Source organism: Shewanella aegiceratis, from assembly GCF_019457495.1.
Lineage (GTDB): Bacteria > Pseudomonadota > Gammaproteobacteria > Enterobacterales > Shewanellaceae > Shewanella > Shewanella loihica.
This window is the reverse complement of sequence record NZ_CP080416.1, coordinates 978,329-1,035,457: the sequence shown is the minus strand read 5'-3', so window position 1 is coordinate 1,035,457 and position 57,129 is coordinate 978,329. Positions and strand designations below refer to the sequence as shown.

Below are 57,129 nucleotides of genomic sequence, written 5' to 3'. Positions count from 1 at the left end.
TGACCACGCTCGTTTCTCAGCCTCAGCAGCGCCTCATAGCCGACGACCCGCCTGTCACTCAGGCTGATCTTAGGTTGGTAGTAGAGCAGCAATTCACCGTTGAGCACCGCCTTGATGGTCTTCTCCAGGTTAAGGTTGGCAGCGAGATCCTCGGACTGCTGACGGGCATAGTTTCGCTCGCTGATCTTCTCGATATCCTGCTGCAGCTGCACCCGCTTGATAAGGTCCCGCTCGAATCCCTTATTGCCTACCAGCAGGCTATAGCGGCGCACGAAAGGCAGATAGATAAAGACCCCGGCGCACACCAACAAGAGCTGCACCAGGGGCAGTGCCAGGGTGCCGCCCGCCACATAGCCATTGAGAAAGATGGGGGTGATCCAGGCAAAGTCGTTACCGGCGAAGCTCACCCAGCCGCTGACGATCAACAGGGTGCCTATCAGGGTATTAAACAGGGGCACCAACACGAAGGGCAGCATCAGCCTAGGATTAAAGATGATTGGCAGGCCGTAGATGAGGATCTCGTTGATATTAAACAGGGCGAAGGGCAAGGCCAACTTGGCCACATTGACGGCGTTCTTATCTTTCGAGGCGATAAACAGGGCGATCAACAGCGAGTGAGTGGCGCCGCTACCGCCGAGCAACACGAAGAGGTCGGTAAACTGGGACAGCGTCAGATTCGGCGCAACCTGCTGCAATCCATTGTCGACCCCAAGCACCAACATGTAGGCGATATCCCCATGGACGCCGAAGCACCAAAGCACATGGGTGGCCAACACCCTGACAAACAGCTGAAACAGTGTGCTGCTGGCGGCAAGGGAATCTACCAGCGGACTCAGCACCATGCCCAACAGCTCCCCCACCCAGTAGATGCCGGTGGTCACCAGCACGAAACAGAGGATCAAGGGAATAAACAGGTTGAGGTGCAGCTTAAGATAGCTGCTCAGGCTGGTGCTTTGCAGTAAGTTCAGCGCCTTAATCACCATGAGGCGTTGCAGCAGGTAGGCAACCAGAATCGGCGTGATAATCGCCCTAGCATCGCCAAACAGAAAGTCGAAGCCGTTGCTGAGGTCGATTGCCTCGCTGCCATGGATATGCAGGGCAATCTGACTGCCGATGGAGAGTGACGCCACCACCACAGCCGAGACATGGAGATACTTGGCAAAATGAAATGACAAGGAGAGCAGTGCCATCAAGGGAAAGAAACTAAACAGGAGACGGCCAAACTGACTCAGCCAGGCGTAGGCGGCACTGCCCTGCCAGCTGGGCTGCCACACATCCACCAGGGCGACGATCAGTGCCAACAGCGAGTTGACGAAGATAAAGGGCAAGAGGGCAATAAAAGACTCTTTTATCGCAATGAGGAACAGGCTGGAAGAGGTATCTTTGACCGCCAAATTACGGCCCCCGAGATCTGCTGATGGACTCTATTTAAGTTAGTCCAAGATGCTGAATAGACCAAGATGCCGCATATACCAAGAGACTGAAAATAGACAGTCCAGCCCGGTCGACTGAGAAAGCCAACACAAAACGAATACAAAACGGATACAAAACATGACAGCAAAAGCCGGGCATAAAAAAGGGGAACCTAAATCAGGTTCCCCAAGATTACTGCTATCTCATTGGGCATTTAGCAGGGGTATGCCCAATTAGCGAGAATTATTATTGTTGGCGTCTAGTGAGCACCACCGGCGTGAACTTTATCAACACCGTATGTCTTACCTTCGGCGTGACAGGTTGCACAAGACTCGACTGGCAGGTCAGCAGTTGTATCTGGCTTACCATGTACAGTCGCACCATTGCTCTCGAAGTGAGCGAGTGCAGAGGCACTGATGTGACATGTACGGCAAGTTTCAGCCACTGGAGAGATGTACTCTGTCGCAGTCACTTGAATTGAACGCTTACCAGAAGTCAAACCACCGTCGGCCGCGAAGAAGGTTGCACCATCTTTGTGACAAGCTTGACAGTCTGTCGCAAGGGCTGGGTAACCAACTGTTTCCAGGTTCTTATCTAGGTAGATACCACCACCGAAAGTACCAGTATGGAAACGGTGAGCAACAGTCATCAGGTCACGGTTGGCGAAGGTTAGGCCTTCAACTGGCGCCATGATTGGGTTGCCGTCGGCGTCTTTTTCACCTGTGTCATATTCAACAGCACCATGGTAAGAACCTGGGTATCTGTTGTTGTGACAATCCATACACTGAGTAAACTCGCTCACACCATGGCGTGGCGCCTTGATATGAGTCAGGTTGCCGTGACAGCTATTACACTTAGCTTCGCTCACAGTGACGCGATCTGCATCGCTCATGCGGGCTTGCATAGGTGCAACGGCTGGGTCGTCCAGGTTGTAGTACTTAACAGGTGCGCTGGCAGATACTTCTGTGTAATCGCCATCTGCACACATTGCAGCCTTACCACCCGCGCCACAGATCATCACTTCTGCAGTCACGTAGATAGAACCAGTCAGACGCGCTGAATCAAAGTTCTTAGTCGTGGTCAGAATGCCACCTGTGATAGCTACACCGTTAACTGGCATACCTAATCCGCGGATTGGCGCACCACCTTGTTCAACATTACCAATCAGCAGACCGGTAGATAGACGTGGCATGTAAGGATCCAGCATAGAGCCATCGGCTGGTGCCGCACCATTGACTGTCACCTTAGTGGTTACTGTCAATGCACTGGTACCGTCGCCGTTGTCAGTCACTGTCACACCTTGGAAATCAAGAACGACTTGTTCCTGCTCAACCGCTCTGTTACCTACCTTATGCACCACTTCTGGGCTCAGATTACCAATGTGACAGTTCATACATTGAGAATCATCAGCCTGTGGTAGCTGGAAGTCAGAGTGACCTTCACCGGTTTCGAAGTTAACGGTTACGTGACAACCTACACAAGCTTCACGGTAAACGTTTTCTTTCCACTGGTTGCCATTGTCGTGACAGGTAGTACATTCATTCAGCTCTGCTGGGAAGTGAACGCCAGCAAACTCTTCTGCATCACCTTTTAACACGCCCCACTCGGCAAGATGACCACCGGCGTGGATGGTGTGGATCATTGCGTTGAAGTTAGGGTTAAAGCCTTTTTCTGGATCGTTCTGATCGGCGGCATAAGCAGGGTTATGACACGCGATACAGTTTTCAACTTTCTGATAGTTATGGTGAGCACCGATGTTAGCAATACGTTTGTCGCCATCATCATAGCCCATCAACTCACTGTGACACTGAATACAGGCAGCGCTTGATACCGAATCTTTCGCCGATACGGCCATCTCACCGGTCGCAGGAATGAAATCGAGCGGAGTAGAGAGTAGTTTGTCGGAAATCGATACGCCAGTTGCGTCGGTCACATTGTAGGTGCGGATCATGACACGGAACATGCTGTTAGGATCGCCATCGGCTACCACAACAGGTGCGTTACCATCATGCTCCCAAGTACCAGTATAAGTACCAGGATTTTCAGCATCTTCTACCAAGGTACATGCATCGACTTCGGCGCCGCCACGTGCTGCAGCCTTACCAGTAGGCGTACAGTACATGCTAGAACCAAATTCGTTAGCCAGGGCATTGTTCGACCAGAGCATAGGAGCGCCACTACTAGTGGTGTTAGCCACTTGGTTAGTCACATATAGGGCAACTTTCTCTAGGCCAGTAAACGGAACATCATCTCCTTTACTATTTTTACCCGTCGCAGTGAACTTAATAGAGAAGTCATCAGCTCCTACTACTACGATATCGGCAGGTTGTAGAGTTAGTTTGAAGTCTGCGGCAGTGGCTACAGTATCAACGGTAGATCCCGCTGGTGCACCGGGTGTTCCAGGAGTACCAGGAACACCAGGTTCACCCGGTGCTCCATCTTTACCATCTTCACCATCACTACACGCGCTCACACCAATGGCACAGAAGAGTGCCATGGCTAATAAGGTAATTTTATTTTTTTTCATCGCCATATCCCTTTATAGGTATTTCTGCTATTGCAGTACCTCAAATATAAGGGAGTGACGATAAATTGTTAGATAATTGAGTCCAAGTTGTGACTGCAATTTAAAGATTCATTAACAGAAATTTCAAAATTTGAAAGCGTAAATTTCAAATTTTGAAATTAACATTTAACGAGTAGCTGTTTGATAAGCTGGATAATTAATTCTCTCTGTTCCAGCGAGTAGCGTCGATACTCGGCCGGATTCTCCAGCAACAGGTATTGAGGCGACATGCTTTCACCGTGAAGGCGCCCCACCTCCTCGTCAGATAGGCGCACCACACGGATCCCCGGCAGGGCGCCGCAGATCTCGGCCTCGGAGCAAGGCAGGAAAGCCACAGAGTTCATGGTCAGCAGATGGCTGTACCACTCGTCTCGCGAACTGACTCTTTCTATGCTGTCGATGTCGGCACCGTTTTGACGAGCGAACACCTCCAGAGGGTCGATCTTGTCATTAAAGCCCTTGCCATCCAGGCAGAGAAAGCGGTGACGACAGACGGTTTCCAGGGTCAAAGGCTCGCTTTGGGACCAGATGGCATGCTCCTCGTTGGCAGCCAGACAGACACCGCTCAGACAGCCTAACGCCTCGACCGACAGCGGATGTTCGTTGCAGGCGTCGAACGTCACTCCCATATCCAGTTCACCGTTATGGATCTGATCGGCTGAGTCGTCGCCCCAGATCACAAACTGTAACTGACTAAAGGCGTCTCTGGCATTGCTGCGGGAAAAAGCCAGGGAAAGGCTGGCCATGATACTCGGGGTAACCGCGACTCTCAGGCGTTCACTGGCCAGCTCGCTGCTCTTTTCGCTGATAGACTGTTCTATTTTCAGGACGGCTTCACAGAACTGACATACGGGATCGTAGAGAAACTCCGCCATAGGCGTCGGCTTGAGCCCGAGCTGACGACGGTAGAAGAGTTCGTCGTCGAAGGTGGCACGTAACATATTCAAACAGCGGCTAATTTTAGGGGCTGACACATTAAGTTGCTTAGCCGCTATGTTGGCATGTCCGGTTTGAAAAATGACTTTAAACACCATCAAACAAAACACATCGAGTTCGCTGATTTTCTTAAGTGTTTGATTGCTCATCGATACTATTGTTTATATTAGTAATCTAATATTTATAACACATGATTTGCATCAAACGATATAGCCATTAGTCACACATTTGCACTTGGCTTGTTGAACCCAGAAATTAGTGCTAGGTGAAGCGGCAAACCCAAAATCTTGTACTGAGCATGGCTGGCTTTTAGCCAAATATGCTAGCCAGCTCCAGTGGCGTCAGCGGACGATACTCCCCTACAGCCAAGGTTTCATCCAGGATTAGGTTACCCACGGAGAGCCTGTGCAGCGCCATCACCTGATTGCGAAAGCGGCCAAACATGCGCTTAATTTGATGGTAGCGCCCCTCATGCAGGGTGACTCTGGCCAGGTGGGGGTCTAGGATCTCAAGCTGTGCAGGCTGAGTGGTAATATTCTCAAAAGCAAAGTAGAAACCCTCGGCAAAGGCCTTCACATAGGCCTGAGTGAGGGGAGCCTTGAGGGTGACCAGATACTGCTTGGCCACCTTATGCTCCGGCGACATGATACGCTTCGACCAGCGGCTGTCGTTGGTAAGTAGCAGCAAACCCGAGGTGTTGAGATCCAGCCGTCCGACGATATGCAGTCCCTTGTCCTGAAAGTCGGGCAAGAGATCCATCACCGTCTTGTGCTCATCGTCCTTGGTCGCACTCACCACACCAACCGGCTTATGCAGCATGAGATAGATGGGTTGCTCCTGCCTCAGCGCCTGGCCATCGAGCATCACTTGAGAGAATTGATCTATCTGACAGTCTGCATCGCGCACCACATGACCATCGACACTCACCCGGCCCTTTGCCAGGATGAGGCGCACCTGCTTGCGGGGGATCTGACAATGCTGGCTGATAAAGCGATCCAGCCTGGCGCGTTTAGCGGACATCTTGGTGTGTCGGAGCGTGAGAGGCGAGCGGCACCAGCTTGTAGGCGCAGCGTCTGGCGCCGGCTATGATATGCTCCTCGCGGCTGACGCTCGCCAGTTCGCTAAACAGTTCTTGAAACAGCTGCAACTCAGAGCGGCAGAAGTTAGCGCAGCGACTCGCCGCGGCGCAGATGGGGCAGTGATTTTCCAGCAGCCAAAAGACGCCATCTTGCTCCTCGACCGAGGCGACATACCCCTCCTGAGTCCTGAGCCTTGCCAGCGCGGCTAACTTATCCGCCAATCCGGTCGCTTGCGACAGCGCCTCCTGATACAGACGCCGACTCGCCTGCTCTCGGTGATCGATCAACTGATCCAGCCCCTGGTCACCAAAGACTACCCGCACCGAGTCAATCAGCTGACTGGTGAGATCGTCGTGTCGGTCGGGGAACAGCTTGTAGCTCTTCTCGGTAAGCCCCCAGTAACGGGTGGGACGACCGCGACTCGCCTTTCTGTCTTCGAAACTCAAAATCCCCTCCTCTTCCAAGGCCTGCAGATGTTGCCTGACCCCCATGGTGGTCAACGCAAACTGCTCGGCCAATACCTTAGCGGTACAGGGGCCGTGGATCTTGATATGGTCGATGATCTTGTCGCTGGTCTTCTTACTCACCCGCCGTCTCCTCTGAACTTCTATCGGCCCATTATTACCGATCCAGAGATTAAGTAAACTTTTTTATTTACTTTAGTCTTTACAAAATTAAATAAAGCAATTAGTGTATAAAACATTAAATAAATAAAAAGGTTTACATAATGAAACTTCTTATCGTCAGTGCCAGTCAACGTCCAGGTTCTCAAAGTGCCAGAGTCGCCGGCTACCTTAGTGAACATGCCAGCCAATTCAGCGAGATACAACATATTGAGCTGTGCCGCTACGACCTACCCTTCTGGGATGGCGACAGAAACGGCGCAGCGCTTAAGGCGAGCGACTGGCAAAAGATAAGCCCGCTGGTAAAGCAAGCCGACGCTCTGGTTCTGATCACCCCAGAATGGGGCGGCATGGCCTCACCCATGTTGAAAAACTTCCTGCTACTGTGTGACAACCAGGACACGGCCCACAAGCCCGCCCTCTTGGTCGCGGTTACCAGCGGCATCAGCGGCGCCTACCCTATCGCCGAGTTAAAGATGAATGCCCTGAAGAACAACAAGCTGGTGCCCATTCCCGATCATCTGATCATTCGTAACGTGGAGCAGGTACTGGGAGAGGGTGAGATAGATGCCAGAGAGCAAGGGTTAAGAGCGCGCATCGACTACAGCCTACATATGCTCGGCCAGTATGCAGATGCCCTCGGCGCCATACGCCAGCGCCACAGGGATCAGCCTTACCCCAAACAACAGGAATATGTATACGGCATGTAGTGCCGCCTAAGTGCTCACCCTAGTCGTGCGCCAGCCCCAAGTCTTGCGCCAGCCCCAAGTCATGCGCTAGCCCCAGATAGGCACTAGATTGAGCGTATTAACGGAATAACACCAAGCCAGCAGAGAAGGAATTGCATCATGATCCATTTAGAACACATAAATCTCGTCGTCACCGACATAGAAACGGCCCTTAATTTCTACCGTGCCGCCTTCCCCCATTGGTCGGTACGTGGCGGCGGTCAGGGAACCTGGTATGGCAAGCCACGCAACTGGGTTCACTTCGGCGATGACTATCAATACCTGGCCTTCAACGATGATGGCGAAGGCGAAAACCGCGACTTAAGCGGACATCAGGTAGGCCTGGCTCACTTTGCCTTTGTGACCCAAGATCTCGATGGCGTGATCGCCAGACTCGGTAAGGCGGGCTTCGAGGTGGACAAATCGGGGCAGGAAGATCCCTTCCGTCGCAACGTCTACTTTATCGACCCCAACGGCTATGAAGTGGAATTTGTGCAGTATCTCAGTGACCTGCCAGAGCAGCGTAACCACTACGACACTTGATAGCGGCCGCGAAGCATTAGCAAAAATACGAGGGGATAGGTCTATCTGTCTTTGATATTAAGGCCTATCCCAGATAGACCAGCAGGGTAAACAGCAAGAGATAGAAGAAAAAGCCTGCCATATAGACAGCGTAAAAATCGTTTTTTGCCAGGCGTTTCTCTTGATGAAACAAGGCAGGCCAATACAAGGGCTTCTGCACCCGGCCAAAGGTCACTAGCCCAATCACCACGGCGCCCGTGGTATAGAGAACAAACGAGAGTAAGATCTCCCAGATAAACCAGATAAAGAGTTCGGTGAGACTAGCCGCTAACATGAGTATTACCCCGCCATCTTACTAAGAAACAACGCAAAACCCGCGCCTGCGAGCAGAAAGATGATCACCATAATGGTGAGCGTCTTGGAGCGAGCCATGGATTGCAGCAGGGCAAAACCTGTGTCCATCTCGGCCAAGTCTTGCAACAAGGAGGAGCTAGCAGGCGTTTTGGCTGTCTTCGCTGTCTTGGATGTCTCGGCACTTGTATGCACTAGCTTACCTGGCTTAGTCTTTGCCAAGTTTTCCATAGACGCCTGAGACTTATGAGTAGAGTCTGGGGAGGTCTTCATCAGCTTTCCTTAGCTAAAGGCTTTATTGGACTCTAAAGCCTGGCCAATAGAAAGTCAGGTTAACTTTTATTCACTTCTTATATTCACTTCTTATTTGTGTCAGGCCAATGCTTAACCAAATCACCACTTTTACCAGCTCACCACTCTAGCTAGCGCGTCACAAAGGTCATTCGATAGGTGAAAACAATAGGTGAAAATAAAAAGCGCTTAGGCTAGGTCTGCTCTACCGGCCCCTCGGGTTTGATGAAGAAATGAATTTCGAAACGGGTATCTGGGGTAAGCGGCTTGATGCTGTGCCAGTAGCCGGGATGAGAAATCGCCGTCTCATTGGCCCCGAGTCGCACCTCGCGATTGACCTCGCCCAACTTGTCTAGGTAGCCGAAAAACATCAGCTCGCCTTGGATAACATGGATCTGCTCATACACGCCGGGCCGGGTAAAATGCCGCTCACGGTAGATGGCGGGCATATCCTGCTCGCTAAACACAGGTGTCTTCTTGCACTTCACATATCCCTTAGGCACAAATGACATCTTGAGGCTCCCATTTTCAAGGCCGATTGCCGACGTTCAGAAAGCTAAACTTAGTCTAATTTTGGCTAAAGATCTAAGACAAGCTCACGGCGAGATTGCACTTCACTCACAAGAGATTACACTGTGTCCCAAATTCAGCTATCTCTACTTGTATGACAGCTTCATCTCACTCTCAATTAAACGCTTTGTTTAGCTACAGCACCCACTTTACCCTGGACAGAGCCTATTATGCTGAATGCTTCGATGCCTCAGTGACTCAGCCCGCTCCTCGCGCCGAATACACTAAGGCGCTCGGCTTTCTGCTGATCGGCCTGGCGCTACTGTTGACCGGCGTTAACGCCTACGCCTCTTGGTTTATCATCGCCCTCGGCGTATTGGAGGGCTTGAGTATCAAGTTTAAGCGCCCCTGGTACCTGACCCGCCAGATGATGAGCAAGGCCGCCGGCAACGAGGCTAGCCTCACCCTGAACGAACAAGGGATCAGTATCGAATCCCTCTACGTTAAACAGCAACTTAGCTGGGACGGTATCGACGACATACAGGAAACCAGCGCAGGCTTTCTGCTGCTAGCAGGCGGCCAGAAACACTACCTTTCCAAACGTTTTCTCGATGAAGCCTGCTGCCAGTTTATGCGCGGCAAGGGCGCCAAACAGGGCTAAATTTGCCGCAGTTTTATTAAACTTTGTATAGATTCAGGCAAAAGTGCCTCGCTTTGTTATTATGCAAACAAAATGCGACAATAGCGCACATAACAACAAGCCCTAAGGACGATCTCCGCCCTAAGGCAAACCTGATAATGGAGTAACGATGATCAGTAACCAGAAACTCGCCGCGGCAATCTTGGCCGGGTCGACACTTTTTATTTCGGCTTGTCAGACAACCAATCCTTATACCAACGAGAGCCAGAACGCCAAGGCGACTAACGGCGCCATCATAGGTGCCATCGCAGGTGCCGCTATCGGTGTGGCCTCGTCAAGCAAGAGCGACCGGGGTAAGGGCGCACTTATCGGTGCCGCCTCAGGCGCAGCCGTTGGTGGTGGTATCGGCTATTACATGGACGTGCAGGAAGCCGAGCTACGTAAGCAGCTACAATCGACTGGCGTGAGCGTAACCCGTAACGGCGACAACATCATCCTTAACATGCCAAACGAAGTGACCTTCGGTGTCGATCAATCTGTGCTGAGCAGCCGTGCCAAGAACGTGTTGGACAGCGTCGCCCTGGTCGCTAAGGAGTATGATGAAACCATGCTGAATGTCATGGGCTTCACCGACAGCTCTGGCAGCGAGTCATACAACCTGCGTCTGTCTCAGGTACGTGCGGCAGAAGTTGCCAACTACCTGATGTCTCGTGAAATCAAGAGCCAGCGCATCAGCTCTATGGGCATGGGCGAGTCTCGTCCAATCGCCGACAACTCGACCCAGCAAGGCCGCGCGCAAAACCGCCGTGTCGAGATCGTGCTAAGCCCAATGTCACAAGGCTAAGCACCTAATCCTATCGTGTCCCTCGCGCCCTATCGCTTGAGGGACACGCTTTTAACCCCTCTACCGCAAAAAAGATTCACAAATCGCCTCCCCTAAATTGCCTCCATAGGTCTAGACTTATTCTCAAGGGATAACAAGGATGTGGATGCCATGGCGCCAGCAGGGAATAGCATAGACGACTCGCCGTTTGCGCAGCTTATCTGTGACAAGCAAGGAGTGATCATTGAGGCCAACGACGCCTTGTATGAGCTATTTGAACTCCACCATGAAGCCATCGTCAAGCGCCCACTCGAGCAGCTACTCACGCTAAATCAAGCAGACTCAAACGATTCACTAATTGATGCCCTCACTCATGTCTTGGCACTTGCCCAAACAGATAGACAATCGCTCGATGTGCGTCTCCATCGCCAATCCAAGACGCCTTGGTATCAGCTTTTCCCCCAAGCGCTAAGCAAGAATCGCTTCCTACTGCTGTTTGTCCCACAGCGTGACGATCCCAACATCAATCAGGCATACCTCAAGCGCTTCGAGGCCTTTCTCTGCTCCGCCGATATCGGCATCTGGCATTACGACTCCGCCACCGGCGAGACACGTTTCTCCAACCGGGTGAAGGAGTTGCTGCAACTTAACCATCACAGCCCCCTTAACTGGCAGAGTCTGCAGCAGATGGTCACGATGAAAGATCGCCATAAGTTCGACCCCTTTCTCGCTCCCTCACCTTCGGGTAAACATAAGCTAGCGTTTCGTTTTCGCATCGATTCGAACGATGTCGCCAGGGTGTACGAACTGTTCGCCGAGCATATCTACCTGGAAAATGGCCACTTCAAGCTGCTCGGCCTTATTAAAGATCAGACAGAGTCCAAGGCGATGCTCGACGCCCTCAACGAGGCCAACGAGTCGAAGAAGCTGGCGCTCGAGGCTGGTAACATAGGCAACTGGCGGGCACAGATAGATGAACAGGGGCAGTGGATCTGGCAGTGGGATCAGAGGGCCAACGAGATGTTTTGCCTCAACATCGAAGACATTGGCGTATTGGAGAAGTGGGCCGAGCGGATCCACCCGGAAGACTTCCCCGCCGTCATGGCCGCGGTGGAAGACTCGCTGGCCAATGGCAATCCGTTTCATCAGGAGTATCGCGCCATTCTGCCCAACCAGGAGATCATCTACATACTGGCCAAGGGTAAGGTGAGTCAGGGGCAGAACCAACAAAACAGCCGCATCGATGGCATCTGTATCGATCAGACTCCCATCTACCAGGCTCGGCTGGCGCTACAGGAAAGCTACCGCTCACTCGAGAGCCGGGTAAAGCAGCGCACCACAGAATTGCAGCTCGCCAAGGAGCGGGCCGAAATCGCCAGTCAAGCCAAGAGCGAATTTCTCTCTATGATTAGCCACGAACTGCGCACCCCGATGAATGCGGTGATCGGTGCACTGGAGCTGCTCTCCCTGGCCGACAAGTCGGGCGAGGAAAGAGATCTTATCGAGACGGCGTCGACCTCGGCCAATAACCTCATCTATATCCTCAACGACATCCTCGACATCAACAAAATAGAGTCGGGCAAGATGCAACTGGAGCAGCAAGACTTCCACCTCGCCGGGGTGATCGCCGACCTGATCAAGAGCTTCTCGCCGGTGGCCAGCCGTCAGGGATTACGCTTTGCCGTGCAGGAGGCCCTGGAGCTGCCCGACTGGGTCGAGGGAGATATCGTCAAAGTGCGGCAGATCCTCAGTAACCTACTCAGCAACGCGATGAAGTTCACCCACAGCACACAGGAGCAGACCGGCTGTGTGTCGCTAAACATCATGGTAGGTGAGCAGAATGACATAGTGACCCGAGTACGCTTTACCGTGACAGACAATGGCATAGGCATAGACAAGGCGACCCAGAAACGTCTGTTTACCCCTTTCGTGCAGGCCCAGCGCTCGACCACGCGCAACTATGGCGGCACAGGCCTGGGCCTGGCTATCTGCGGCAAGCTCACCAACCTGATGGGCGGCAGCATCAGCCTTAAAAGCGAACTTGGCCAGGGGGCGCAGTTCTGTGTCGAGCTTCCCTTCTGGCGCGCCCATCACCATGAACAGACCCAGGAGCTTAGCGAGCACACCATAGGGGTGGTGAACCTGGGCCAGCCCCAGGCCACACTTGATTGGATAAAACAGTGTCTGACCGACAAGGGGGGCAGGGTCAAATGCTACCAGGCCGAGCAACTGGGTATCGATACCCTGGCTCTGCCTCTGGTGATCATTCTCGCCACCGGCGAGGCTGACGAGCTGCGCTTTCTCGCCAACCAGGCGGCGAGTCCAAAGGGCCACAGCAACTGGCTTGTCGCCCTGCCCCAACATCAACGCAAGGCGCTGACACAGACGATTCCTCAGATAGACAGCCTGGACAGCTACCTGTTATCCAAGACCTTGCTGCTTAAGGCGGTGCACAAACGCCTAGACACAGGCCTTGCCATCGACCTCGACGAGATGGAGCTGGATCTCTGCGACCCGCTGACGCAGGAGCCAATGCCAGGGCTTAAGGGAGACGCCGACATACTGGTGGTCGAAGATAACCCGTTAAATCAAAAGCTGATCCTTAAGCAGCTGGACATGCTCGGCTATCGCTGCAACCTCGCCGAAGATGGTCTGGCCGGGGTGCACCTCTGGCAGTCGGCAGACTATAAGCTGATCCTTACCGACTGCCACATGCCCAACCTGGATGGCTATGACATGTCCAAACAGATCCGTCAGATAGAGAACAGTACCCAACGAAAATCTGTGCCCATAGTGGCCATCACAGGAGCCGCCATGGCCACAGAGCTCGACGACTGTTACCGCTCGGGCATGAACGACTTTGTCAGTAAACCTGTGCAGCTTAGAGACCTAAAGAAGGTCATCCAGAAATGGTATCGCCATGAAGAATAGTCCCCAGATCCTCAACCCTAAGATCATGCGTGATCTTATCGGCAATGATCCTGCACTCATAGCCCAGTTTAAGCAGGACTTCGTCGCCCAGGCCCGCACCAGCCTGCGCGAGTTGGCCACCCACTACAACAACCGTGAATTTGCCGGCCTCAAGCAGGGGGCGCATTTTCTCAAAACCTCTGCCAAGGCGATCGGCGCCGAAGAGGTTGCCGACAAGCTGCAACAACTGGAATATGCCGCCCTGGGGGAAGATATGCCCCAGTGCAAGCAGCTCATCATCCAGCTCAAAAATGCCCTGCAGTCCCTGATAGAGGTGATCAACTCATGACTCGAAAACCCAGCGTTGCCTGTCGCCACCCCGAAGTGATCATGCTCTATGAGAAGGAGGAGGATATCTCGGGCGCCGCCAACATCATTGCCGAGCAGGTCGACGAATACCGCACCGTGCCCGTGACCCGGCTAGTGGGCGAGCAGATAAAAGAGCATAAGCCCTCTGTGATCCTCTTTGCCATGAGCTCGGTGAAGCTCAGCATTGAGCTCTATACCAAACTCCTGAAAAACCAGCAGATCGCCTACAGGCATTACGCCATAGTGCTGTGTAAGAACAAGGAGTCCGCCCTGGCCTTTCGTAGCTGCATCAAGGGGGTATTCGACAACTACTTCGTCTACCTGCCCCTGTACGAGAAGTTTCGTCTGAAGATGATAGTCCACAACGGATTGAGGCAGAGCCAGGGGGATGATCATTACGCAGGTCTGGATGACGACCAGCTGGAGCGCATCGATACCAACCTCGCCTCGCTCATCGAGCTCAGTAGCCAGTGTAAGCGCCAGTTACTGGATTCGGTCGACTCCTGCAAGGCGTCAGTCGAACAGTCGACCGAGCAGCTTCCCCATAGCAGTGAGGGCATGAGCCACGACAAGGCGCTGGTCAAGTCGCTGGCCAAACAGCATATTGAGCCCCTGCTGACCCAATTAGAGCTGGAGATCAAAGATGGGCTGGATCTCATCCTGGCGCAGCTCACCAGTCGCCATAGCGAGATCAAAGACATTAAGCAGCAGATGATCGCCAAACAGCAAGCCAAGATCCCCACCCAAGCCCTGGTCAGCTCGCTGCTGGATGAACATGAGGCCAAGCCGCCCAAGAAGAAGATCTTGGTTGTGGAGGATAATCAGATCTACCGGGAGATGATAGTCAAGGTATTGGAGCAGGATGAGTATGATACCGAGCAGGCCTGCGACGGTCTTACGGCCCTCAAGATGATCAAGGGTAACGATTACGCCCTGATCCTGATGGATCTCTACATGCCTCATCTGGATGGCATCAACACCACCAAGCAACTCAAGGCAGATAATGACGGCAAGGATATTCCCGTGGTGGCGCTGACCAGCAACAACAACCGTGAGCTGATCAAACGTTGGGCGCAGGTGGGACTGAAGGGCTATATTCTTAAGCCCTCCAATCGCACCGAGATCCTTCAGGCGGTCAAGACCGCCATCGAATATGGCTAGGCCTTAACCTCACCAATGGGCAGGATCACCCGGCCATACTCCTGGTTAAGCACCTGAGCCATGGCGAAGTAGATGGCGCTGGCGCCGCAGAAGATCCCTTCGAATCCGGCGATCATCCCAATCAACTCGCTACCTGTGAAGTCGCGGGCCGCCAGCAGGAAGAAGAGTATCGTCAAGGAGCCGAACACCACTTGCTTGGCGCGTGGATAACGTAAAGAGCCGACAAACATGAAGGCGGTAAACAGGCCCCAGAGGTTTAAGTACCAGCCCATGAAGTGACTCGGACTGGCAGCGGCGAGGCCAAGCTTAGGCAGCATGATTAGCCCCACTAAGGTCAGCCAGAACAGGCCATAGGAAGTAAATGCCGTAGTGCCGAAGGTATCTCCCCGTTTAAAGCACATCATGCCCACCAACACCTGGCCCAGGCCACCGTAGAAGATCCCCATCGCCAAGATCATGGCATCGATGGCAAAGAAGCCCGCGTTGTGTATGTTCAATAGCACGGTCGTCATACCAAATCCCATAAGACCCAGAGGCGCTGGATTGGCCAATTTTGTCGACATTTAATTCCCCTCGTTATCGCTCGCATGAATGATGCGCCCCTTTGGCGCGGTCAAAATCGCGGCGGATTCTAGAGAAGTCTTAAGGGCATCACAATGCCTGGCCAAATGGCCCAAACGCCATAATTAAAATCGATATAAAACAAGATGATAACTAAAGGCTGTCGAGAAGGGACATTGACAGGCAAGAAAAATCGCTAATGAATTCATTAAGATAAACAAGGACAGCAGACCGCGAGAGACCAATATCGCAAAAAACGAGATTTCAAGAGATTCATCACAAAGGGAGTTTCGGGCCGCTCCCGGATAAACATCGAATGCTAAAGAAAAGCGGGCTAGACAAGATGAGCCTCACACTTCCCCGCTTGTCGCGATCCAACTCACAAAAAAATCAGCAGAGGGGCTTAGTTAACCATCTGCTGATCTAGATCAGTTTTGCACCTCAATCAAAAGCTAATTATGGCGCTTAGCTTGTGTGACTGGCTTAAGCGCTTAGCTCGAGCCAAAGCTCTTAGCCAAATTTTTTAAAGGGCTTAGCAGCATCTGGCCATCAGGAAAGCATTCACATAGCTGCCATCCCGAAAGGCGTAATCTTTGGCCTCGCCTTCGATCTCAAAGCCATGGGACTTATAGAGGGCGACGGCGGCCTCGTTATCGGTATAGACCTCGAGCTCGATGCGCCGTACCGCCAGCCAGTTGGTCGCCAGATCTATCATGGCCCCCAGCAAGGCACTGCCAATCCCCTGCCCTCGGGCCGACTCGCATACCGCCATGCCAAAGTTGGCCACGTGCTTGCGCCTGGCATTGCTATAGACCTCCATGCCGAGCTGGCCCACAATCTTGCCCTCGCGCACGGCCACCAGGCTGTAACAGTTCTCCGGCAGATCCTTCAGCCGCTTCTGCCAGAAGGCCAGCGACGGATAGGGACGCTGCAGGGTGCCGGCATAACAGCTGCGCTGGCCATAGAGGGCAAAAATCCCCTCTATGTCACCATCTGTGCTGTGACGTATGCTGATCTCTGGGGCTTGGGGGGAATCAAACTCTTGCTCTGCCATAAACGTCCTATATTTCCTTATAAAAGAAGGCAATATGCCATAGTAGCAATAGGCTAAGCAATGACAGTATGAGCAAGGCCGCCGCTCCGCTGGCTACAGGTTTAACCCGTAGCGCTAATCCGCAACACTAATCCGTAACACTAGGCCTTACCCGTAGCAAGCAGCCGCTGCGCCGGATTCCCCATGGCAATCAACTTAGGTGCCTGTTTCTGCGCCTCGCTGAAATCCTGCTTGCTCTGCCAGCCAAACCACTGGTTGGCGATCAGCGTCTGCGCCACGGCGCCGCCTAAGGTGTTGCCCGGGCCGAGCACTATCACACAGTCAGGGGCAAACTCCTTCACCCCAACCGCCATCGCCTGACTGAAGTCATATGGCGCCACCACCTGATGATCTAAGGTGTAGTTGTGCAGCCTTTCTATGTCGCTGGAGAAGGGGCCCCAGATCTGTCCCCGGCCATCCACCATGGGCAGCTTAGGCCGATGAAACAGCGACGCGGGCAGCGCCTGCTGACCCCGGCGGGCGATCTCTTGCAGCAGCGGTGAGTGGAAGGCGCCGTGATTATAGAGACGCATAGGGTAGCGATCCTCCAGCTTGGGCAGACGGGCCTCGGCCTGGGTAAGACCCGCCTCGTTACCCGCCAGCACACGATAGCCCCCGAGATGAATAGAGGTGTAGAGCTCGCAGCCCGCCTCCCGGTTCACCTCATCGATGACCTTATCCAGCAATGCAGTCTTGGCATCGTCCCGGCGCCAGTTATCATCCATCTCGGGATAGATCATCTGCCCACCAATCAGGCCGTCACCCATCATGCTGCCCATGGTGTTGATCACCTCGATAGCGCCGCGCTCATCCAGGGCGCCAGCCAGTGCCAAGGCGATATACCAGCCCATGGAGTTGCCGGTCACCGCCACTATCTCAAAGCGCTCGCGATCGATATCCATGAAGTCGGCCATGGCGCAGGCATAGATGAGGGCCGAGGCATTTTCCCCCGGCGTATGTAGCTTGAAGGAGTACTTCCCCTGGCCATCAAGGTCGGCGATCGGCCGCTGACCCAGGTCGCGTCGATAGGCATCGATCGCCTCGATAAAGTCGGGCTTGTCGCCATGGTATCTGGCGAGATAGCCGAGCTCCTCCTTGTTGTAGCATCCTCTTCCCGGCGCCACCACCAAGGCCCTTAGCTTACCTGTCGCACTACCCACTTGATCGCTCTTCATCATCTTGGCTTCCTGTGTCATAAGACTTGTCTCACTCCCGCATCCTGGATAGTTTCATTGCCCTCATCGTCAACGGCATGCTCGCCAACCAGGGCCAGGGCGGCCTCGACAATTTGCGAGCGACTCGGCAGTGGCAGAGTTGCCGCCTCGGCCAGCGGAATAAAGCAATCCTCGGCGGTGAGCCTGGCCATCTGCGGCGCGAGATCCCCCAAGCGCTCATGGACGCAGGTCACTATCGCCTCGCTTACCGAGCCGCTGCGGCGGCATTCATCGACGATCAGCAGGTGCTCGCACTCGCTCACCGCCGCGATAATCGCGTCCTCGTTGAGGGGGATGAGATAACGCAGGTCGATCACCCGACAGTCGATGCCGAGCCCAGACAGCTCGCGCTCGGCCTGACGGCTGAGATAATAGCCGTTGCCATAGCTGAGAATGGCCAGCGTCTTACCCTTGCCATAGACGCCCAGCTCACCATAGGGCAGGGCTTTGGCCTTTTCCTGAGGACAATAGTCATGACTCCAGAGACCATCTCCCTCCTCATGGAGATCCCGCGTCATGTAGAGTGCAATTGGCTCTAAGAAGATCACCAGTCGCTGCTCCTGCTCGGCCAGGCGCACGCATTCCCGCAGCATCCCCATGGCATCGGCGCCATTTGAGGGACAGGCCAAAATAAGGCCGGGAATGTCGCGAAACACAGCCAATGAGTTGTCGTTATGGAAATGGCCGCCGAAGCCCTTCTGATAACCCAGACCGGCGATGCGGATCACCATGGGATTAGTAAATTGACCGTTGGAGAAAAACGGCAGGGTCGCCGCCTCGCCGCGGATCTGATCCTCGGCGTTATGGACATAGGCGAGAAACTGGATCTCGGGAATCGGCAGCAGGCCGTTGTGGGCCATACCTATGGCCAGGCCTAAGATTGAGGTCTCATCCAGCAAGGTGTTTATCACCCGGTTGGGGCCGAAACGCTCCACCAGGCGCGAGGTCACATGATAGACACCGCCCTTCTTGCCCACATCCTCACCGCAGACCACTATGTTCTGTTGGCGCGCCATCAACTCGGTGAGTGTCATGTTGATAAGCTTACCCATGTGCAGCGGTTTACCCAGAGAATTTTTGTCCGCACTAAAGAGCTGAGCGAAGGCCTCATCGGTCAGGTTATGATGAGTCAGCGGCTTGTCATTGACGGGCGGGATCACCGCCGCCATCGCCGCCTTGGCGCTGGTCAGTTTGGGCCGCTCAACTGCCACCCTGGCGATGGCGGCGATGCGCGATTTGAGCGTCTGATACTGATTGACTATCTCGTCCGGAGTCATCAGCTTAGCTTCGATGATCTGCTTGGCACTGAGCAGCAATGGGTCCTGAGCCTCGTTATCGAAGATCTTCTGTTTGCTGAGATAGGCGATTTCGGCGTCGCTGCCGGCATGGCCCATCAGACGCACGGTTCTGACATGCAAGAAGGCGGGCCTTCGCTTGACCCTGGCATACTCGGCCGCCTGACGACTGACCCGATAGCAGTCCAGCAGATCCCGCCCATCACAGTAGAAATACTTGATGCCGGCGCGGTCTTTAAAGTTGGCGGCTATCCAGCCGTTTGGGGTCGCGGTAGAGATACCTATGCCATTGTCTTCACAGACAAACAGCAGCGGCAGCGGCACCTGCTGGTACGCGGCCCAGCCGGCGGCATTGATCGCCGTCTGCGCGCTGGCATGGTTGGCCGAGGCATCACCAAAGTTACAGAACACCAGGCTGTCTTCGGGCAAGACGCTGTCGATATCTAGCCTATGCGTCAGCGGAATGCTTAGAGCCGCCCCCACCGCCTTAGGCAGATGTGAGGCTATGGTGGAGGTCTGCGGCGGTATCATCAGCCGCTTACTGCCTAGCACCTTGTGACGCCCCCCCGAGATAGGGTCTTCGCTGGAGGCGGCAAAGGAGAGCAGCATATCCCACAGGGAGGTCTCGCCGGGCACCTGGCGCGCCCTCTCTATCATAAAGGCCGCACTGCGATAGTGCAGAAATGCCATATCGGTCGGGCGCAGGGCCGCGGCGCAGGCGGCGTTGCCTTCGTGCCCCGAGCTGCCAATGGTGTAGAAACCCTGGTTGCGAGCGCGCATCTTACGGGACTCGAGATCCAGCAGACGGCTCTTCATCTGTGACTCGAAGATGCCGACGAAATAGGCATCACTGAGCCCCAGGCGGGTATGGCACCAGCCCTGCTCTATCTCCAGAAAATCTTGCTGTGATACACGTTCGACAAATTGCCTGTCGAGGGCGATAGCTCTATCTTCCAAGTTGATCTACCTCAATTGGGCGCAACTAGGCCTATACCACAGGCGTTCACTCGGCCGCTGCGACGAGAAGGCGGAGCGACGCCGTCGCTCCGAGCTGAAGGAGAAGTATTACCCGAAGGCCTGAATGCCGGTCTGCGCGCGGCCCAGGATGAGCGCATGAATATCATGGGTGCCTTCGTAGGTGTTGACGGCCTCGAGGTTCATCACGTGACGGATCACATGAAACTCGTCGCTGATGCCGTTACCGCCATGCATGTCGCGGGAGGTACGGGCGATCTCCAGCGCCTTACCGCAGGAGTTACGCTTGATGAGTGAGATGGCCTCTACAGGTAAGGCGTCCTGATCCATCAGGCGACCGGCCTGTAGGCAGGCAAACAGGCCTGTGGTGATCTCTGTCTGCATATCCGCCAGCTTCTTCTGGATCAGCTGAGTGGCCGCCAGTGGGCGGTTAAACTGAATACGGTCCAGGCTGTATTGGCGCGCCGCGTGCCAGCAGAACTCTGCCGCCCCCAGTGCGCCCCAGGCGATACCGTAGCGGGCCTTGTTGAGGCAGCCGAACGGCCCCTTGAGTCCCTCGACGTTAGGCAATAGCGCCTCTTCACCCACCTCGACATTGTCCATCACTATCTCGCCGGTGATCGAGGCTCTAAGGCTAAACTTACCCTCAATCTTAGGTGCGCTCAGCCCCTTCATCCCCTTCTCGAGGATGAAGCCACGGATCACACCGTCGAGCTTGGCCCACACCACAAACACATCGGCGATAGGCGAGTTAGTGATCCACATCTTGGCGCCATTGAGACGATAGCCGCCGTCGATACGCTCGGCGCGAGTCTTCATTCCACCGGGATCTGAGCCCACATCCGGCTCGGTCAGACCGAAACAGCCGACCCACTCGCCGGTTGCCAGCTTAGGCAGGTATTTCTGACGCTGCGCCTCGCTGCCATAGGCATAGATGGGGTGCATCACCAGGGAAGATTGCACGCTCATGGCGCTGCGATAACCGCTATCGACCCGCTCGATTTCACGGGCCACCAGGCCATAACTGACATAGTTGGCATTGGCGCAGCCATAGGCCTCGGGCAGGGTCGCCCCCAGAAGCCCGAGCTCGCCCAGTTCATTCATGATCTCACGGTCGAAATGCTCATTGCGATTGGCCATCAATACCCGAGTCATCAACTTTTCTTGGGCATAGTCGTGCACCATGTCACGGATCATGCGTTCATCTTCACTAAGCAACGCATCGAATTGCAGTGGATCTTGCCAATCAAATTTCACTCGAGCCATGAGTCTGTTCCTTGCTGTCATTTATTGTTGTGGTGCAACTGGTGACTGATTCACCACTTGCTAATTCGACTAGCATAGGCATAATTCATCCGTAGGAAAAATATTCTTTTTGTTTAGCTTGCATAGCTATTTTCTATATCTTACGTAAGCGTAAAGATGAGTCCCGACACCAACCTAAGAGCCTAGCCATGAACCTCAGAGCCCTGAGCTACTTTGTCGCCGTCTACGATAAGGGCACCATCAGCGCCGCCGCCAAGCAGTGCTATATCGCCCAGCCCTCTATCTCCTCGGCCATCAGCCAGCTCGAAGACGAGCTCAATACTCAGCTGTTTCAGCGCCACGGCAGAGGTGTGAGCCCAACAGAGTCGGCAGAGCGCCTCTATCCCCTGGCTCAGCGGCTGCTAAACGAGTCCAAGGCGATCGCTTCGCTGTTTAATACGCCAGAGCAACGCCAACCCTTCAAGCTTGGGCTGATCAACTCCCTCGGCGTGCAGCGCATGAGCATGCTGCTCAAAGACTTCAGCCAGGCCTGCCATGATATGGAGCTGACCCTGGTCGAGGCCAACGAGCCCTGCGACGCCCGCATCATCACCACCAGTCAGCTAAAGTCGGACGAGGTGTTTCAGCCCATCTGGCATGACGACTATCTGCTGGCGATCCCATCGACCATGAGCCTGGCCCTGAAGAAGGAGATCCGCCTGCAGGATCTTAGCGGCCAGCCCTTCATCCACCGCGCGCCCTGCGAGGCCCTGGCGGATCTGCAGCAGCTGATGGATCTCGAGGGGATAAAGATGCAGATCCGCGCGCGGATCCAGACGGTAGAGTACGCGGTAGGCTTGGTGGCGGCCGGGGTCGGCATCGCCCTGGTGCCCGCCCTGCCGGTATTGATGGAGCAGAGCAACATCATCTATAAGGCGATTGGCGATCTGCAGCTCAGGCGCACCGTCGGCCTGGCCATGCAAAGAGAGGGTGAGCGCACCGAGCAGCAGAAACAGTTGCAACAAGTCAGCAAACTCTATAGCTAAAAGGGATCACAGCGGCGTACTCGCCAGGCAACATCTTGCCAAAACTTAACCAACACTAGGCATGAAGCTGTATCATTTTGCATCAGCAGCAGCGAAAACGCTGTGCATATATGACGTAAATGGTAATCTTTTGCTTAGACTCCTGTTTGACCCGATTTAGTGTATCTATACCCATGAAAAACAAGCTGCTGACAAGCCTACTTACCTCTTTGCTCCTCTGCTTTGCCGTGCAGGCCGAAGAGCAGAAGGTTTGTCATATGGATGATGAATGTGTCGAAGTTGGTCAGTGGCAACTTGGTCTGGCGCTGGGCTATGGTGAGCGTAGCAATCCTGTTCGCGACTACGACGATATCCCCATCTACCTGGCACCTACCCTGGCCTACTATGGCGACAGATGGTTTTTCGACAATGGCAATCTGGGCTACACCCTGGCGGATGAGGAGCTGTTCAGCGTCAACCTGACCACCAGCTTCAGCAGCGACAGCGCCTACTTCTACCGTTGGGACCCGTCGAACATCTTTATCTCTGGCACTAGCCAGCTAAGCTCAACACCATCGGCATTTACCTCGCGTTTTCAAGCCTTTGGCGCCGAGCCTGAGCCGGTATTTAATGAGCTGGAAGACAGAAAATTTACACTTCTTGGCGGAGCAGAAGCGTTTATTTACACACCAATGGGTATAATCAACCTCGCCCTGGCCCACGATCTTTTCGACGTGCACTCCGGCATGGAGGCCAAGGTGAAGTGGCTCTACAACCTATCATGGACCGACTGGAAATTTGAATTCGCCGCAGTGGCTAACTGGAAGAGCGAAGAGATCATCAACTACTATTACGGCGTACGTCCAAGTGAGAACACCTATTGGAGTGAACGCTACCGTGCCGGTTCTGGCACTAATTTAGGATTAGAATTGACGACACAATACATAATGAGTGAGCACTGGGAGTTGCTCTTCCTGGTACGCTATACCGACTTGGCCGATGAAATCACCGCCAGTCCGCTCGTCACTGAAAGTTACACCAACACCTACTTTATCGGCACTGCCTATAGGTTCTAAGGTTAGTGTTTTCAATGACTTTCAAGCTGATACAGGCAACCCTTGTCATCATTTTACTGTGTAACATTACCTATGCCGCGGGCCAAGAGTCTACGGCCAGCTTGTCGTTGTCACCCCAATTTTGCATCACGGCCGATGTCGAGCAGAGCTGTGAAATCGAGTTGGTACTGAACTGGGAGACCCCCTATCCCCAGGTAGTTTGCATCATGTCGGATCATAACGAGCTGGAGAAGTGGTGCGCCGACTCGCCCAATACCCATTCACTCACCCTGAAGGTTGAGACACAAAAAGATATTCAATTTGTCATGATAGACAAAGAAAGCCACCAAACCTTGGCCGGCGTAAAATTAAAAGTTACCCCTACTTCGGCGCCTCAGGTGAGACGTCGTTATCGCAACCCCTGGAGTCTATTCTAATGACAGAATCTCAATCGACCCATAGAGTCTTGCTCGTCGAAGACGATATTCGTCTGGCAAACCTGATTGTGGATTATTTAAAGTCGCATGGAATGCACGTGGAAGTTGAGCGTCGCGGTGATACCGTATTGACCCGACTGATCAACTACAAACCAGATATCATCTTGCTCGATATCATGCTGCCAGGGATGGATGGCCTTACCCTCTGTGAAAAACTGCCCGACTACTTCGCCGGCCCTATCCTGCTGATGAGCGCATTGGGTTCCAACGAGGATCAGATCAAGGGATTAGAGCTGGGCGCCGACGACTATGTGGTCAAGCCGGTAGATCCTGCCCTGCTTATCGCCCGCATCAACAATCTGCTGCGCCGCACCGCCAAGCCACCACAGGCGGAGTCTCACTGCCTGAGCTTCGGCAAGCTAAGCATAGATCCCCACACTCAGGCGATTCGTCTGGGCGATCTCGAGGTGGATCTCACCAGCCATGAGTTTGAACTCCTCTGGCTGCTAGCCTCACAGGCGGGCCAGGTACTGAGCCGCCAATATATCTATCAATACCTGCTCAACATAGATTTCGACGGTAAGGACAGGAAGATTGACGTGCGTATCTCACGGCTACGTAAGAAGTTAGGTGACAATATCGAAACCCCATTTAGAATTAAGACGGTATGGGGTCAGGGATATCTGTTCGCCCCAGAAGCCTGGAACAACTAACGGAGCTGCGTTGAAACGACTCTTCATCAGCCTATACCTGCTACTGAGCCTCAGTTTTCTCGGTATAGGCTGGACCTTAGACAGCATCTGGCAAAACAATGTCGACGATAGCGGTGTGCAGGATGCGCCGCTCATCGCCTTAGCCCAGCTGATCGGCAAACTGCCAGAGAGCCAGCGCGAGGCGTTTCTCGCCGAGCTTAGCACCCAACAAAGCTATCCCCTCAGACTACTGCCTAAGGCTCAGGTGGCGGTCAACCTAGATGATTCACTCGCGCGCGACAGCGTCCTAGTCACGGCGCCGGACGAGCAACACGAGCTGCATTTTATTCAGGTGGATGATCAACAGATCCTGATGGCCGGCCCCATAGAGATAGATCCCAGAGAGCAGCTACGCGGCCTGTTTACCCTCTTCTTCTACCTCTCCCTGGCACTGGTCGCGCTGATCTGGGTCTGGCCCCTGTCACGGGACCTCAAGACCTTGCGCCTGGCGACCAAGGCATTTGGCCAGGCCAAGTGGGACACCCAGATTCAACTATCCAGCCGCTCTCAGGTGCAGCCGCTGGCCAGCACCTTCAACGAGATGGCGCGCCACATCAGCGCCCTGATAGAGAACCAGAAGCATCTCTCCAACGCCGTCTCCCACGAGATCAGAACGCCCCTGGCCCGGCTCAAATTTGCCCTGGCCCTGGTGCCCCAATACTGCGCGCCGGACTCAGATCCCGCCCAGCGACAGGCGTTTCTCGACGAGATGCAGCAGGATGTCAAAGAGATGGAAACTCTGCTGCAGGAGCTGCTGACCTACGCCAGCCTGGAGTCTCAGCAGCAGGACTTGGAATTTGAGTGCTGCGAGCTGACTCGGCTCACCCAACAGACCATCAGCCGGCTGCAAAACCGCCACAGCATTCCCATCTACTTCGACGAGCAGACGCCGGAACTGAAGGTGATGGGCGACCCGTCACTCATCGAGCGGGCGCTGCAAAACCTGATCATCAACGCCCAGCGTTTCGCAAAGAGTCATATCACTATCGCCATCCGTCAGGACAACAAATCGGTACAGTTAGAGGTGATGGACGACGGCCCGGGCATCGCCGCCGTGGATCAGGAGAAGATCTTCGAGCCCTTCTATCGCAGCAAGGTGGTGCAGAACGGCAACAAGGGTCATGGCCTGGGACTGGCCATCATCAAGCGGATCATGCACAAACACAATGGCCGGGTGTCGCTGGCCAGCGAGCCTGGCAATACTGTATTTACCCTGAGCTGGCCCAGGGTAAGCGCAAACAGACTAAGAAAATAGCAGTCGGGAAGCGGGGTTAAACGAGTAAGTGGTTTGTCGATGAGGGCGAACGCGACATTGGGTTAACGCCAGCCGAGATCATTCGGCATCTATGTCGAAGTCCAGCGATTGGGTCGCGGCGGCACGCTCCTCCAGGATAGCCGTCTTCTTCGCCTTTAACAGGGCCAGGCGACGACGGCGATGGCGCTGCTTACACAGGCGGATCACCTCATTTTTCTGGGCGTCGGAGAAGTTCAGCCAGTTGAAGCGCTCGTCTCTGCTACGCAGACAGCCCTTGCAATAGCCCCTGGCGTCTGTCTGACAGACACCGATACAGGGACTGGGGATCTCGAAAAACTCTAACTGTTCCATGGGGGCTAGCCACACCTAATTATCTATGTCATCTTGAATTCGGGCTCACATAAGGGGACGCTAAATGAGCCTATAGTTAAAACATAACCTAATTCTCGGTAACTGGCTAAACTTTATTCATATCGCTAAACTAAAAACTCTAGTATAAATAAGCTGATAGCTGAATTTATGATTATTTCACAGGAAGCCCCATGAACTCACTACGCCTGCTCATCCTCACAATCGCCGCCTTGCTGCTGGGCGCCTGTGCCAGCAAACCCACCACAGATTACGATACTCAGTATGATTTTGATTCGCTCAAGCGTTTCACCCTACAGAGACCGGCCAATATCGGCGATCCCCTCAGCACTGAGCGAATCGATAGTGCCATCGTCGACAGCCTGACACAGCGCGGCTACAGTCAGGTCGCCGACCAGTCCCAGTTTATGGTGACCTATGGCTTTAAGGTGGTGGACAAGCCTAAGAGCTCTGGCCTCTCAATCGGGCTAGGCACAGGCAGCTGGGGCAGCTCTGGCGGCGTCGGTGTGGGCACCAGCGTCGGCGTGCCTCTGGGTAGCGACAGCGCCAAGATGCAGATCATCCAGATAGATATCGTCGACAGCGCCAGCAACAAGCTGATCTGGCGCGGCAGCGACAAGTTTGATTACGATGACGGCGGCGAGAAGAAGGCCAAAGAGACCCGGGAAACCGTGAACAAGATTCTCTCTCAGTTTCCCCCTATGGCCCAATAATCACCCCGGGTGCTATTGATGGGCGTTTACCGTGCGCCCCTTTGCCCAATCACGCAGCGCGGCCAGCTTTTCCCGCATCACCACGGACAAGGGCCGCGTCTTCATCAACTCACCCAACAGCAGCTGCTGTGACACGTTCTGATCCAGTGCCCGCGCGGTGTACCGGGCCGAGATGATCGCCTGCTCTATCTCGGCGCCGGAGAAGCCTTGACTGGCCTGTGACAGCTTGGCCAGATCGAAGTTGAGCGGGTCCAACTGACGCCGCTGCAGATGGATCAGGAAGATCGCCTGGCGCACGCTATCGTCGGGCAGATCCACGAAGAAGATCTCATCCATCCTGCCCTTACGCATCAGCTCCGGTGGCAAGGCGCTGATGTCGTTGGCCGTGGCCACCAGAAACACCTCAGATTTACGCTCGGCCATCCAGGTGAGAAGCGCGCCGAGTATCCGCTTAGAGGTGCCATCATCGCTGCTGCCGCTGCTGAGCCCCTTCTCTATCTCGTCGATCCACAAGACACAGGGGGCCATGAGGTCGGCCAGTGCCAGGGCGTTGCGCAGATTCTTCTCTGTCTCGCCGATATACTTGTTATACAACGCCGACATATCCAGACGCAGCAGGGGCCGCTGCCACATGCCCGCCACCGCCTTGGCCGCCAGGCTCTTGCCGCTGCCCTGTACCCCCAGCAGCAGAATCCCCTTGGGATGATCGACCCGCCCCTCCGCACTCGATGCAGGGCTGCGCTGAGACAGCCATTTCTTGAGGTTATGCAGGCCGGCCACCTGAGAGAAGTCGCTGGTGTCATATTCGAATTGCAATACCCCCTCCATATCCAGCAGCTTAAACTTGCCCTGGTTGATCCTGTCGACATCCGAGTGGGTGATCGCGCCGTCATCCACTATCGCCTTGTGGGCCAGGCGACGGGCATCGTCGAAGGTCAGCCCCCTGAGGTTCTCCGCCAGCTTGATCACCGCATCTTCGTCGACACTCTGCAATAAGCCATCGGCACGGGCCCTGTCTATCTGCTCGTAGATGAGGTTCTGCAGCTGCGCCGTGTCTGGCAGCGAGATGGAGAAATGGGCGCAGTAGCGTTTGATCTCGGGCGGAATGTCGAAGGCATGGCTCACCAGGACTATGGTATGTTTCAGCGCCTCATACTCCAGCGCGATCTCCTTGAGCAGGCGCACATTCTTGGGGGCGTTGTCGACGAAGGGATGAAAGTCACACAACACATAGATCCCCTGCTGACTGGTGGACTTAATCTGCCCCAGGATCTCCGTGGGATCTGTGTTGAACTTCTGGGTCCCCATCTTCACATCGGCGCGAGTCAGCCCCTGGGTGATGCTCCAGGTGAACAGCGGCTGATACAAGATGGTCGACACCCGCTTTAGCAGCTCGATTACCCGGTACTCTTCATAGGTTTCGATCACCACTATGGGGGTGTTTGAGCGCAGGACGGCGGTGAGATCCCTGATATCTTGCATAATCATCCTTAGAAAAATAGTGGGTCGCCAGGCGCTATACTCGCTTAATCGGCCTGGGGACGGCATCAGCTATTGATACCCCACAAGCCGGGGAAATTCAATCTCATCGGTATCTGATGGCACATTTCGCCCCCAGACTGATCCCGAGAAGAGTTACTGGCGTATAGACAGATCGACATGGCAAAATGTCTCTAAGCGTATCAATTCAGGCTATAGTCCTAGGTAATTGGTTGGCAACAAAATAATTATCAGCCCCTTGTTGCCGATTGGTTCCTTGTTAATCTATGTACCGCAATACAAAGGTGTTCAGATGTTTGGTTTTAATCGAAAAAAAGCGCTAGTCCCACAGGACGAGGATTATCAGGCCCTGTGCGATGATAGTCAGATGCTTAGGGCGATTCGCCAGAGCGCGCCTTTTATCGAGTTCACCATAGAGGGGAAAATTTTATCGGCCAATCAGCAATTTCTCTCCGCCATCGGCTATAGGCTGGAGGAGATACAGGGCCAGCACCATAGGCTGCTCTGCAGCCCGTCACTGGCCAGCAGCGCCGCCTATCGCACCTTCTGGCAAAACCTCGCCAGGGGCGAGGCCAATCACGGCACCTTTCAGCGCCAACACAAGGATGGCTCACCAATCTGGATAGAGGCCACCTATGTGCCGGTTGCCGACGACACAGGGTGCATCACCAAAGTGGTCAAGATCGCCAGCGACGTTACCCAGGAGAAACTGCAGGCAGAGCGGCAAGAAGCGATATTCGATGCCTTAAATAAGTCTCTTGCTTATATCGAGTTTACCCCGCAAGGGGAGATCATCAACGCCAATGCCAACTTTTGTAGCGCCATGGGCTACTCGCTCGAGCAATTAAAGGGGCAACACCACCGCCTCTTCTGCACCGAGGCCTTCATGCGCCAGCACCCCGACTTCTGGGCCGATCTCGCCAAGGGGCGTTTTCAATCCGGCCTGTTTGAGCGCGTCACCAGACAGGGGCATGCCATCTGGTTAGAGGCTACCTATAACCCGGTGTTCGATGATGCAGGCCGGATCGTACGGGTAGTTAAACTGGCCAGCGACATCACCCCGCGCATCTTGCATCAGCAGGCGGTGCAGGAGGCATCGCAACTCGCCCATCAAAGCGCCGTCGAAACCGTAGAGATCACTGGCCAAGGGGCGAGCACCCTGAGCGCCGCCACCAGCCTGGCCAATGAGATCGATGGTGCGGTGGCCGATGCCACAAGGCTGATGGGCGAACTGGCGCAGCAGTCACAGCAGATCAGCCAGATAGTGCACACCATCGCCAAGGTAGCAGATCAGACTAACCTACTGGCGCTGAACGCCGCCATCGAGGCCGCCCGCGCCGGCGAACAGGGCCGTGGTTTCGCCGTGGTCGCCGACGAGGTACGCAATCTCGCCGCCAACACCTCCAATGCCACCCAGGATATCGAGCGCATCGTCGCCCGCAACAGCGAGCTGACCCAAGTGTCTGAGCAGGGGATGCAGTCGATTCAGCAGAAGGTCTCCCTCTCCAATCAACAGCTGGCGGCCACCCAGGCCTTGATCGACGAGATCCGCCGCGGGGCGCAGCAGGTAGCAGATACCGTCAATGGCCTGGTCAGCAAAGACTAATCTCTTACGATTTACATTGAATTGATAGCTAAGCCCAAGAAAACAAAGCACCAGTAAAACAAAAGGCCCACCATGGGGCCTTTTAATGACGATTTATAATCTAGCAAGTAAGGCTTAATGGAACAGGTAGTTCAACCAACCCTGCATGCGCAGCAACACCTTACGCATTACCGCCACGTGGGAGAAATGCTCGGTATAGACGGCCGCCTGACCCGATACCCCGGCGGGGAAATTACGTTTTGCCTCGTGATCATCGAGCTCTATCAAGACGATAGCGCGCCCCCTAGGCAGCAGCGCCATGGAGGAGATGAGCGCCCCCTGAGACTGAAACTCGCCCTCGGCCATGGCAGGCAGCACCTTGGCCACCCGCCCCTTAAACACCTGACCCGGCGCGGCGTCTAAGATCATCTCGGCTTCATCTCCCTCCTTGAGTCGTAGCAGAGAGTTTTGCCAGAAGGCGCCGGCAAAGTAGCGATCCTCATCGGGAATAAAGCTCACCAGAGAGCGCAGCGGCATAGGCACGGCAATCACCCCGGGGCGCAGTGCCATCTGAGTCACTATGCCATCGGCCGGAGCCCGCACTACGGTGTGCTCGAGATCGTACAGCGCCTTGTCCAGCTCGGCCCTAATCCCGGCCACCTTGGTGTTGACGCCATCGACATTAGACTCATAGGCGAGCCTGACTCTCAACTCCTCGGAACGCGCCGCGGTGAGCTGCGCCTCTGAGGCCATGTAGAGTTGACGCTTGTTATCCAGCTCAAGCTCGGTGAAGGGCGAATTGGCCCCGCCGCGCTTGCGTCCCTTCTCATACCGCTCGAACGCCGACTTAGTGCGGTCTCTGTCCGCCGTAGCGCGCTCCACACTGGCCTGAGCCGTCTGCCAGGCCGCCTCTAGCTGAGGCACCTCCAGCTCGGCCGCCGCCAGTGCCGCGCGCTTCTGCATCACCACCGCCTCGAAGGGGGCGGGATCGATACGAAACAGCACGTCCCCTTTCTTCAGGGGCACATTGGGTTTCGCCTCGACACTAGTCACCAGGCCGCGCACCGCAGGGTTAATGGGCACGGTCGCAAACACCTGACGGGCATAGGGGGTATAAGGATGGTTGTAGTTCATCAATAGCACCAGGGCGCCGACGATCACTATGCCGCCGAGAATCGCCGTGGGCACAGTCCATTTGTTTAAGGGTATCTTGAAGATCTTAAAGATGGCGATGCAGATGGCGGTATAGGTCAGAATGAGTAGCAGATCCATCTTATGACTCCTTCTCTTGATCGTTGGACGGCATCTCGACCACATGCAGGGCCTTTTGTCCGCCTTCGATAGCTGTGAGTCGCTGCTCAAGCTGGGCTATGGTCTGATTGAGCTGTTTCACCTCATCTTCCAGCGCCAGCTCGCGCTCGACCACCTTGTTGAACCCCCAGCCCCTGTCTTCGCGATACAGGGTCGCCCAGATCCACAGAAAGGGCCAGATGGCATGCAGGGTAAACAGGCTCACCCAACCGGCAACATGCAGGGCATCTTGCTGGGGATGATTACGCTTCTTGGCTATCTCATAGGGAATATCGTGGATGACGATCACCCCATAAAACAGGAAAACGGCGACAAAAATGATGACGCCTAACGCAAAGTAATCCAGAAACACGGCTCGCTCCTTACTCTTATTTAATCCATTTAACAGGCGGCGCACCACCCCATTGAGACTGGCGCAAACGGGTAAACCTCGCAACATTACTTTAACTATACTAGTCATAAATTGCTGATATTTCTTTTCTAATTCGCGTCAGAATCTTGATCCAGTACACACTTGTCGGCGCAAAGGGTCTGCTTATTCCAGTGGACGGGGTAAGATAATCGCCAAATAACCTAAGTTGGGCGAACGACCCACTCAAGATAAAAAGGTACCCACACCATGATAGGCACACCCTATTCACGCGGCGCGCTGCGCGCCATGCTGCTTGGCTGCGGCGAACTCGGCAAAGAAGTTGCCATCGAATTACAACGTCTGGGGGTCGAAGTGATAGGCGTCGACCGCTATCCCAACGCCCCAGCGATGCAGGTCAGTCACAGATTTCATGTGATCAACATGCTGGACGGCGAGGCCCTGCGCGCCATCATAGAGCAGGAACAACCTCATCTGGTGATCCCCGAGATTGAAGCGATCGCCACCCAGACCCTGGTTGAGATGGAGGCAAAAGGCCTTAAGGTGATCCCAACGGCCAAGGCCGCCCAGCTCACCATGGATCGCGAGGGCATACGCCGCCTGGCCGCCGAGACGCTGGGGCTGCCCACCTCACCCTATTTCTTCTGTGACACCCAGGCAGAATTTGAGCAAGCTATCGCCGACATAGGTCTGCCCTGCGTCATCAAGCCTGTGATGAGCTCGTCGGGTAAAGGCCAGAGCATAATACGTAGCGAGGAGCAGATCCTCGCGGCATGGCGTTATGCCCAGGAAGGTGGCCGCGCCGGTGGTGGCCGGGTGATAGTCGAAGGCTTCGTACCCTTCGACTATGAGATCACCCTGCTCACCGTCAGCGCCGTCAATGGCATCAACTTCTGCGACCCCATAGGCCACCGTCAGGAAGACGGTGACTACCGCGAGTCCTGGCAGCCCCAGGTCATGTCTGATGCCGTGCTCGCCAAGGCGCAGGAGATTGGCCGCAAGGTGGTCGAGGCACTGGGCGGCTATGGTCTGTTCGGCGTCGAGCTGTTTATCAAGGGAGAAGAGGTCTACTTCTCAGAGGTGTCACCTCGCCCCCACGATACCGGCCTGGTGACACTCATCAGCCAAGATCTGTCTGAGTTCGCCCTGCATGTGCGCGCCATCTTAGGCCTGCCGATCGCCAACATAGTGCAGCACGGCCCATCGGCCTCGGCGGTGATCCTGGCAGAAGGCAGCAGCCACAACATAGGCTATCAGGGGATGGCACAGGCACTCGTTGAGCCCAACACTCAGCTACGCCTGTTCGGCAAGCCGGATATCGACGGTCGCCGCCGTCTCGGTGTCGGCCTGGCCCGAGGCAATACCATCGATGAGGCGATCGACAAAGCGCTTAACGTGGCTAAACAGGTCGAGGTGATTCTGGATTAATCCGGCAAAACTATGACAAAAAGGGCGCCTCTTCTCATGAATCAGGCGCCCTTTGTCTATCTAGATTAAAGTCTTATCAGAACTTAATTCACCAGGTTCACCGGCTGACCCGCCAGATAGCCCTTGAGGTTATCGACCGCTATCGTCAGCAGTTGCTGGCGCGCCTCCCTGGTCGCCCAGGAGTTATGCGGGCTGATGCTGATATGAGGTGCGCTCAGCAGCGGATTGTCAGCCTGAGGCGGCTCGCTAGAGAGCACATCCACCCCGGCGGCGGCAATCTCCCCCTGTGCCAGGGCATCGGCCAGTGCCTGCTCATCCACCAAACCGCCTCTGGCCGTGTTGATCAAGATGGCGTTTGGCTTCATGGCACTGAGCCGCTCTCGATTAATCAACTTCTCGGTGTCCGACGTTAGCGGACAGTGCAGTGAGATGATATCGGCGCAGGCAAAGAGCGCCTCACGCTCGCACCAGCTGACACCTTCTGGGAGGTCGTGCTTAATAGAAGGCGTGTTGACCAGCACCCGCATCTGAAATGCCTTGGCAATATTAGCCACCTGCCGACCTATATCGCCAAATCCTACCAGACCCAGCGTCTTACCCTTGAGGGATTGTAGCGGCGCCAGGGTAAAGCAGAAATCTGGCGCCTGAGACCAGGCCCCGGCCACCACGGCGTTGTGATGATCCGACAAACGCTGGGTGTGATGAAGAATATGGGCAAACACCATCTGGGCTACCGCATCCGGGCCATAGCCAGGCACATTGGTCACCTTGATCCCAAGCTCGCTGGCGGCATTGAGGTCCACCACATTGGTGCCAGTGGCGAGCACGCCGATATACTCAAGATCTGGCAGCGCCCTGAGCGCATCGGCGTCGAGCACTGTCTTATTGGTCAGCAGCACCTGGGCCCCCTGAGCACGATCCAGGAGTTCGGCCGGGGAGGTTCTGTCATAGCAGTGAAACTCGCCCAGCGCCGCGAAGGGCTGCCAGTCGAGATCACCAGGGTTGAGGGTGTAACCATCGAGTACCACTATCTTCATTAAGACTGCTCTCTTAAGGGTTAAAAGGTGTATTTAAATCCGGCGTTCACCTGGCCCTGCCACATGACATCGGCGCGGATATTCCAGATACAACGGTTGGCATCGCAAAACAGCGCATTATCGCTATTGATAAAGGTGGCATAGCCGCGGCCATCGGCAAACAAGCTGAAGTTATCGCCGAGCAGGTACTCCACCCCGCCACCAATTCCCATTGAGAAGCGTGACTCATCGGAGAAATCCCCCGACGGGCGCATCTGTGTCATGCCGACACTGACGGTAACATAGGGACGCAGATTGCCCTTGGGGAAATAGAGCGAGCCGCCCAGGTGGACGTAATCCAGCTCAAGCTTTGCCAAACGGTTGGGGTTGAACATGCCGGCGGCATGCATATCTGTGCTCTGATGGCTGTAAAGCAGGTAAACATCGCCGGGATCCCGGGTCTTCATCCCCAATATGATGCCATAGTGGCTCGAATCCTTGATGCTGATACTACCCTGGGTATTAGTATCTATATCGGTGGCATCGAGATCACTGGCGCCGAAGCTGTAGCCACCGAAGGGGGCGACGTAAATATCCGACTCTGCCCAAACAGACTGGGCCGCCATCCATGCTAAGAGTCCTGTCAATAAGATCAGCCTTGTTCGCTTCATCGCCCTCTCCTTTGTTAGATAATCATCTCATGGCGCGGTCTTGCTTTACCCTGTCGTAGGCGGCCTGAATATCCTGCGCCTTCTGTTTGGCCAGCTCCATCATCTCGGCGGGTAACCCCTTGGCGACCAGCTTGTCGGGGTGGTGCTCGTTCATCAACTTACGGTAGGCACGCTTCACCTGCTGATCCGAGGCCTGCTCATCCAGACCCAATACCTCGTAGGCATCCTTGATGGAGGTCTGTTGACGGCCATGGCGCTGGAAGTTCACTTCCGCCTGCCAGCGCTTGAGCAGCTCGTCGAGTTGCTCGCGGCTAAAGCCCAGCTCCTGCGCCACGGTTAAGAGTATGGCATGTTCTTTGGCATCTAGCTTGGCGTCCGACAGGGCGGTTTGGATCTGGATCTCCAGAAACATCTGCAGCAGCTCCCGCCGCCCCATGGAGATCAATCTGAAGGTGCGCAGCGATGCCTTAAGGTCGAAATCGGCGGCCTTGCCCTGGGTAAAGGCTGCCTGGGCCTCGCGGCGGGCATCGCCACTCAGACGCATCTGATCCATCAGCGCCGTCGCCAAGCGAATATCATGTTCTGTCACCTGGCCCGAGGCCTTGGCCACGTGGCCCATCACGGCAAAGGCGGTATTGAAGAACAGCGCCTGGCGATCGCTGCCCTTACCCATCAACTGTTCCACCTCGCCACGCTTCTTGTCATAGAGGTGGCCGAGCCAGAGACCTATGAGTCCGCCTATGATGCGGCCAAACATGAAACCTATGGCAAAACCGAAAAACTTACCCCAAATCTTCATCTAACAACCCTTTATCTAACAACCTTTCATCTAAAACCTTAGTCTTTGATACTAGGCCCTTAACTCGGCGTCCAGTGACTCAAGCCTTTCCAGTGTGCCCACGTCGCACCACAGATGCGGGTAATGCTCACCGCCGATCAGCCCCTGCTGCATCTTGGCTCTTAACATAGGCGCCAGGCCAAAACGGCCACTAGGGGCACCAGCGAAAAAACGCGGATGATAGATGGCCATGCCGGAAAAAGTCAGCTTAGGCTCGTCCTCGTCATTCACCTTGCCATCCCTCAGGGCAAAATCGCCCTCTGGATGCTGCTTAGGGTTATCCACCAACCAGAGGTAGGCCTCATGCTCGCTCATCAGCTCGGCAATCTTTGCCGTATTGAGCGCGGCATCCAGCGCCATCCCCTTAACGCTTGGCAAGCTGTCGATATAGACATCGCCATTGAGCACCAGAAAAGGCTCATCCCCAAGCAGAGGCAAGGCCTGCTTGATACCGCCGCCCGTCTCGAGTGCCTCTGTTTCTGGGCTGTAGCTGATGTTCACGCCCCAGGCGCTGCCATCTCCCAGACTGGCCTCGAGCTTGTGGCCCAGCCAGGCGTGATTAATCACTATCTCTGTGATGCCAAGGGTTGCGAGACGCTCTATGTGATAGACGATGAGCGGCTTGCCCGCGACTTCTGCCAGCGGTTTAGGCAGGGTGTCGGTCAGGGGGCGCAGGCGTTCACCGCGCCCGGCGGCGAGTATCATGGCCTTCATCTCAGCGCCTCCGTCTTGCTTGCCAGTTGTGACAGCTTGTCGCTCGTTATCTGCGGCATCACCTCACGCCTTAACCAGGCAACAAACGGCTCAAACTCAGGATATTGCGCGCCTATGTCGCACACATAACTTAGAGTCAGGGGAATATCTTTAAGGTAGCCCGGCTTGGCGTCGCGATAGTTGAGGCGGCAGAAGATCCCCGCGGCCTTGAGGTGGCGCTGCATCCCCATGAGATCGAACCAACGGCGATACTGGCTCAAGTTCACTTCATCGCCTAGGCGGCCCAGGGCGCGCATCTGATTATAGTGCTGCTCAAGCAAGGGCTCGACCACGTCGAGCGGCCAGCGCACATAGCAGTCGCGCAGCAAGGAGACGACGTCATAGGTGATGGGACCTAAGACAGCATCTTGAAAGTCGATCACCGCCAGCTCGTCATCACACAACATGAGATTGCGGCTGTGATAGTCCCTGTGCATGCCCACCTTGGGCTGCTCGGCGACGTTATCGATAAGCAGGTCGAAACAATTATCGATTATCTGCCGGGTCTGGCTATTTAGCCTCAGCTTAAGATGATGTTCGAGCAGCCACTCGACGAAAATATTCAGCTCTCGCAGCACGAAGGCGTCGTCATAATCGGGCAAGGGCTGCCCCGCCGCCGAGGTGATGGTCTGCAGCTTATCGAGCAGCCCAAGTGCCTTGCCATAATAATGCCCGACATTGTCTAGTGTGAGCACCTCAAGCAGCTGGGTATCACCGAGATCCGAGAGCAGCAGAAAGCCTTGGGATAGGTCGGCGGCCTTAACCTCAGGTGCCAGTATGCCATAGTCATGATAGGCGTTTGCGAGGGCGATAAAAGGGGCGACGGGCACCAGATCCGGCGGCGAGTCCATGGCAATAAACGTCTGGCTTAGATACTGGACACGATAGTAGCTGCGAAAACTTGCGTCACCGGAAATTAAGGCGACTCGCGCCTCATCGCCTAAAGTTCGCGCTATCCATGAATTAAGGGCAAGAAATCTTGGATCTGACAAGGGCACCTCATGGCTCTTAGAAGAAAATTGCTTTATTATAAAGCAAAATAGAAACAGCAATTAAGATGATTCTATCTCTTTTGCTAAGTTGCTTCCCAAGGGGGATGCAACTATTCTCACCGATAACTTGTCTAGACTAAGAAATCACAAAAACGATAAAAGATGCATATCCGTTACTTATTGGCATTGGCGCTACTCCCGCAGCTAGTCTTGGCAGACGAATCGGAAACCACTCCCGCGCCCGGTGCCCAGTGTCTGGTGCTCCCGCCTGTTCCTATTCCTGAGCCCAGCACAGACGAACGTCCCCTAGATCTGCAGCAGATTAAGATCGTTTCCGACTCATCGGCAGCTAAGATGGGTGATAAGGCCAGTTTCCAGGGAGATGTGACATTCAGCCAAGGCGGCCGCCATATCGCCGCCGACAGCGCGGTACTGGATCAGGCTAACGAGCGCCTGGATGCCAACGGCAACCTGGTGTTCCAGGACAATATGTTTACCGTCACGGCCGACTCTCTCAGCGCCGAGATGCGCAGCAACAGCGCCCAACTTAAGGGTGCCCAATATTGGCTCCACGGTCAGCAGATCCACGGCGAAGCGGAAAACCTGGAGATCACCCAAGACAACAACCTGCACCTGTCGAACACCAACTTCACGACCTGTCCGCCGGGCGATAGCTCTTGGCTGCTTGAGGCCGAAACCATCAAGATAGACAGCAGCGAAGAGTGGGGGGAGCTTTGGGATGCCAAGCTCAAGATAGGCGATGTGCCCGTCTTCTATCTGCCCTACATGACCATTCCCGTGTCGGAGAAGCGTAAGTCAGGCTTCCTGTTCCCCTATTTCAGCACCAGCACCACCAATGGTGTCGAGGTTGCGACCCCCTACTACTGGAATATAGCGCCAGAGTATGATCTCACCTTTACTCCGCACTATATGTCGGCCCGCGGCCTGTTCCTAAAGTCGGAATTTCGCTATCTCGCCGGCGAGGCCCAGCAGGGGCAGTTGAATGTGGAATACCTGAGCAATGACGATCTGGTGCCCAACCGCGCCGACCGTTACCTCTACCACTGGGAGCATCAGGGGGCCATCGCCGACAACTGGCGGGTACTGGCCAACTTTACCGATGTATCGGACAACAACTACTTTAACGATCTGCCCTCAGACGTGCTGCGCGCCACCGACAACCAGCTCTCTCGCATAGGCGAAATCGCCTATTTCGAAGATAACTGGGACATGTCAGCCCGGGTGCAGGATATCAAGGTATTGGGTGAAGAAGAGTCTCCCTACCAGGTGATGCCGCAGATAGGCTTTAACTATCGCGCCCCAGGTTTCTGGCAAGGCCTTGACTTCAACCTCATGGGGGAAGCCAGTAACTTCCGCCATAAAGAAGATCAATATGCCACCGCCAGCCGCCTGCACTTCGAGCCCAGTGTCTCACTACCGATCCACGGGCCAGCCGGATCGCTGACCAGTGAGCTTAAGCTGCTGCAGACCAACTATTGGCAGGACACCAAGAACTACACAGGCACTGAGCCGCTGGACAGCTCGGTAAGCCGTACCCTGCCCCAGGTGCGTATCCACGGTCAGATTAATTTCGAGCGTTTCACCGACTACTTCGACGCCAACTACCGTCAGACCCTGGAGCCACAGTTCCAGTACCTGTATGTCGGCTATGAAGATCAGTCCAACATAGGCATCTATGACACTGCGCTGCTGCAGGAAGACTACTACGGCCTCTTCAGGGATCGCCGCTTCTCGGGTCTGGACCGTATCGCCGACGCCAACCAGATGACACTGGGTTTGACCACCCGTCTGTTTGACGACCATAACCTTGAGCGCTTCAAGTTCAGTCTGGGTCAGATCTACTATTTCGAGGACAGCAAGGTTGGCATTACAGATCCTTCCCGTCCCAACGAGATCTTTAAGCAGGAAAATACCTCAAACTCAGTGCTGGCAGCGGAGCTCAACACCCAGCTCTACAGCGATTGGTTCTTGAGCGGCGCCATTCAATATGACACCAAAAACAAGAACAACAAGAAGAGTGAGGTCACCCTGGATTTCCGCCCCGGAGTCAACAAGCTGTTGCAGCTCAGCTACCGTTATGTGCCCGATTTAGTTAACAGCAACACCAACGAATCTGTTAATGTGTCGCAAACAGGCTTGCGTACGGCTTGGCCGATCAACGACAACTGGTATATCGTGGGCAACTGGTATTACGATCTCAATGAGAAACGTAGCGTCGAGACCTACACAGGATTTCAATACGAATCTTGTTGCTGGGCGGTGCGCTTAAGTTATCATTACCGCATAAAAACCAACTATGTGGACAACCTGGATCCCACGTTCAACGACAGGGAGCTGTTCGAAAGCGGCTTCTACCTGAACTTTGTGATCAAGGGATTAGGTGGCTCCGGCCCGCTTGGGGTATCGGACATGCTTAACGATGGCCTGTTTAACTATCGCAAGCCGCTCTACCTGAAGAACTAGTTTTGATATTTTAATCGGCTTTGCGCTGAACCTAGATACGGACTTGTAGTCCAATCAGAATAGTCGAATTAGATACTCGGTCGACACCTGTGTCGACCGACCTGAATATGCCAAGGATTTTTGTGGATGAAACCCTGTAAACAACTGATTTTTGCTTTACTTACACTGGCGATGAGCCACGGCGCGATGGCCGAGAACGTGCCCCTGGATAGGGTGACGGTTCAGATCAACGAAGGCATAGTGCTGGAAAGCGAAATCGTCAACATGTTGAAGACAGTCAAAGCCAACGCAAAAGCCGCCGGCCAGTCATTACCTTCTGACAAGGCGCTACGCACTCAGGTGATCGAGCGTCTGATCGTGACCCGTCTGCAACTGCAGATGGCCGACCGCATAGGTCTGCACATCGGTGACCTGCAACTGGACCAGACAATCGAGAACATCGCCAAGGAGCAGAAGATGACTCCTGAGATGATGCGCGAAAAGGTCGAAGCCGAAGGCATGAGCTGGAGCCAATACCGCGAGCAGCTGCGCGAAGAGATCACCCTGGGCGAGATCCAGCGTATTCAGGTACAGCGTCGTATCCAGGTCTCTCCACAGGAGATCAACAGCCTGGTTAAGCTAATCGAAGAACAAGGGATGCAGCAGGTGGAGTACCAGATCGGTCATATCCTGATCGAGGTGCCAAACAGCCCCAACAGCGAACAACTTGAGGCCGCCAGCAGCCGTGCCAACGCCGTACTCAAGCGCCTACAAGACAATGCCGACTTCAAACAGACTGCCATCGCCTCTTCTTCTGGCCCTAAGGCGCTAGAAGGCGGTATCTGGGATTACATGAACGTCAATGAGATGCCAACCCTGTTCGCCGAGCTTTTAGTCGGTGCCAAGACGGGTGACATCATAGGCCCAGTGCGCAGCGGCGCCGGTTTCCACATCATCAAGGTGATGGATGCCCGCGGCCTGCAGACCAAAGAAATTGACGAAGTACGTTCACGTCATATACTGATCAAGCCGTCGCCAATCCTGTCGGAAGAGCGTGCCAAGGCGATGCTCGACAAGTTTGCGGCCCAGCTAAGAAGCGGCGAAGCCGACTTTGCCACCCTGGCCCGTCAATACAGCGAAGATCCAGGTTCGGCGGCCAAGGGCGGCGAACTGGGCTGGGCAGACCCTACCGTCTACGTACCTGCCTTCGCACAAACATTGGGCGCACTGAAGATCAACGAGATCAGTGAGCCATTCCGTTCTAGCCACGGCTGGCACATAGTGCAGCTGGAGGAGAGACGTAAGACGGATGCGACAGATAAATTTAACACTAATCGGGCGCACCAGCTCATCTTCCGCCGCAAGTTTAATGAAGAATTACAAAACTGGCTGGATGAAATGCGAGCAGAGGCTTACATTGAAGTATTCGATGCCGATTTCAATCGAGGTTAATCATATTGACGACTAAACGCATCGCCATCACACCGGGAGAACCTGCCGGTGTGGGCCCAGACTTAGTCATTCAACTTGCTCAGCGCGCTTGGCCCGCTGAGCTTGTTGTTTGTGCCGACCCCACTTTGCTGACCAGCCGCGCCAAGCAGATCGGCTTGCCGATCCAGCTGCGCCCCTTCCAGCCCAATCAGGCGCCTAAGCCGCAGGAAGCCGGTACCCTGACCATAGTGCCCTTCCCCCTGGTAAAAGAAGCAGTGTGCGGTAAGCTCGATGAACAGAACAGCAGCTATGTGATCGACACCCTGGCCTATGCCGGTGAGAAGAACATGAATGGCGAGTTCGACGCCGTGGTGACAGGCCCTGTCCACAAAGGGATCATCAACCAGGCGGGTATCCCCTTTAGCGGTCATACCGAGTTCTTTGCCCACCAGGCCAACTGTCAGGATGTGGTGATGCTGCTCGCAGCCCCGGGCCTGCAGGTGGCGCTGGTCACCACACATATTCCGCTGGCCTATGTGTCTAAGGCGATCACCCGTGACCGTCTGCATCAGATCATCAAGATCTTGCACAAGGATCTGGTGACCAAGTTTGCTCTGGATGATCCTAAGATCTATGTCTGTGGCCTCAACCCCCATGCGGGCGAAGATGGCCACCTGGGCCGCGAAGAGATCGATGTGATCATTCCCGCGCTCAACGAGCTGCGTGAGCAAAATATGAATATCGTCGGGCCACTGCCTGCCGATACCCTGTTCCAGCCAAAGTATCTGGAAGATGCCGACGTGATCCTCGCCATGTATCACGATCAGGGACTGCCGGTACTGAAATCCCAAGGCTTTGGCAGCTCGGTCAATATCACCCTAGGCCTGCCCTATATCCGCACCTCGGTCGACCATGGTACGGCACTGGAGCTGGCCGGCACAGGCAAAGCCGACATCGGCAGTTTTGTCTGCGCGCTAAACAAGGCTATCGAACTAGCCACCAAGAATGAGTCACTTAAAGAGTAGTAATGAGTAATAAAGTACATTTAGGCCACACGGCGAGAAAACGTTTCGGACAAAACTTTTTGACCGACAGCAATGTGATCAATCGTATCGTCGGCGCCATCTCGCCCGATAACGATCACGTGATGGTCGAAATTGGCCCAGGCCTGGCGGCGCTTACCGAGCCGGTAGCCGAAAGCATCGACAAACTGACCGTGGTCGAGCTGGATAAAGATCTGGTTGAGCGTCTGCAGACACATCCGTTTCTCAAGGACAAGCTGGAGATCCACCAGGGCGACGCGCTGAAATTCGACTTTATGCAGCTGGTCGAAGAAGGCAAGCAGATGAAGGTGTTTGGCAACCTGCCCTACAACATCTCTACGCCGCTGATGTTCCACCTGTTTGAGTTTGCCGAGCATATCGAGAATATGCACTTCATGCTGCAAAAAGAGGTGGTATTGAGGCTGTCTGCCGCCCCAGGCACCAAAGCCTATGGCCGTTTGACCGTGATGGCACAATATTTCTGTCAGGTGATGCCGGTACTCGAAGTGCCACCAGGCTGCTTCACGCCGCCGCCAAAGGTCGACTCTGCCGTGGTGAGACTCGTGCCCTACAAAGAGAAACCTTACCCCTGTAAAGATGTGGATCTGTTGAGGCACCTGTGTACTACGGCCTTTAACATGCGCCGTAAGACACTGCGTAACAACCTCAAGCAGTTGTTGAACGATGACGACTTCAGCGCGCTGGGCATAGATGCCAGCATGCGCCCTGAGCAGATCACAGTGCAGCAATATGTCGCCATGGCCAACCATCTGGTCGATAAACGCCAAGCCTAACCGTGACGGAGGCGCTGTGCGCCTCCCACCCGTTAACCTTTAGGGATCCGAATGAAACAACTCGAATCCTCAATCAGGATTGAGGTCAAAACCGACTATATCGAAGAGCAATCTTCGCCCGAAGAAGAGAGATACCTGTTCAGCTACACCATCACCATCATCAACTTAGGGGATGAAGCCGTCACCCTGAAGAGCCGCATGTGGTGCATCACAGACGCCAATGGCCATGAGAGTAAGGTCGAAGGCGCAGGTGTGGTTGGCGAGACCCCCACCATCAAGCCTAATACCGCCTACCAGTACACCAGTGGTACGGTATGCGAGACGCCCTTTGCCGTCATGCAGGGCTACTATGTGATGGTGACCGAAAAGGGTGAGACCTTCAAGGCCCCCATCGCCCCCTTCCGTCTAGCGGCCCCCGGCCTGCTGCATTAATTCGACACAGCGAGCCGAGAGCATCTATGGCAACATACTTCGTGGGCGATATTCAGGGCTGTTTCGATGAGCTCCAGGCCCTACTGGCCAAGGTGGACTTTAACTCTTCCAAAGATGAGCTCTGGGTGGTCGGCGACATGGTGGCCAGGGGCACCCAATCCCTGGAGACACTACGTTACCTCAAGGGGCTTGAGGGCTCGGTAAAACCTGTGCTGGGCAATCACGACCTGCACCTGATGGCGCTGCATGGCAAGGTGAAACGGGTCAACCCCAAGGATAACCTGGGCGCCCTGTTGGCGGCGCCGGATCTCAACCAGCTCATCGATTGGCTCAGGCTACAGCCACTGGCCCGAGAACATAAAACCCACTCTGTCTTGATGGCTCACGCCGGCATTCCGCCCCAGTGGGACGTTAAAACCGCCCTCAAGGAGTCGCGCAAGGTACAGGAGGCACTGGCAAGAGATGACTATATCGAGCGCCTCATCGCCAAGATGTACACCAACTCCGTCAGCGAATGGTCACCCGAGACCAAGGGACTCAAGCGCCTCGTCTATACCATCAACGCCCTCACCCGGATGCGCTTTCTCCACAGCGATGGTCGATTAAACTTCGATTGTAAGCTGCCGCCAGCGAAAGGCGAGAAGGAAGGCTTGATCCCTTGGTTTAAACAATCAGGCCGGGCCATGAAAGGCCATACTTTGGTCTTCGGCCATTGGGCGGCCCTGATGGGAGAGGTGAACCTGCCAGGATTGCAGGCACTGGATACCGGATGCTGCTGGGGACAATATTTAACCCTCTGGCATCTTGAATCGAATCAAAAAATTACCCAAAATAAGTTAAAAAAGAGTTAAACTAGCCCTTAGCTTGGCCGATAAAAAAATGAGCGGATATCACCGCCCTGCCCTGAGAATATGTTATGTAATTAGGGATATAACAACAAAAACCGGAGTGCCCTATGAAATTGAATGTCGCCACTCGAGTCATCGGTGGATTTAGTGTCGTCACCTTACTGCTTATCGTCTTAGGTGTGGCGTCCTTGGTCACCAACGACAACATCAAGAGCAGCACCCTCGTTTTGCAAGACCTGAGCCTTCCCGCCCTAAAGAGCAGCAATGGCCTGACACAGAATCTTGCACTGCAAGAAAAGCAGCTACTGGTGGCCTTCCATAGCAAGCAATCCAAAGAACTGCCTCAGGTTCGCAGCCAATTCACCAGCCTCAGCAAAGGCTTTATCACCGAACTGGATCAACTCAATCGTATCATTCAAGGCCACGAGGATAATCTTGGCGGCCAGATCAAGTCACTCAGGGCCAACTACCAGTCGTTCAACGACAACAGCCTCAAGATGATGCAGGCCAGAGAGCAGTCGCTGCAGACTCAGGAATCTTTGGTCGACAACCTGGAAAGTCTCGAAGGCGCCGCCGATGATACCGCATCACTACTACTGGACCTTATCGATCTGGAGACCAGTCAAGATCCCACAGAACGTGAAATAGCCGCCACCGCCAGCAACATAGACAACAGCTTCAGCAACCTGATCACCAGCAGCTATGACCTGGTCAATGCCAAGGAGAAATCCAAGTACGAGACCATACTCAAGGAGCTGGACTACATCATCAGCGAAGCCCAGAACAAGCTGGAGTATGTGAGCCGTCACTGGGAAGGCGTCATCGACCAAGAGATGTTAGACAACATCAACACGGAAGCGAGCAAGGTGTTCACCATGCTCAACGGCCCAGACTCGATTCTTAAACGCAAGGGTCAACAGCTGGATTTTAACCTGCAGGCCAGTCAACTGCTTAATACTGTCGAGTCCAATGCCACCGCCGTTAACCAGAGCATGGGCAGCCTGAACAAGGCAATCGAGTCCACCTCTCAGGCCGTTAGCGTCAAGGCGATCGACGAGATCGACAGCGCCAGCTATAAGACCCTGGCACTGGTCCTGATCGCCATCGTCGTGGCCGTGCTGGTGAGTATCGCGGTGATCCGCCCACTTAAGAACTCACTCGATAAGGTCAACAACGCCCTCAATATCCTGGCGTCGGGTAACCTGACCCATAAGCTGGACGATAGCGGTCATGACGAATTTGCCGAGCTGTCGCGCAACTGTAACAGGTTAGTCGACAGCTTGCGTACCCTTATCCAAGGCATACTGGACCGCTCTAACCAACTGGCTGCCGCCGCCGAAGAAACCTCGGCCATCACGGCGCAGACTACCGCAGGCATTCAGGAGCAGAAAAACCAGGTCGATCAGGTGGCAACCGCCACGACCCAGCTCAGTTCAAGCGCCATGCAGGTGAGCACCAGTGCCGATGAGGCCCTGAATCAGATCAGACAGGCCGATGAAGAGGCGCAGCATATGCGTGCCATCGCCGATGAGAATAAGCGCACCATTCTGGCGCTAGCGGACGAAGTCGCCAAGGCGAGTCAGGTGATCAACAAGGTTCACTCAGACAGCGCCTCCATCGGCTCGATTCTGGACGTTATCCGTGGCATCGCCGAGCAGACCAACCTGCTGGCGCTGAACGCCGCCATCGAAGCCGCCAGGGCCGGTGAACAGGGCCGAGGCTTTGCCGTAGTGGCCGACGAGGTTCGCAGCCTGGCATCTCGCACCCAAGACTCGACCCAAGAGATCCAGCAGATGATTCAGGTGCTGCAACAGGGCACCCAGGAAGCCGTTTCCGTGATGGAACTGGGCCGTCAGCAGGCCAACAGCTGCGTCGAGAAGACAGAGCAGGCCAACGTCGCCCTGGAGAGCATCAGCAATGCGGTACACTATGCCCATGACTCTGGTACTCATATTGCCAATGCGGCTCAGGAGCAGAATCTGGTGAGCCAGCAGGTATCTGAGAAGCTAGAGCATATCGCGGCGATCTCCGAAGAGACGGCCACAGGCGCCGATCAGACGGCACAATCTAGCCATCAGGTGGCCCAGCTTGCCGAAGAGCTCCAGGCCTCTGTGGGCGAGTTTAAGGTGTAAAAGCTAAAGACAAAGCTAAAGACAAAGCTAAAGACATAGTAACGCCTTTAAACAGATACAAAAAACCGGACTTAAGGTCCGGTTTTTTAATGCTTACTCGAAGCGTTTTGGCAGATTAGTTGCCGGCGAGGCGTTCCTTGATTGCCGCGGTAATAGGGCTACCGCCGTGGCCGTTACCCTCGGCCCATTCGACGACCGTCAGACCATCGGCTTCCTTGACGCTCAACTCTTCGGTGGAGAGACGCTTGCTCATGAACTCGCCCACGTCGTTGGCACCGCTAATCATGGCGAAACGCAACAGGCTGTTGCCATCACAGGTCACCCCTTCATACACGTTGCGTAGCTTAACGCGCGCTTCTTTCAATTTCTTACGTAAACGGTTTTTATCATCGGCCTGAACATAGTTACAGATATTGGCAACGAGTTGATCGTTGGCTTGAACTGGCGCTGGAACGGTATAAACAGAGGCTGCAATCACCACAGCTAACGTAGTCGGTAAAAAACGCATCGGGTACTCCTATAATATTTATTATTTTTTTCAGTAGGCTATCACTAAAGTGACGGCCTAAAGACAACTCGGGGCAACACCATAAGTTAACATTTTTTTGCCAAATTGATAAAGCGATATTCCAAACCTTTATCATTTATGTGAGATTCACTGTCGAGCAGCTGCCAACTGCCATCATCCCACTCCGGGAAATGGGTATCGCCCTCGACATCGAGATTGATCTCGGTCAGATACAGGCGATCCGCCTGAGGCAGTAGCTCTGCATAAAGCTGACCACCGCCTATTACCACCAACTCCTCACAGCCCTGCACCAATTCCTTGGCCTGTTCGAATGAGGTCACGCAGGTCACGCCCTCGATAACCAGATCTTCTTGTCGGCTCACCACCAGGTTGTGGCGTCCAGGCAAGGGTCTGCCGATGGATTCGAAGGTCTTACGGCCCATGACCACAGGCTTGCCTAGGGTCATCTGTTTAAAGTGGCGCAGGTCTTCTGGCAGGTGCCAGGGCATCTGATTATCTTTGCCGATAACCCGGTTATTTGCCATCGCGGCAATCATAGCTATTTTCATGGGCTCTCCAACGGTCTTGTGCCGTCTGTAGGGTTTAGAATTAGATCACTGGGCGGGTACGAAAATAGAGCAGACTGGGCATGGCGAGTCCGACAGATAACGCCCCTAAGATGAAGATGGTCTTCAAGCCATTGCTGATCACCTCGGCGGTCAGCTCTGGGCTCACCTCAGACTGGGCAGACAGCTGCACCAAGGCAATCACTGTATTGTAGGCATAGGTTCCCGGGATCATAGGGATGATCGCCGCCACGGCGTACATCAGCGGCGGTGCCAGATGTTTCTTGGCAAAGCCTATGGTTAACACCCCGACCAAGGCCGCCGCGGCGAAGGTACACCACTCAATCGGCATGCCGAAATGCAGCAGCAAGGTGCGCAGGCTGTGACCAAGGGCGCCAGCCAGGGCGCAGTATGGCAGGAAGCGTTTGGGCACATTGAACACCATGGCGAAACCCACCGCAGGAACAGCCGAGAAGGCCGCATCATTTAGCAGCTTGAGCAGCAGCTCCATCATAGGAAGAGTCCTCCCAGTTGCATGGCGATGGTGATCCCTATGACGGATGAGACGGTCAACAGGGTGGCGTGGCCCCAACGGGAGATCCCCACATTAAGGTGCCCCTTTACCATATCTGAGATGGCGTTGATCATGGGAAAACCCGGCACCAACATCAACACGCTGGCGGCCATCGGCAGCTTAGGGGTATCGGTCAGTTGCAGGTGATAGCCCATCTGCGCCACCAAGGTGGTAATAAAGGCGGTCACGGCAAAGTTCACCAACAGATTGAAATGATGCTTGGCGATGGCCAGACGCACCGACATGCCCACTGATGCGGCCAGTATGGTGATCAACACCGCCATGGTATCGCCACCAAACAGGTGGCAGAAACTGCCACAGGAGAGGCCGATCATGGGCACCAGATAGCGCCTAGGATAGCTCTTTGGCTGGATCCGCGAGACACGTTTGCGTACCTCGTTGAGGCCGTAGATCCCCTTCTCCGTCAACAGACAGATGCGCTGCAGCTCGCAGATGATGGTCATATTGATGCCATGCTCGCGAATGCGCCGGGTAGTGGTGATACAGCGACCATGCACCAGGCTGGTCAGTACCAGAGAGTTAGAGGAGATGGAGATCTCGACACTGGCGAGACCTAATGCCTGACCCAGGCGCTGGCTGATCTCTTCGACGAGGTCGGACTCAGCACCATAGGCCAGTAAGAGTTGAGCAACCCGGACAACCTGCCGGGTAATATCATTTTGAGTATCGGCGTACACAATTCTCTCAGAATGAAAGGGGTAACTTAATAAACTTACCTTTGATAGATGATTTCGACATCATAGTCATCATCATCGAAGTCGTCGTCGAAGTCATCATCATAGTCTTCGTTGACCACTTCCTGGGTCTTCTGATGATAGTTGTCCCACTTGAACTCGACCTCTGCATCGGGATCTTCCTCGACCTCTGGTGGCAGAGCATCGATAAAGTCCATCAGCTTGAGCGCCAGTTCCTGCGTGCCTTCGCGGTTGTAGGCCGAAATACAGTAGACATCACCCTGCCAATCCAGCTCTTTGACGATGCGATCGACGCGCTCTTGCAACTCCTCTTCGAGCAGCAAGTCAGTCTTGTTGAACACCAACCAACGTGGCTTGCTTGCCAGCAGCGGCGAGTGCTTCTCTAGCTCACCCACGATGGCCCGAGCGCTGTCGACGGGATCGCTGCCATCGATAGGCTCGATATCCAGGATATGCAGCAGCACACGGCAACGCTCGAGGTGCTTAAGGAAGCGAATACCCAGGCCTGCCCCTTCGGCGGCGCCTTCGATCAGACCGGGAATATCGGCGATCACAAAACTTTGGCCATGTCTTGGTGTCACAACCCCCAGGTTAGGCACCAGTGTGGTAAATGGATAATCGGCAACCTTCGGCTTGGCACGAGACACTGAGCGAATAAAGGTCGATTTACCGGCGTTAGGCATACCCAGCAGACCCACATCCGCCAACAGCATCAGCTCGAGTCTCAGGCTACGCACTTCACCTGGGGTGCCCAGGGTCTTCTGACGCGGCGCACGGTTGGTACTGCTCTTAAAGCGAGTGTTACCCAGGCCATGGAAGCCACCTTTAGCCACCAACAGCTTCTGACCATGAGTCTTGAGATCCCCAAGCGCTTCCTGGGTCTCTTCATCGACGGCGCGGGTCCCGACTGGCACCTTTAGAATGAGATCTTTACCGCCATGACCGGTACAGTCGCGTCCGCGACCATTCTCACCACGCTCGGCAAAATGGAAACGCTCGAAACGGTAATCGATCAGGGTGTTGAGGTTTTCATCGGCCTGCAGATAAACACTGCCGCCGTCACCACCGTCACCGCCATCTGGGCCGCCATCGGGCACATATTTTTCGCGTCGAAAACTAACGCAACCACTACCGCCATCACCAGCTTCGACTCTGATCACGGCTTCATCGACAAACTTCATACCAACTCCAGGCGCCAAACAATAGACCGATTATACTGCCTATCGAAACTTACCGCCAAAAAACAATGATGCAACTGCCCCAGCACAAAGCGGCGGAGACAATATTGGACTGGTGCTGGAGCGGTATACAGGCTCTTTCACCAGTAATGATTCTTCATAAACAATAAAGCCCCACCAGAGGCAGGGCTTTAGAAACTAGCTTGGGTAGCTAAGTATTAAGCTTCGATGCTAATGAACTTGCGGTTCTTAGGACCTTTAACTTCGAACTTAACTTTACCGTCAGTTAGTGCAAATAGAGTATGGTCACGACCGATACCTACGTTAACACCTGCGTGGAACTTAGTACCACGTTGACGAACGATGATGTTACCAGCTAGAACTGATTCACCACCGAAACGCTTAACACCAAGACGTTTGCTTTCTGAATCGCGGCCGTTACGAGTAGAACCGCCAGCTTTTTTATGTGCCATTAGTTAGACCCCTTATTAAGCGTTGATAGCTGTAATTTTAACTTCGGTGAACCACTGACGGTGGCCCATCTTCTTATCGTGGTGCTTACGACGACGGAACTTAACGATAGTTACCTTCTCGCCACGGCCATGGCTGATCACTTCAGCTACAACCTTACCACCTTCAACTAAAGGTGCACCAACGTGTACAGTTTCACCATCTGCAACCAAAAGAACTTGGTCGAATTCGATAGTTTCGCCTGTAGCAACTTCTAATTTTTCTAGACGTACAGTATGGCCTTCAGCAACACGGTGTTGCTTACCACCACTTTGAAAAACAGCGTACATAGCTATTTTACTCCGATATTTCTAGCACGCAGACCCTTTTTGTTTGGCTGGGTGCTATAAAAGCTTTAATGACAATGGTCGCGGAGTTTACGCTAAGTTCGCCTGGCTGACAAGTCCTAATTCACTTTGATCAAAAAAAGATCGGAATTACTCGCACAATACTCTTCTGCTACTGTCAGGCGAGGCATTTTTAGGTAGAATCTAATAATTATAACATTTTCGCCTTAATTTGGGCTGTCTGAATTACCTCGCAACCCTAAAAGTAGAGCCATTATATGGATTTGAATGCCATTCGTCAGCTGGCAGACGCTGATATGAAAGCCGTCGACCAACTTATCTATAAGCAGTTGGAATCGGATGTCGCCCTTATTAATCAACTCGGATTCTACATCATCAATGGCGGCGGCAAACGCATGCGTCCACTGCTCTCTATCTTGGCCGCCCGCGCCATCGCCTATGAAGGTGAAGCGCATCTTAAACTGGCGGCAATCGTTGAGTTTATCCATACCGCGTCTCTGCTACACGACGACGTGGTCGATGAGTCTATGCTTAGACGCGGCCGGGAAACCGCCAACGCCCTGTTCGGTAACAGCGCCAGCGTATTGGTAGGTGACTTCCTCTATACCCGCTCTTTCCAGATGATGACAGAGCTGAAGAGCATGGAGGTGCTTGAAGTACTCGCCGATGCCACCAACGTACTGGCAGAAGGCGAAGTATTGCAGCTAATGAACTGTAACGACCCAGACACCAGTGAAGAGAGCTACATGCGGGTGATCTACTGCAAAACGGCGAAACTATTTGAAGCCGCCACCCGTCTGGCAGGCGTGCTGGCCGATAGCAGCATAGAAGTGCAGACTGCACTGGCCGACTATGGCAAGTATCTGGGCACCGCCTTCCAACTCACCGACGACCTACTGGATTATACGGCCGATACCGAGGCCCTGGGTAAGAACATAGGCGACGACCTGGCCGAGGGTAAGCCTACCCTGCCGCTTATCTACGCCATCGCCAACGGCAACGAGCTGGAGCGTCAATTGATTCGCGATGCGATCGAGAAAGGCGACGGCACTGAGCATATCGATACCATATTAAATGCCCTTAAGCAGTGTGGCGCCCTGGACTACACAGAGAAACGCGCTCAGGAAGAAGCAGAGAAGGCGATACGCGCATTAGATCTGCTTCCCGATAGCGACTATAAGCAGGCCCTGATATCGCTGGCGAGAATCGCCGTGGCGCGCGATCACTAATTAGCAGACAATTAGTTCCTAATCAGTCTTTCGCCTCTCGATATCAAGGTAAAAGTTACCCATAAAAAAATGGAGCCAATTGGCTCCATTTTTTATTAAGGACTAACTAAAGGCTTAGCCTAGCCTTATTTTACGAAGTCGACACCAAGTGCGATATCGGCTTTAAGCGTATCTAGCATAGCATCACGTGCGTTGGCTTCGAACTCGCTAACCTCACCATAGGCAAGTACCTGCTCGATACCGTTCTTACCCAGTAGTACAGGTTGCGCGAAGAAGTCAGCATGCTCGCTGCCACCATCGACATAGGCACACTCAACAACGTTAGCTTCGCCCTGTAGGCCACGAACCAGTGACAGACCGAAACGACATGCCGCCTGACCCATAGACAGAGTCGCGCTACCGCCACCCGCCTTAGCTTCAACCACTTCGGTACCCGCGTTCTGGATACGAGTCGTCAGTGCAGCCACTTCTTCATCAGAGAAGCTTACGCCTTCGATTTGAGACAGTAGTGGCAGAATAGTCACGCCGCTGTGTCCACCGATTACATTCACTTTAACGTCGGCAACGTCCAGACCCTTCGCTTCGGCAACGAAAGTTTCAGAGCGGATCACGTCAAGGGTAGTCACACCGAACAGACGGTTCTTGTCGTATACACCGGCAGCCTTCAGTACTTCTGCAGCGATAGCGACAGTAGTGTTAACTGGGTTAGTGATAATACCGATCAGCGCCTTAGGGCAAGTTGCGGCACACTTCTCAACCAGGTTTCTCACGATACCCGCGTTGATGTTGAATAGATCTGAACGATCCATGCCTGGCTTACGTGCAACACCAGCAGAGATCAGTACCACGTCGGCACCTTCCAGCGCTGGCGTTGGATCTTCACCCGCAAAGCCCTTTACTTCTACAGCAGTCGGGATGTGGCTTAGGTCAACGGCAACACCAGGTGTGACTGGCGCGATATCATAAAGGGATAGTTTTGAACCGGCAGGCAGTTGAGTTTTGAGTAGTAGGGCAAGAGCCTGGCCAATACCACCGGCGGCACCAAGTACAGCAACTTTCATAGTTATCTCCGTTAATTCTTGGATATTATGTGATATAGATCTAGATTTACCGATGGCGCAACATTACTGGAATCACGGTAAAAATTCAATTATCCCTTAGTCGTGTGGCCAGATAATTTCAATTTCTCCCAGCCAACTGCCATTTACAGACCATTTAAGTTATACTGCCCGGCCTTGCCTGCGACCACTTACCGCTCCAACCACCCCGTAAACCTGAATTTTTATTCACACAATCCGAATAACGCTTGACTAATGGCGCAAAAATATTCAAAATAACCCAGTTTTTTGAATATAAGAATAATTCGATATGCAAGCCAATAAAAATCAAGACGAACTTGTAAAGACCTTTAAGGCTATCTTGAAAGAGGAGCGTTTTGGCTCCCAGAGCGAGATAGTCAACGCCCTGCAGTCCGAGGGCTTCAACAACATTAACCAATCCAAAGTCTCACGTATGCTGAGCAAGTTTGGCGCCGTGCGCACCCGCAACGCCAAGCAGGAGATGGTCTACTGCCTGCCCGCCGAGCTTGGGGTCCCGACGGCCGGCAGCCCACTGAAAAACTTAGTGCTGGATGTCGACCATAATCAATCTATGATAGTGGTCAGAACCAGCCCAGGTGCGGCCCAGCTGATCGCCAGACTGCTGGACTCTATAGGTAAGCCAGAGGGCATATTGGGCACCATCGCCGGTGACGATACCATCTTCATCTGCCCTTCCAACATTCAGGAAGTGGACAAGACGCTCGAGACGGTCAAGTCGCTGTTTAACTACGCCGATTAGTCCGCTTCGCAAGGATAGCCTAGGCCATCCCCCGAGAGACACCCTTTAGCCTGTTTGGGCAAAGGGTGTTTTTTTACCCACCTTTTACCTAGATTTTACTCACCCTCAAATTGAATACTATATATCTGATAGGATACACTGAGTCCAAACCATCCCCTCTGTCACCCGATGGTTAAGGACCCGAGATGAATAACAATAAGATAATCAATATCGACAACCTTTGCTGGGAATCTTGGCAACACTCAGATCGATACGCCAGTCATCAAAAACATATCGGCGATGCCGCCGGTTGTCAGCAGATCGGTGTCACCATGGAACGACTTGAACCCGGCAAACTCTCCTCCGTCGCCCACTATCACACCAAGGAAGAGGAACACCTCTACGCGCTGCAAGGCGAAGCCACCCTGTATATCGACGGTGAACCTCACCCCTTTAAGCAAGGCGACTATATCTGTTTTACTGCAAATTCAGGCATCTCCCATACCCTGAAAAACGAATCCGAAGCCGACTTCCTGTTTCTGGTGCTGGGCAATCGCGATCCCCATGATGTGGTGGTGTACCCGGAACACAATAAGGTGCAGGTGCGCTCCATCGACGAGATCTATGCCAAGCGCCCCACCAACTACTGGGATCCCGACCGTTAATTCAACGTTAAGCGGGCACAAAAAAACACACCTTAGGGTGTGTTTTTATTGGGTTAGCGTCTAGCTACTAGACGCTGGTCACTTTGAGGAATTCAGATTGAGAGACTCATATTAAGCGACTGTTCAAGAGAACCGCTATGCCTTAATCCTCGAACTCTAATCCTCGCACTCTGCCTCTCGCTCCATGAAATCAAGCGACGGGGCAAAAAATGCCGAGCCAGTCAGTGCCTGGGTAAAGTGCATCAGGTGATCGTGGTTCCCCTCGCCGTCGCCATGGACCATGCTGCTCAGCATCTTCTCGAAATGCACCGAGTTGCGACAGACTGAGATAAACATCAGCCCCTGCTCCCTCATCGACCCGTAAGGCATACTCTGACGCAGGATCTCCATCGACTTACCGTCGGCATCCTTCAGATTGACCCGCTTGATATGGCTGGTAAGTGGCTTGTCCTCAGACGCATACTCGATATTGTCTATCTTGGTGCGGCCTATGATATCTTCCTGCTTCTTCTGCGATAGGCGGTTCCACTTGCTGAGGTTATGGGCAAACTTCTGCACATGAATATAGCTGCCGCCACGGAAATATTCGTCTTCGTCGCCTACTAGGGCCACATCCTGACGGTGACGCCCTTTAGGGTTCTCAGTGCCGTCGACAAATCCGGTTAGATCCCTGGTATCCATAAATTGGAATCCGCGCTCCTCATCCACCAGCTCTACCAAATCTTCAAACATCTGACACACCTCGTTGGCCACCAGATGCAAGATATCGTAACGATCGCAGCGCAGATGCACGAAGAGATCATACTCATGGGCCGGTGCATCGCGATTGTCGGCATGCATGGCCGGGAAAGGCTTGAGCTGTGAAGGACGACGCCCTGGATACAGGCTATCCCAATAGTTGGCACCTATGGCCACGAAACCGTTGAAGGCGCTGTCGGCATACTGGTCGGCCAATTCATAGATATACTGAGCGACATTGGCGACGCAGGGACGCAGCTGAGACTCGACGCCGTCGTTGGCGTTGAACATCAGATACACGCTATGTAAATTTCCTTCGGCACACACACCCAGCTGTTCACGTGGCATAACCAGACTATCCATAAATAAACCTACCTTTCGTCAGTCTCAATTTCGGCGTTATTATCCGAAACTTTAGCGATAATTAGTATTACACAACCCACAAACCGTTAAAGCGAAACGTCATTTACCGGCTAGATTAACTTTTTTTTAAGTTGGCAACCATAGCCAGACGCAAATGCCCTTCACAAAAGTGTTACATAGGCTAGCTTAGAAGAGCACCGCCGGATGAGGCGTCACCGACAGGCCAACCTTCTGCCCAGGGCTAAAATGGTACAGGGGCGAGCGCACTGCCAACATCTCCTCGCCAATCAAGATGCTGTAGTGGCACAGATTACCGAGGAAGCGCCGCGCTATTATAGTGCCCTCACCTTGCTCATCTCCTGCCATCTGCAGCTGCTCCGGACGCAGCAGGAGCTCGCCGCGATATCCGGCCGCTTTGGGCAAATCACTGCTGCTTTGTACCTCACCCAGCAGGGTCTGTAACCGGGCCCTATCTTTCACCTCACAGCTAAGATAGTTCACCTGACCGAGGAATTCCGCCACATACTTATCCGCTGGCTCGGCGTAGAGGCTCTCAGCACTGCCATACTGAGCTATGGCGCCATCCTTGAAGAGCGCCAGCTTATCGGCGAACACGAAGGCCTCATCCTTGCTGTGGGTTACAAACACGGCGCTTACCCCGCGCTGCTTTAAGATCTCGCGAATCTCCACCATCATCTCTCCGCGCACCTTAGCGTCGATATTGGAAAAGGGCTCATCGAGCAGCAGAAGTTCTGGCTCATAAGCAAGCGCCCGGGCAATCGACACCCGCTGCTGCTGACCCCCCGAGAGTTCGTGAGGATAACGGCCCCCTAAGCCCTCTAGCTTCACCAGCGCCAGCATCTCACCCAGCCTCGCCTGTCTGGCGGCCTTATCCAAGCCTTTCACCCCGAACAAGATATTCTCGGCCACTGTCAGGTGAGGAAACAGGGCGTAGTCTTGGAAAATCATCCCGACCTCTCGCCGCTCGCTAGGCACAAACGTCTCGGGTCCAGAGAGCAGTCGGCCATTGATGCTGATACGCCCTTGGGAGATAGGCTGCAGCCCAGCAATCGCCTTGAGGAGCGTGGTCTTGCCACAGCCACTTGGGCCGAGCAGGGCGGCAATTTCTCCCTGATGCAGCACAAGATCTAAGCCGCGCAGAATCGTCTGCCCCTGATAATCGCTGTGAACCTGTTCTATGGTAAGTGTCGACATATTAGTTACCTTGCTCCAAGGAGCGATTGAGATAGATAAGCGGGACTAACCCCACCAAGACGATCACTATGGCCCCCAGGGCGCCCTGCTCGAGCTGTTCGTCTGAGACAAACTGGTAGACATAGGTGGCGAGATTCTCAAACCCCACGGGCCTGAGCAGCAAAGCTGCCGGCAGCTCCTTCATACACTCGATAAAGACCAGCAAGATGGCGGCGAAGATGCC

58 protein-coding genes (2 of these 58 only partly in view) are annotated in these 57,129 nt (G+C 54.2%); 25 read left to right on the top strand and 33 right to left on the bottom strand.

Annotated elements, in window-relative coordinates; genetic code table 11:
- The 5 genes from K0H80_RS04650 to K0H80_RS04630 all read right to left on the bottom strand — a co-directional run.
- A protein-coding gene (locus tag K0H80_RS04650; RefSeq protein ID WP_220073266.1) for an EAL domain-containing protein crosses the window boundary here: on the bottom strand, positions 1-1,394 show its 5' portion. 706 nt of this gene lie to the left of the window's left edge; 1,394 of the gene's 2,100 nt are visible here — the first part of the coding sequence; the start codon lies at positions 1,392-1,394; its stop codon lies off the left edge, out of view.
- 278 nt (positions 1,395-1,672) lie between these two features.
- Positions 1,673-3,940: an OmcA/MtrC family decaheme c-type cytochrome gene (locus K0H80_RS04645; RefSeq protein ID WP_220073265.1), complete on the bottom strand. Its 2,268-nt coding sequence runs from the start codon at positions 3,938-3,940 to the stop codon at positions 1,673-1,675.
- Positions 3,941-4,098: 158 nt separating this feature from the next.
- Complete coding sequence (locus K0H80_RS04640; protein WP_258406236.1) at positions 4,099-5,013, bottom strand: LysR family transcriptional regulator; 915 nt, start codon at positions 5,011-5,013, stop codon at positions 4,099-4,101.
- A 211-nt stretch (positions 5,014-5,224) separates the two neighbouring features.
- A complete protein-coding gene (locus tag K0H80_RS04635; protein ID WP_220073263.1) occupies positions 5,225-5,935 on the bottom strand; it encodes a pseudouridine synthase in 711 nt (236 codons plus the stop codon).
- Complete coding sequence (locus K0H80_RS04630; RefSeq protein WP_220073262.1) at positions 5,925-6,581, bottom strand: helix-turn-helix transcriptional regulator; 657 nt, start codon at positions 6,579-6,581, stop codon at positions 5,925-5,927. The genes K0H80_RS04635 and K0H80_RS04630 overlap by 11 nt, the downstream gene beginning before the upstream one ends.
- A 140-nt stretch (positions 6,582-6,721) precedes the next feature.
- Between K0H80_RS04630 and K0H80_RS04625 the strand changes: the two genes are divergently transcribed.
- Positions 6,722-7,327: an NAD(P)H-dependent oxidoreductase gene (locus K0H80_RS04625; RefSeq protein WP_220073261.1), complete on the top strand. Its 606-nt coding sequence runs from the start codon at positions 6,722-6,724 to the stop codon at positions 7,325-7,327.
- Positions 7,328-7,465: 138 nt separating this feature from the next.
- Entirely contained in the window at positions 7,466-7,888 is a 423-nt protein-coding gene (locus tag K0H80_RS04620; RefSeq protein WP_220073260.1) for a VOC family protein, read from the top strand.
- 64 nt (positions 7,889-7,952) lie between these two features.
- Here K0H80_RS04620 and K0H80_RS04615 read toward each other — a convergent pair whose 3' ends face one another.
- From K0H80_RS04615 to K0H80_RS04605, 3 genes are all read right to left on the bottom strand, one after another.
- Positions 7,953-8,201 (bottom strand): hypothetical protein, encoded by a 249-nt coding sequence (locus K0H80_RS04615; RefSeq protein ID WP_011864717.1) that lies wholly within the window; start codon positions 8,199-8,201, stop codon positions 7,953-7,955.
- 5 nt (positions 8,202-8,206) lie between these two features.
- Positions 8,207-8,491 carry a hypothetical protein gene (locus K0H80_RS04610; RefSeq protein ID WP_258406176.1) on the bottom strand — a complete coding sequence of 95 codons (285 nt, stop codon included), beginning with the start codon at positions 8,489-8,491 and terminating at the stop codon, positions 8,207-8,209.
- A 212-nt stretch (positions 8,492-8,703) separates the two neighbouring features.
- Positions 8,704-9,021, bottom strand: a complete 318-nt coding sequence (locus K0H80_RS04605; RefSeq protein ID WP_220073259.1) for a TehB-like domain-containing protein — start codon at positions 9,019-9,021, stop codon at positions 8,704-8,706.
- Between the two features lie 185 nt (positions 9,022-9,206).
- On the opposite strand from K0H80_RS04605, the gene K0H80_RS04600 reads away from it, so the two are divergent.
- From K0H80_RS04600 to K0H80_RS04580, 5 genes are all read left to right on the top strand, one after another.
- Complete coding sequence (locus K0H80_RS04600) at positions 9,207-9,680, top strand: YcxB family protein (RefSeq protein WP_258406175.1); 474 nt, start codon at positions 9,207-9,209, stop codon at positions 9,678-9,680.
- Positions 9,681-9,828: 148 nt separating this feature from the next.
- Positions 9,829-10,503, top strand: coding sequence for a YiaD family glycine zipper/OmpA-like lipoprotein (locus K0H80_RS04595; protein WP_220073257.1), 675 nt, complete (start codon positions 9,829-9,831; stop codon positions 10,501-10,503).
- 150 nt (positions 10,504-10,653) lie between these two features.
- Positions 10,654-13,413, top strand: coding sequence for an ATP-binding protein (locus K0H80_RS04590; protein WP_220073256.1), 2,760 nt, complete (start codon positions 10,654-10,656; stop codon positions 13,411-13,413).
- Positions 13,403-13,741, top strand: coding sequence for an Hpt domain-containing protein (locus K0H80_RS04585; protein ID WP_220073255.1), 339 nt, complete (start codon positions 13,403-13,405; stop codon positions 13,739-13,741). The genes K0H80_RS04590 and K0H80_RS04585 overlap by 11 nt, the downstream gene beginning before the upstream one ends.
- Positions 13,738-14,922, top strand: a complete 1,185-nt coding sequence (locus tag K0H80_RS04580; RefSeq protein ID WP_220073254.1) for a response regulator — start codon at positions 13,738-13,740, stop codon at positions 14,920-14,922. The genes K0H80_RS04585 and K0H80_RS04580 overlap by 4 nt, the downstream gene beginning before the upstream one ends.
- On the opposite strand, the gene K0H80_RS04575 is transcribed toward K0H80_RS04580, so the two are convergent.
- The 5 genes from K0H80_RS04575 to K0H80_RS04555 form a co-directional block, all read right to left on the bottom strand.
- The gene (locus tag K0H80_RS04575; protein WP_220073253.1) at positions 14,919-15,485 is read right to left on the bottom strand and encodes an acetate uptake transporter; all 567 of its coding nucleotides are present in this window, start codon (positions 15,483-15,485) and stop codon (positions 14,919-14,921) included. The genes K0H80_RS04580 and K0H80_RS04575 overlap by 4 nt on opposite strands.
- A gap of 530 nt (positions 15,486-16,015) precedes the next feature.
- Positions 16,016-16,537 carry a GNAT family N-acetyltransferase gene (locus K0H80_RS04570; RefSeq protein WP_220073252.1) on the bottom strand — a complete coding sequence of 174 codons (522 nt, stop codon included), beginning with the start codon at positions 16,535-16,537 and terminating at the stop codon, positions 16,016-16,018.
- A gap of 140 nt (positions 16,538-16,677) precedes the next feature.
- Complete coding sequence (locus tag K0H80_RS04565) at positions 16,678-17,754, bottom strand: ACP S-malonyltransferase (protein ID WP_258406174.1); 1,077 nt, start codon at positions 17,752-17,754, stop codon at positions 16,678-16,680.
- A gap of 14 nt (positions 17,755-17,768) precedes the next feature.
- Complete coding sequence (locus K0H80_RS04560) at positions 17,769-20,042, bottom strand: dehydrogenase E1 component subunit alpha/beta (RefSeq protein WP_220073250.1); 2,274 nt, start codon at positions 20,040-20,042, stop codon at positions 17,769-17,771.
- 108 nt (positions 20,043-20,150) lie between these two features.
- Positions 20,151-21,326 carry an acyl-CoA dehydrogenase gene (locus K0H80_RS04555; RefSeq protein WP_220044442.1) on the bottom strand — a complete coding sequence of 392 codons (1,176 nt, stop codon included), beginning with the start codon at positions 21,324-21,326 and terminating at the stop codon, positions 20,151-20,153.
- Between the two features lie 188 nt (positions 21,327-21,514).
- Here K0H80_RS04555 and K0H80_RS04550 point away from each other — a divergent pair, with 188 nt between their 5' ends.
- The 5 genes from K0H80_RS04550 (at position 21,515) to K0H80_RS04530 (ending at position 25,829) form a co-directional block, all read left to right on the top strand.
- Positions 21,515-22,351 carry a LysR family transcriptional regulator gene (locus K0H80_RS04550; protein ID WP_011864704.1) on the top strand — a complete coding sequence of 279 codons (837 nt, stop codon included), beginning with the start codon at positions 21,515-21,517 and terminating at the stop codon, positions 22,349-22,351.
- A gap of 173 nt (positions 22,352-22,524) precedes the next feature.
- Positions 22,525-23,406, top strand: a complete 882-nt coding sequence (locus tag K0H80_RS04545) for a MipA/OmpV family protein (RefSeq protein WP_041406431.1) — start codon at positions 22,525-22,527, stop codon at positions 23,404-23,406.
- Between the two features lie 107 nt (positions 23,407-23,513).
- Positions 23,514-23,822 carry a DUF3019 domain-containing protein gene (locus tag K0H80_RS04540; RefSeq protein ID WP_258406173.1) on the top strand — a complete coding sequence of 103 codons (309 nt, stop codon included), beginning with the start codon at positions 23,514-23,516 and terminating at the stop codon, positions 23,820-23,822.
- Positions 23,822-24,535 carry a response regulator gene (locus K0H80_RS04535; protein WP_011864701.1) on the top strand — a complete coding sequence of 238 codons (714 nt, stop codon included), beginning with the start codon at positions 23,822-23,824 and terminating at the stop codon, positions 24,533-24,535. Before K0H80_RS04540 ends, K0H80_RS04535 begins: the two co-directional genes overlap by 1 nt.
- A gap of 10 nt (positions 24,536-24,545) precedes the next feature.
- Entirely contained in the window at positions 24,546-25,829 is a 1,284-nt protein-coding gene (locus K0H80_RS04530) for an ATP-binding protein (protein WP_220073249.1), read from the top strand.
- Positions 25,830-25,907: 78 nt separating this feature from the next.
- Here the strand turns inward: K0H80_RS04530 and K0H80_RS04525 are convergent, their stop codons facing one another.
- Positions 25,908-26,180 (bottom strand): DUF1289 domain-containing protein, encoded by a 273-nt coding sequence (locus K0H80_RS04525; protein ID WP_011864699.1) that lies wholly within the window; start codon positions 26,178-26,180, stop codon positions 25,908-25,910.
- 191 nt (positions 26,181-26,371) lie between these two features.
- Here K0H80_RS04525 and K0H80_RS04520 point away from each other — a divergent pair, with 191 nt between their 5' ends.
- Positions 26,372-26,911 carry a DUF4136 domain-containing protein gene (locus K0H80_RS04520; RefSeq protein ID WP_220073248.1) on the top strand — a complete coding sequence of 180 codons (540 nt, stop codon included), beginning with the start codon at positions 26,372-26,374 and terminating at the stop codon, positions 26,909-26,911.
- A gap of 12 nt (positions 26,912-26,923) precedes the next feature.
- Here the strand turns inward: K0H80_RS04520 and K0H80_RS04515 are convergent, their stop codons facing one another.
- On the bottom strand, positions 26,924-28,393 hold the full coding sequence (locus tag K0H80_RS04515) for an AAA family ATPase (RefSeq protein WP_220073247.1): 1,470 nt from the start codon (positions 28,391-28,393) through the stop codon (positions 26,924-26,926).
- Between the two features lie 310 nt (positions 28,394-28,703).
- Here K0H80_RS04515 and K0H80_RS19775 point away from each other — a divergent pair, with 310 nt between their 5' ends.
- Entirely contained in the window at positions 28,704-30,017 is a 1,314-nt protein-coding gene (locus K0H80_RS19775) for a methyl-accepting chemotaxis protein (protein ID WP_220073246.1), read from the top strand.
- A gap of 114 nt (positions 30,018-30,131) precedes the next feature.
- On the opposite strand, the gene K0H80_RS04505 is transcribed toward K0H80_RS19775, so the two are convergent.
- Both K0H80_RS04505 and K0H80_RS04500 read right to left on the bottom strand, forming a co-directional pair.
- Positions 30,132-31,268 (bottom strand): HlyD family secretion protein, encoded by a 1,137-nt coding sequence (locus K0H80_RS04505; RefSeq protein WP_220073245.1) that lies wholly within the window; start codon positions 31,266-31,268, stop codon positions 30,132-30,134.
- Between the two features lies 1 nt (position 31,269).
- The gene (locus K0H80_RS04500; protein ID WP_220073244.1) at positions 31,270-31,659 is read right to left on the bottom strand and encodes a DUF3302 domain-containing protein; all 390 of its coding nucleotides are present in this window, start codon (positions 31,657-31,659) and stop codon (positions 31,270-31,272) included.
- A gap of 267 nt (positions 31,660-31,926) precedes the next feature.
- Between K0H80_RS04500 and purT the strand changes: the two genes are divergently transcribed.
- A complete protein-coding gene (gene purT / locus K0H80_RS04495) occupies positions 31,927-33,105 on the top strand; it encodes a formate-dependent phosphoribosylglycinamide formyltransferase (RefSeq protein ID WP_220073243.1) in 1,179 nt (392 codons plus the stop codon).
- A gap of 83 nt (positions 33,106-33,188) precedes the next feature.
- On the opposite strand, the gene K0H80_RS04490 is transcribed toward purT, so the two are convergent.
- From K0H80_RS04490 to K0H80_RS04470, 5 genes are read right to left on the bottom strand one after another with little or no spacing between them, the layout of a single operon-like run.
- A complete protein-coding gene (locus K0H80_RS04490; protein WP_220073242.1) occupies positions 33,189-34,142 on the bottom strand; it encodes a D-2-hydroxyacid dehydrogenase in 954 nt (317 codons plus the stop codon).
- 20 nt (positions 34,143-34,162) lie between these two features.
- Positions 34,163-34,792: an outer membrane beta-barrel protein gene (locus K0H80_RS04485; RefSeq protein WP_220073241.1), complete on the bottom strand. Its 630-nt coding sequence runs from the start codon at positions 34,790-34,792 to the stop codon at positions 34,163-34,165.
- Positions 34,793-34,814: 22 nt separating this feature from the next.
- Positions 34,815-35,591 carry a co-chaperone DjlA gene (gene djlA, locus K0H80_RS04480; protein WP_220073240.1) on the bottom strand — a complete coding sequence of 259 codons (777 nt, stop codon included), beginning with the start codon at positions 35,589-35,591 and terminating at the stop codon, positions 34,815-34,817.
- Positions 35,592-35,642: 51 nt separating this feature from the next.
- Positions 35,643-36,344: an N-acetylmuramate alpha-1-phosphate uridylyltransferase MurU gene (murU, locus tag K0H80_RS04475; RefSeq protein WP_220073239.1), complete on the bottom strand. Its 702-nt coding sequence runs from the start codon at positions 36,342-36,344 to the stop codon at positions 35,643-35,645.
- On the bottom strand, positions 36,341-37,381 hold the full coding sequence (locus tag K0H80_RS04470) for an aminoglycoside phosphotransferase family protein (protein WP_220073238.1): 1,041 nt from the start codon (positions 37,379-37,381) through the stop codon (positions 36,341-36,343). Before K0H80_RS04470 ends, murU begins: the two co-directional genes overlap by 4 nt.
- 156 nt (positions 37,382-37,537) lie before the next feature.
- Here K0H80_RS04470 and lptD point away from each other — a divergent pair, with 156 nt between their 5' ends.
- From lptD to K0H80_RS04435, 7 genes are all read left to right on the top strand, one after another.
- Positions 37,538-39,859 carry an LPS assembly protein LptD gene (gene lptD, locus K0H80_RS04465; protein WP_220073237.1) on the top strand — a complete coding sequence of 774 codons (2,322 nt, stop codon included), beginning with the start codon at positions 37,538-37,540 and terminating at the stop codon, positions 39,857-39,859.
- Between the two features lie 126 nt (positions 39,860-39,985).
- Entirely contained in the window at positions 39,986-41,290 is a 1,305-nt protein-coding gene (gene surA / locus K0H80_RS04460; protein ID WP_144200845.1) for a peptidylprolyl isomerase SurA, read from the top strand.
- A 5-nt stretch (positions 41,291-41,295) separates the two neighbouring features.
- Positions 41,296-42,294, top strand: coding sequence for a 4-hydroxythreonine-4-phosphate dehydrogenase PdxA (gene pdxA, locus K0H80_RS04455; RefSeq protein ID WP_011864686.1), 999 nt, complete (start codon positions 41,296-41,298; stop codon positions 42,292-42,294).
- A 2-nt stretch (positions 42,295-42,296) separates the two neighbouring features.
- Positions 42,297-43,106, top strand: a complete 810-nt coding sequence (gene rsmA, locus K0H80_RS04450) for a 16S rRNA (adenine(1518)-N(6)/adenine(1519)-N(6))-dimethyltransferase RsmA (RefSeq protein WP_144200841.1) — start codon at positions 42,297-42,299, stop codon at positions 43,104-43,106.
- Between the two features lie 51 nt (positions 43,107-43,157).
- Positions 43,158-43,538 carry a Co2+/Mg2+ efflux protein ApaG gene (gene apaG / locus K0H80_RS04445; RefSeq protein ID WP_220073236.1) on the top strand — a complete coding sequence of 127 codons (381 nt, stop codon included), beginning with the start codon at positions 43,158-43,160 and terminating at the stop codon, positions 43,536-43,538.
- Between the two features lie 26 nt (positions 43,539-43,564).
- Positions 43,565-44,389 (top strand): symmetrical bis(5'-nucleosyl)-tetraphosphatase, encoded by an 825-nt coding sequence (locus K0H80_RS04440; protein ID WP_220073235.1) that lies wholly within the window; start codon positions 43,565-43,567, stop codon positions 44,387-44,389.
- Between the two features lie 104 nt (positions 44,390-44,493).
- Positions 44,494-46,518 (top strand): methyl-accepting chemotaxis protein, encoded by a 2,025-nt coding sequence (locus K0H80_RS04435; protein ID WP_220073234.1) that lies wholly within the window; start codon positions 44,494-44,496, stop codon positions 46,516-46,518.
- Positions 46,519-46,633: 115 nt separating this feature from the next.
- On the opposite strand, the gene K0H80_RS04430 is transcribed toward K0H80_RS04435, so the two are convergent.
- From K0H80_RS04430 to rplU, 7 genes are all read right to left on the bottom strand, one after another.
- Complete coding sequence (locus K0H80_RS04430; RefSeq protein ID WP_011864681.1) at positions 46,634-47,026, bottom strand: DUF3718 domain-containing protein; 393 nt, start codon at positions 47,024-47,026, stop codon at positions 46,634-46,636.
- An 86-nt stretch (positions 47,027-47,112) separates the two neighbouring features.
- A complete protein-coding gene (folA, locus tag K0H80_RS04425) occupies positions 47,113-47,595 on the bottom strand; it encodes a type 3 dihydrofolate reductase (RefSeq protein WP_220044418.1) in 483 nt (160 codons plus the stop codon).
- A gap of 40 nt (positions 47,596-47,635) precedes the next feature.
- Complete coding sequence (locus K0H80_RS04420) at positions 47,636-48,106, bottom strand: threonine/serine exporter family protein (protein WP_011864679.1); 471 nt, start codon at positions 48,104-48,106, stop codon at positions 47,636-47,638.
- A complete protein-coding gene (locus K0H80_RS04415) occupies positions 48,103-48,864 on the bottom strand; it encodes a threonine/serine exporter family protein (RefSeq protein ID WP_144200831.1) in 762 nt (253 codons plus the stop codon). Before K0H80_RS04415 ends, K0H80_RS04420 begins: the two co-directional genes overlap by 4 nt.
- A 35-nt stretch (positions 48,865-48,899) precedes the next feature.
- Positions 48,900-50,063, bottom strand: a complete 1,164-nt coding sequence (gene cgtA / locus K0H80_RS04410; protein ID WP_011864677.1) for an Obg family GTPase CgtA — start codon at positions 50,061-50,063, stop codon at positions 48,900-48,902.
- Between the two features lie 215 nt (positions 50,064-50,278).
- Positions 50,279-50,533: a 50S ribosomal protein L27 gene (gene rpmA / locus K0H80_RS04405; RefSeq protein ID WP_011864676.1), complete on the bottom strand. Its 255-nt coding sequence runs from the start codon at positions 50,531-50,533 to the stop codon at positions 50,279-50,281.
- Between the two features lie 15 nt (positions 50,534-50,548).
- On the bottom strand, positions 50,549-50,860 hold the full coding sequence (rplU, locus tag K0H80_RS04400) for a 50S ribosomal protein L21 (RefSeq protein ID WP_011864675.1): 312 nt from the start codon (positions 50,858-50,860) through the stop codon (positions 50,549-50,551).
- A 275-nt stretch (positions 50,861-51,135) separates the two neighbouring features.
- On the opposite strand from rplU, the gene ispB reads away from it, so the two are divergent.
- Positions 51,136-52,107 carry an octaprenyl diphosphate synthase gene (ispB, locus tag K0H80_RS04395; RefSeq protein ID WP_220073233.1) on the top strand — a complete coding sequence of 324 codons (972 nt, stop codon included), beginning with the start codon at positions 51,136-51,138 and terminating at the stop codon, positions 52,105-52,107.
- 125 nt (positions 52,108-52,232) lie between these two features.
- Here ispB and mdh read toward each other — a convergent pair whose 3' ends face one another.
- Entirely contained in the window at positions 52,233-53,168 is a 936-nt protein-coding gene (mdh, locus tag K0H80_RS04390; RefSeq protein ID WP_220073232.1) for a malate dehydrogenase, read from the bottom strand.
- A gap of 307 nt (positions 53,169-53,475) precedes the next feature.
- Between mdh and argR the strand changes: the two genes are divergently transcribed.
- Positions 53,476-53,946 (top strand): transcriptional regulator ArgR, encoded by a 471-nt coding sequence (gene argR, locus K0H80_RS04385; RefSeq protein ID WP_011864672.1) that lies wholly within the window; start codon positions 53,476-53,478, stop codon positions 53,944-53,946.
- A gap of 185 nt (positions 53,947-54,131) precedes the next feature.
- Positions 54,132-54,590 (top strand): cupin domain-containing protein, encoded by a 459-nt coding sequence (locus K0H80_RS04380; RefSeq protein WP_011864671.1) that lies wholly within the window; start codon positions 54,132-54,134, stop codon positions 54,588-54,590.
- A gap of 156 nt (positions 54,591-54,746) precedes the next feature.
- Here K0H80_RS04380 and K0H80_RS04375 read toward each other — a convergent pair whose 3' ends face one another.
- The 3 genes from K0H80_RS04375 to K0H80_RS04365 form a co-directional block, all read right to left on the bottom strand.
- A complete protein-coding gene (locus K0H80_RS04375; protein ID WP_220073231.1) occupies positions 54,747-55,691 on the bottom strand; it encodes a Dyp-type peroxidase in 945 nt (314 codons plus the stop codon).
- A gap of 186 nt (positions 55,692-55,877) precedes the next feature.
- A complete protein-coding gene (locus K0H80_RS04370) occupies positions 55,878-56,906 on the bottom strand; it encodes an ABC transporter ATP-binding protein (RefSeq protein ID WP_220073230.1) in 1,029 nt (342 codons plus the stop codon).
- Between the two features lies 1 nt (position 56,907).
- Positions 56,908-57,129: the end of an ABC transporter permease gene (locus tag K0H80_RS04365; protein WP_220073229.1), read on the bottom strand. 1,410 nt of this gene lie beyond the right edge of the window; the window shows 222 of its 1,632 coding nt (coding positions 1,411-1,632); the start codon falls outside the window, past its right edge; its stop codon occupies positions 56,908-56,910.

Excerpts from the sequence above, each read along its gene's own strand:
- K0H80_RS04625 (WP_220073261.1), top strand. The coding sequence starts at position 6,722 with ATGAAACTTCTTATCGTCAGTGCCAGTCAACGTCCAGGTTCTCAAAGT.
- K0H80_RS04570 (WP_220073252.1), bottom strand. The coding sequence starts at position 16,537 with ATGGCAGAGCAAGAGTTTGATTCCCCCCAAGCCCCAGAGATCAGCATA.
- surA (WP_144200845.1), top strand. The coding sequence starts at position 39,986 with ATGAAACCCTGTAAACAACTGATTTTTGCTTTACTTACACTGGCGATG.
- murU (WP_220073239.1), bottom strand. The coding sequence starts at position 36,344 with ATGAAGGCCATGATACTCGCCGCCGGGCGCGGTGAACGCCTGCGCCCC.
- K0H80_RS04555 (WP_220044442.1), bottom strand. The coding sequence starts at position 21,326 with ATGGCTCGAGTGAAATTTGATTGGCAAGATCCACTGCAATTCGATGCG.
- K0H80_RS04375 (WP_220073231.1), bottom strand. The coding sequence starts at position 55,691 with ATGGATAGTCTGGTTATGCCACGTGAACAGCTGGGTGTGTGTGCCGAA.
- K0H80_RS04550 (WP_011864704.1), top strand. The coding sequence starts at position 21,515 with ATGAACCTCAGAGCCCTGAGCTACTTTGTCGCCGTCTACGATAAGGGC.
- K0H80_RS04420 (WP_011864679.1), bottom strand. The coding sequence starts at position 48,106 with ATGATGGAGCTGCTGCTCAAGCTGCTAAATGATGCGGCCTTCTCGGCT.
- mdh (WP_220073232.1), bottom strand. The coding sequence starts at position 53,168 with ATGAAAGTTGCTGTACTTGGTGCCGCCGGTGGTATTGGCCAGGCTCTT.
- K0H80_RS04615 (WP_011864717.1), bottom strand. The coding sequence starts at position 8,201 with ATGTTAGCGGCTAGTCTCACCGAACTCTTTATCTGGTTTATCTGGGAG.
- K0H80_RS04580 (WP_220073254.1), top strand. The coding sequence starts at position 13,738 with ATGACTCGAAAACCCAGCGTTGCCTGTCGCCACCCCGAAGTGATCATG.
- K0H80_RS04605 (WP_220073259.1), bottom strand. The coding sequence starts at position 9,021 with ATGTCATTTGTGCCTAAGGGATATGTGAAGTGCAAGAAGACACCTGTG.
- K0H80_RS04440 (WP_220073235.1), top strand. The coding sequence starts at position 43,565 with ATGGCAACATACTTCGTGGGCGATATTCAGGGCTGTTTCGATGAGCTC.
- K0H80_RS04515 (WP_220073247.1), bottom strand. The coding sequence starts at position 28,393 with ATGCAAGATATCAGGGATCTCACCGCCGTCCTGCGCTCAAACACCCCC.
- rpmA (WP_011864676.1), bottom strand. The coding sequence starts at position 50,533 with ATGGCACATAAAAAAGCTGGCGGTTCTACTCGTAACGGCCGCGATTCA.
- K0H80_RS04620 (WP_220073260.1), top strand. The coding sequence starts at position 7,466 with ATGATCCATTTAGAACACATAAATCTCGTCGTCACCGACATAGAAACG.
- K0H80_RS04590 (WP_220073256.1), top strand. The coding sequence starts at position 10,654 with ATGGCGCCAGCAGGGAATAGCATAGACGACTCGCCGTTTGCGCAGCTT.
- purT (WP_220073243.1), top strand. The coding sequence starts at position 31,927 with ATGATAGGCACACCCTATTCACGCGGCGCGCTGCGCGCCATGCTGCTT.
- K0H80_RS04645 (WP_220073265.1), bottom strand. The coding sequence starts at position 3,940 with ATGAAAAAAAATAAAATTACCTTATTAGCCATGGCACTCTTCTGTGCC.
- K0H80_RS04535 (WP_011864701.1), top strand. The coding sequence starts at position 23,822 with ATGACAGAATCTCAATCGACCCATAGAGTCTTGCTCGTCGAAGACGAT.
- cgtA (WP_011864677.1), bottom strand. The coding sequence starts at position 50,063 with ATGAAGTTTGTCGATGAAGCCGTGATCAGAGTCGAAGCTGGTGATGGC.
- K0H80_RS04435 (WP_220073234.1), top strand. The coding sequence starts at position 44,494 with ATGAAATTGAATGTCGCCACTCGAGTCATCGGTGGATTTAGTGTCGTC.
- K0H80_RS04640 (WP_258406236.1), bottom strand. The coding sequence starts at position 5,013 with ATGGTGTTTAAAGTCATTTTTCAAACCGGACATGCCAACATAGCGGCT.
- K0H80_RS04490 (WP_220073242.1), bottom strand. The coding sequence starts at position 34,142 with ATGAAGATAGTGGTACTCGATGGTTACACCCTCAACCCTGGTGATCTC.
- K0H80_RS04380 (WP_011864671.1), top strand. The coding sequence starts at position 54,132 with ATGAATAACAATAAGATAATCAATATCGACAACCTTTGCTGGGAATCT.
- K0H80_RS04370 (WP_220073230.1), bottom strand. The coding sequence starts at position 56,906 with ATGTCGACACTTACCATAGAACAGGTTCACAGCGATTATCAGGGGCAG.
- K0H80_RS04585 (WP_220073255.1), top strand. The coding sequence starts at position 13,403 with ATGAAGAATAGTCCCCAGATCCTCAACCCTAAGATCATGCGTGATCTT.
- K0H80_RS04485 (WP_220073241.1), bottom strand. The coding sequence starts at position 34,792 with ATGAAGCGAACAAGGCTGATCTTATTGACAGGACTCTTAGCATGGATG.
- ispB (WP_220073233.1), top strand. The coding sequence starts at position 51,136 with ATGGATTTGAATGCCATTCGTCAGCTGGCAGACGCTGATATGAAAGCC.
- folA (WP_220044418.1), bottom strand. The coding sequence starts at position 47,595 with ATGAAAATAGCTATGATTGCCGCGATGGCAAATAACCGGGTTATCGGC.
- K0H80_RS04575 (WP_220073253.1), bottom strand. The coding sequence starts at position 15,485 with ATGTCGACAAAATTGGCCAATCCAGCGCCTCTGGGTCTTATGGGATTT.
- K0H80_RS04565 (WP_258406174.1), bottom strand. The coding sequence starts at position 17,754 with ATGATGAAGAGCGATCAAGTGGGTAGTGCGACAGGTAAGCTAAGGGCC.
- K0H80_RS04430 (WP_011864681.1), bottom strand. The coding sequence starts at position 47,026 with ATGCGTTTTTTACCGACTACGTTAGCTGTGGTGATTGCAGCCTCTGTT.
- K0H80_RS19775 (WP_220073246.1), top strand. The coding sequence starts at position 28,704 with ATGTTTGGTTTTAATCGAAAAAAAGCGCTAGTCCCACAGGACGAGGAT.
- K0H80_RS04525 (WP_011864699.1), bottom strand. The coding sequence starts at position 26,180 with ATGGAACAGTTAGAGTTTTTCGAGATCCCCAGTCCCTGTATCGGTGTC.
- lptD (WP_220073237.1), top strand. The coding sequence starts at position 37,538 with ATGCATATCCGTTACTTATTGGCATTGGCGCTACTCCCGCAGCTAGTC.
- K0H80_RS04520 (WP_220073248.1), top strand. The coding sequence starts at position 26,372 with ATGAACTCACTACGCCTGCTCATCCTCACAATCGCCGCCTTGCTGCTG.
- apaG (WP_220073236.1), top strand. The coding sequence starts at position 43,158 with ATGAAACAACTCGAATCCTCAATCAGGATTGAGGTCAAAACCGACTAT.
- K0H80_RS04545 (WP_041406431.1), top strand. The coding sequence starts at position 22,525 with ATGAAAAACAAGCTGCTGACAAGCCTACTTACCTCTTTGCTCCTCTGC.
- K0H80_RS04505 (WP_220073245.1), bottom strand. The coding sequence starts at position 31,268 with ATGGATCTGCTACTCATTCTGACCTATACCGCCATCTGCATCGCCATC.
- argR (WP_011864672.1), top strand. The coding sequence starts at position 53,476 with ATGCAAGCCAATAAAAATCAAGACGAACTTGTAAAGACCTTTAAGGCT.
- K0H80_RS04595 (WP_220073257.1), top strand. The coding sequence starts at position 9,829 with ATGATCAGTAACCAGAAACTCGCCGCGGCAATCTTGGCCGGGTCGACA.
- djlA (WP_220073240.1), bottom strand. The coding sequence starts at position 35,591 with ATGAAGATTTGGGGTAAGTTTTTCGGTTTTGCCATAGGTTTCATGTTT.
- K0H80_RS04635 (WP_220073263.1), bottom strand. The coding sequence starts at position 5,935 with ATGTCCGCTAAACGCGCCAGGCTGGATCGCTTTATCAGCCAGCATTGT.
- rsmA (WP_144200841.1), top strand. The coding sequence starts at position 42,297 with ATGAGTAATAAAGTACATTTAGGCCACACGGCGAGAAAACGTTTCGGA.
- rplU (WP_011864675.1), bottom strand. The coding sequence starts at position 50,860 with ATGTACGCTGTTTTTCAAAGTGGTGGTAAGCAACACCGTGTTGCTGAA.
- K0H80_RS04610 (WP_258406176.1), bottom strand. The coding sequence starts at position 8,491 with ATGAAGACCTCCCCAGACTCTACTCATAAGTCTCAGGCGTCTATGGAA.